This window comes from Burkholderia sp. Bp9090 (assembly GCF_003857985.1).
In the GTDB taxonomy this organism is placed as follows: domain Bacteria; phylum Pseudomonadota; class Gammaproteobacteria; order Burkholderiales; family Burkholderiaceae; genus Burkholderia.
Map to the genome: position 1 here is coordinate 1 of NZ_QTPV01000049.1, position 55,977 is coordinate 55,977.

53 protein-coding genes and 1 tRNA gene (1 of these 54 only partly in view) are annotated in these 55,977 nt (G+C 68.1%); 32 read left to right on the plus strand and 22 right to left on the minus strand.

Annotated elements, in window-relative coordinates; all coding sequences use genetic code 11:
* Positions 1-227 precede the first annotated feature (227 nt).
* Complete coding sequence (locus tag DIE16_RS30785; protein WP_124894032.1) at positions 228-1,493, minus strand: SGNH/GDSL hydrolase family protein; 1,266 nt, start codon at positions 1,491-1,493, stop codon at positions 228-230.
* A gap of 201 nt (positions 1,494-1,694) precedes the next feature.
* On the opposite strand from DIE16_RS30785, the gene paaA reads away from it, so the two are divergent.
* From paaA to DIE16_RS30825, 8 genes are all read left to right on the plus strand, one after another.
* Positions 1,695-2,693: a 1,2-phenylacetyl-CoA epoxidase subunit PaaA gene (gene paaA, locus DIE16_RS30790; protein WP_044846317.1), complete on the plus strand. Its 999-nt coding sequence runs from the start codon at positions 1,695-1,697 to the stop codon at positions 2,691-2,693.
* A 36-nt stretch (positions 2,694-2,729) separates the two neighbouring features.
* Positions 2,730-3,014: a 1,2-phenylacetyl-CoA epoxidase subunit PaaB gene (paaB, locus tag DIE16_RS30795; protein WP_006752453.1), complete on the plus strand. Its 285-nt coding sequence runs from the start codon at positions 2,730-2,732 to the stop codon at positions 3,012-3,014.
* A 10-nt stretch (positions 3,015-3,024) separates the two neighbouring features.
* Positions 3,025-3,828: a 1,2-phenylacetyl-CoA epoxidase subunit PaaC gene (paaC, locus tag DIE16_RS30800; RefSeq protein ID WP_124489240.1), complete on the plus strand. Its 804-nt coding sequence runs from the start codon at positions 3,025-3,027 to the stop codon at positions 3,826-3,828.
* A gap of 25 nt (positions 3,829-3,853) precedes the next feature.
* Complete coding sequence (gene paaD, locus DIE16_RS30805; RefSeq protein ID WP_124894033.1) at positions 3,854-4,426, plus strand: 1,2-phenylacetyl-CoA epoxidase subunit PaaD; 573 nt, start codon at positions 3,854-3,856, stop codon at positions 4,424-4,426.
* Between the two features lie 31 nt (positions 4,427-4,457).
* Complete coding sequence (gene paaE / locus DIE16_RS30810; RefSeq protein WP_044846378.1) at positions 4,458-5,594, plus strand: 1,2-phenylacetyl-CoA epoxidase subunit PaaE; 1,137 nt, start codon at positions 4,458-4,460, stop codon at positions 5,592-5,594.
* A gap of 129 nt (positions 5,595-5,723) precedes the next feature.
* Positions 5,724-6,539, plus strand: a complete 816-nt coding sequence (locus tag DIE16_RS30815) for a DUF1835 domain-containing protein (RefSeq protein WP_124489238.1) — start codon at positions 5,724-5,726, stop codon at positions 6,537-6,539.
* A 22-nt stretch (positions 6,540-6,561) separates the two neighbouring features.
* Positions 6,562-7,167: a TetR/AcrR family transcriptional regulator gene (locus DIE16_RS30820; RefSeq protein WP_059682891.1), complete on the plus strand. Its 606-nt coding sequence runs from the start codon at positions 6,562-6,564 to the stop codon at positions 7,165-7,167.
* Between the two features lie 234 nt (positions 7,168-7,401).
* Positions 7,402-8,049 (plus strand): GNAT family N-acetyltransferase, encoded by a 648-nt coding sequence (locus tag DIE16_RS30825; protein WP_044846322.1) that lies wholly within the window; start codon positions 7,402-7,404, stop codon positions 8,047-8,049.
* 69 nt (positions 8,050-8,118) lie between these two features.
* Here the strand turns inward: DIE16_RS30825 and DIE16_RS30830 are convergent, their stop codons facing one another.
* Positions 8,119-8,643, minus strand: coding sequence for an Lrp/AsnC family transcriptional regulator (locus DIE16_RS30830; protein ID WP_011655746.1), 525 nt, complete (start codon positions 8,641-8,643; stop codon positions 8,119-8,121).
* A 213-nt stretch (positions 8,644-8,856) separates the two neighbouring features.
* Here DIE16_RS30830 and hppD point away from each other — a divergent pair, with 213 nt between their 5' ends.
* Positions 8,857-9,954, plus strand: a complete 1,098-nt coding sequence (hppD, locus tag DIE16_RS30835) for a 4-hydroxyphenylpyruvate dioxygenase (protein WP_124571406.1) — start codon at positions 8,857-8,859, stop codon at positions 9,952-9,954.
* A gap of 133 nt (positions 9,955-10,087) precedes the next feature.
* Here hppD and DIE16_RS30840 read toward each other — a convergent pair whose 3' ends face one another.
* A complete protein-coding gene (locus DIE16_RS30840) occupies positions 10,088-10,282 on the minus strand; it encodes a hypothetical protein (protein WP_044846325.1) in 195 nt (64 codons plus the stop codon).
* A 317-nt stretch (positions 10,283-10,599) separates the two neighbouring features.
* Between DIE16_RS30840 and DIE16_RS30845 the strand changes: the two genes are divergently transcribed.
* Positions 10,600-14,190: an indolepyruvate ferredoxin oxidoreductase family protein gene (locus DIE16_RS30845; RefSeq protein WP_124894034.1), complete on the plus strand. Its 3,591-nt coding sequence runs from the start codon at positions 10,600-10,602 to the stop codon at positions 14,188-14,190.
* A 145-nt stretch (positions 14,191-14,335) separates the two neighbouring features.
* Here the strand turns inward: DIE16_RS30845 and DIE16_RS30850 are convergent, their stop codons facing one another.
* The gene (locus tag DIE16_RS30850) at positions 14,336-16,606 is read right to left on the minus strand and encodes an NADP-dependent malic enzyme (protein ID WP_124489234.1); all 2,271 of its coding nucleotides are present in this window, start codon (positions 16,604-16,606) and stop codon (positions 14,336-14,338) included.
* Between the two features lie 473 nt (positions 16,607-17,079).
* Between DIE16_RS30850 and DIE16_RS30855 the strand changes: the two genes are divergently transcribed.
* From DIE16_RS30855 to DIE16_RS30890, 7 genes are all read left to right on the plus strand, one after another.
* Positions 17,080-17,766 carry an orotate phosphoribosyltransferase gene (locus DIE16_RS30855; RefSeq protein WP_006752465.1) on the plus strand — a complete coding sequence of 229 codons (687 nt, stop codon included), beginning with the start codon at positions 17,080-17,082 and terminating at the stop codon, positions 17,764-17,766.
* A gap of 239 nt (positions 17,767-18,005) precedes the next feature.
* Positions 18,006-18,611, plus strand: a complete 606-nt coding sequence (locus tag DIE16_RS30860) for a YbhB/YbcL family Raf kinase inhibitor-like protein (protein WP_044846328.1) — start codon at positions 18,006-18,008, stop codon at positions 18,609-18,611.
* A 279-nt stretch (positions 18,612-18,890) separates the two neighbouring features.
* Positions 18,891-19,463 carry a flavodoxin family protein gene (locus DIE16_RS30870; RefSeq protein WP_044846329.1) on the plus strand — a complete coding sequence of 191 codons (573 nt, stop codon included), beginning with the start codon at positions 18,891-18,893 and terminating at the stop codon, positions 19,461-19,463.
* 187 nt (positions 19,464-19,650) lie between these two features.
* Entirely contained in the window at positions 19,651-20,601 is a 951-nt protein-coding gene (gene argC / locus DIE16_RS30875; protein ID WP_124489232.1) for an N-acetyl-gamma-glutamyl-phosphate reductase, read from the plus strand.
* 426 nt (positions 20,602-21,027) lie between these two features.
* Positions 21,028-22,461 carry a DUF2957 domain-containing protein gene (locus DIE16_RS30880; RefSeq protein WP_124489231.1) on the plus strand — a complete coding sequence of 478 codons (1,434 nt, stop codon included), beginning with the start codon at positions 21,028-21,030 and terminating at the stop codon, positions 22,459-22,461.
* Between the two features lie 151 nt (positions 22,462-22,612).
* Positions 22,613-23,857: a DUF2957 domain-containing protein gene (locus tag DIE16_RS30885; RefSeq protein WP_124489230.1), complete on the plus strand. Its 1,245-nt coding sequence runs from the start codon at positions 22,613-22,615 to the stop codon at positions 23,855-23,857.
* Positions 23,858-23,872: 15 nt separating this feature from the next.
* Positions 23,873-24,706: an OmpW family protein gene (locus tag DIE16_RS30890; RefSeq protein ID WP_044846333.1), complete on the plus strand. Its 834-nt coding sequence runs from the start codon at positions 23,873-23,875 to the stop codon at positions 24,704-24,706.
* 200 nt (positions 24,707-24,906) lie between these two features.
* Here DIE16_RS30890 and DIE16_RS30895 read toward each other — a convergent pair whose 3' ends face one another.
* On the minus strand, positions 24,907-25,827 hold the full coding sequence (locus DIE16_RS30895) for a LysR family transcriptional regulator (protein ID WP_044846334.1): 921 nt from the start codon (positions 25,825-25,827) through the stop codon (positions 24,907-24,909).
* 98 nt (positions 25,828-25,925) lie between these two features.
* Here DIE16_RS30895 and DIE16_RS30900 point away from each other — a divergent pair, with 98 nt between their 5' ends.
* Positions 25,926-27,203, plus strand: a complete 1,278-nt coding sequence (locus tag DIE16_RS30900; protein WP_124894045.1) for an MFS transporter — start codon at positions 25,926-25,928, stop codon at positions 27,201-27,203.
* Between the two features lie 82 nt (positions 27,204-27,285).
* Here the strand turns inward: DIE16_RS30900 and DIE16_RS30905 are convergent, their stop codons facing one another.
* Both DIE16_RS30905 and DIE16_RS30910 read right to left on the minus strand, forming a co-directional pair.
* The gene (locus DIE16_RS30905) at positions 27,286-27,921 is read right to left on the minus strand and encodes a LysE family translocator (RefSeq protein WP_124571404.1); all 636 of its coding nucleotides are present in this window, start codon (positions 27,919-27,921) and stop codon (positions 27,286-27,288) included.
* A gap of 71 nt (positions 27,922-27,992) precedes the next feature.
* Positions 27,993-28,904 (minus strand): NAD(P)-dependent oxidoreductase, encoded by a 912-nt coding sequence (locus tag DIE16_RS30910; protein ID WP_260434486.1) that lies wholly within the window; start codon positions 28,902-28,904, stop codon positions 27,993-27,995.
* 56 nt (positions 28,905-28,960) lie between these two features.
* Here DIE16_RS30910 and DIE16_RS30915 point away from each other — a divergent pair, with 56 nt between their 5' ends.
* Complete coding sequence (locus tag DIE16_RS30915; RefSeq protein ID WP_124894035.1) at positions 28,961-29,728, plus strand: Mut7-C RNAse domain-containing protein; 768 nt, start codon at positions 28,961-28,963, stop codon at positions 29,726-29,728.
* 200 nt (positions 29,729-29,928) lie between these two features.
* Here the strand turns inward: DIE16_RS30915 and DIE16_RS30920 are convergent, their stop codons facing one another.
* Positions 29,929-30,162 (minus strand): hypothetical protein, encoded by a 234-nt coding sequence (locus tag DIE16_RS30920; RefSeq protein WP_044846339.1) that lies wholly within the window; start codon positions 30,160-30,162, stop codon positions 29,929-29,931.
* 370 nt (positions 30,163-30,532) lie between these two features.
* Between DIE16_RS30920 and DIE16_RS30925 the strand changes: the two genes are divergently transcribed.
* Genes DIE16_RS30925 through DIE16_RS30940 form a run of 4 tightly spaced genes read left to right on the plus strand, consistent with a single transcriptional unit; the run spans position 30,533 to position 34,799 of the window.
* The gene (locus DIE16_RS30925) at positions 30,533-31,738 is read left to right on the plus strand and encodes an efflux RND transporter periplasmic adaptor subunit (RefSeq protein ID WP_124894036.1); all 1,206 of its coding nucleotides are present in this window, start codon (positions 30,533-30,535) and stop codon (positions 31,736-31,738) included.
* 10 nt (positions 31,739-31,748) lie between these two features.
* The gene (locus DIE16_RS30930; protein WP_124520499.1) at positions 31,749-32,447 is read left to right on the plus strand and encodes an ABC transporter ATP-binding protein; all 699 of its coding nucleotides are present in this window, start codon (positions 31,749-31,751) and stop codon (positions 32,445-32,447) included.
* A gap of 18 nt (positions 32,448-32,465) precedes the next feature.
* Entirely contained in the window at positions 32,466-33,620 is a 1,155-nt protein-coding gene (locus DIE16_RS30935; protein ID WP_124489227.1) for an ABC transporter permease, read from the plus strand.
* A gap of 12 nt (positions 33,621-33,632) precedes the next feature.
* Positions 33,633-34,799 carry an ABC transporter permease gene (locus tag DIE16_RS30940; RefSeq protein ID WP_124668270.1) on the plus strand — a complete coding sequence of 389 codons (1,167 nt, stop codon included), beginning with the start codon at positions 33,633-33,635 and terminating at the stop codon, positions 34,797-34,799.
* Positions 34,800-34,812: 13 nt separating this feature from the next.
* On the opposite strand, the gene DIE16_RS30945 is transcribed toward DIE16_RS30940, so the two are convergent.
* From DIE16_RS30945 to DIE16_RS30955, 3 genes are all read right to left on the minus strand, one after another.
* Positions 34,813-36,150 carry a carotenoid oxygenase family protein gene (locus DIE16_RS30945; protein ID WP_124894037.1) on the minus strand — a complete coding sequence of 446 codons (1,338 nt, stop codon included), beginning with the start codon at positions 36,148-36,150 and terminating at the stop codon, positions 34,813-34,815.
* 16 nt (positions 36,151-36,166) lie between these two features.
* Positions 36,167-36,793 (minus strand): DUF2239 family protein, encoded by a 627-nt coding sequence (locus DIE16_RS30950; protein ID WP_124668268.1) that lies wholly within the window; start codon positions 36,791-36,793, stop codon positions 36,167-36,169.
* A gap of 125 nt (positions 36,794-36,918) precedes the next feature.
* Entirely contained in the window at positions 36,919-37,650 is a 732-nt protein-coding gene (locus DIE16_RS30955; protein WP_124571398.1) for a glutathione S-transferase family protein, read from the minus strand.
* A gap of 38 nt (positions 37,651-37,688) precedes the next feature.
* Here DIE16_RS30955 and DIE16_RS30960 point away from each other — a divergent pair, with 38 nt between their 5' ends.
* The 3 genes from DIE16_RS30960 to DIE16_RS30970 all read left to right on the plus strand — a co-directional run bounded on the left by DIE16_RS30960 (position 37,689) and on the right by DIE16_RS30970 (position 41,710).
* Positions 37,689-38,663 (plus strand): LysR family transcriptional regulator, encoded by a 975-nt coding sequence (locus tag DIE16_RS30960; protein ID WP_124894038.1) that lies wholly within the window; start codon positions 37,689-37,691, stop codon positions 38,661-38,663.
* Positions 38,664-38,909: 246 nt separating this feature from the next.
* Positions 38,910-40,250 (plus strand): MFS transporter, encoded by a 1,341-nt coding sequence (locus DIE16_RS30965; protein ID WP_124489222.1) that lies wholly within the window; start codon positions 38,910-38,912, stop codon positions 40,248-40,250.
* Between the two features lie 62 nt (positions 40,251-40,312).
* On the plus strand, positions 40,313-41,710 hold the full coding sequence (locus tag DIE16_RS30970; RefSeq protein ID WP_124894039.1) for an enolase C-terminal domain-like protein: 1,398 nt from the start codon (positions 40,313-40,315) through the stop codon (positions 41,708-41,710).
* Positions 41,711-41,780: 70 nt separating this feature from the next.
* On the opposite strand, the gene DIE16_RS30975 is transcribed toward DIE16_RS30970, so the two are convergent.
* The 5 genes from DIE16_RS30975 to DIE16_RS30995 all read right to left on the minus strand — a co-directional run bounded on the left by DIE16_RS30975 (position 41,781) and on the right by DIE16_RS30995 (position 44,233).
* Positions 41,781-41,856, minus strand: a tRNA-Ala gene (locus DIE16_RS30975).
* Between the two features lie 65 nt (positions 41,857-41,921).
* Entirely contained in the window at positions 41,922-42,281 is a 360-nt protein-coding gene (locus DIE16_RS30980) for a c-type cytochrome (protein ID WP_124894040.1), read from the minus strand.
* The gene (locus DIE16_RS30985) at positions 42,278-43,075 is read right to left on the minus strand and encodes a BON domain-containing protein (RefSeq protein WP_124894041.1); all 798 of its coding nucleotides are present in this window, start codon (positions 43,073-43,075) and stop codon (positions 42,278-42,280) included. Before DIE16_RS30985 ends, DIE16_RS30980 begins: the two co-directional genes overlap by 4 nt.
* Before the next feature lie 17 nt (positions 43,076-43,092).
* Entirely contained in the window at positions 43,093-43,677 is a 585-nt protein-coding gene (locus DIE16_RS30990) for an SIS domain-containing protein (protein WP_124520491.1), read from the minus strand.
* A 127-nt stretch (positions 43,678-43,804) separates the two neighbouring features.
* A complete protein-coding gene (locus tag DIE16_RS30995; protein WP_124486891.1) occupies positions 43,805-44,233 on the minus strand; it encodes a YraN family protein in 429 nt (142 codons plus the stop codon).
* A 46-nt stretch (positions 44,234-44,279) separates the two neighbouring features.
* Here DIE16_RS30995 and rsmI point away from each other — a divergent pair, with 46 nt between their 5' ends.
* Positions 44,280-45,158: a 16S rRNA (cytidine(1402)-2'-O)-methyltransferase gene (gene rsmI, locus DIE16_RS31000; RefSeq protein WP_124520490.1), complete on the plus strand. Its 879-nt coding sequence runs from the start codon at positions 44,280-44,282 to the stop codon at positions 45,156-45,158.
* A gap of 95 nt (positions 45,159-45,253) precedes the next feature.
* Here the strand turns inward: rsmI and DIE16_RS31005 are convergent, their stop codons facing one another.
* The gene (locus tag DIE16_RS31005) at positions 45,254-45,865 is read right to left on the minus strand and encodes a septal ring lytic transglycosylase RlpA family protein (protein ID WP_124486878.1); all 612 of its coding nucleotides are present in this window, start codon (positions 45,863-45,865) and stop codon (positions 45,254-45,256) included.
* 662 nt (positions 45,866-46,527) lie between these two features.
* Here DIE16_RS31005 and DIE16_RS31010 point away from each other — a divergent pair.
* The 3 genes from DIE16_RS31010 (at position 46,528) to DIE16_RS31020 (ending at position 48,378) form a co-directional block, all read left to right on the plus strand.
* Positions 46,528-47,172, plus strand: a complete 645-nt coding sequence (locus DIE16_RS31010; RefSeq protein WP_044846354.1) for an MBL fold metallo-hydrolase — start codon at positions 46,528-46,530, stop codon at positions 47,170-47,172.
* The gene (locus tag DIE16_RS31015; RefSeq protein WP_044846355.1) at positions 47,169-47,828 is read left to right on the plus strand and encodes an exonuclease; all 660 of its coding nucleotides are present in this window, start codon (positions 47,169-47,171) and stop codon (positions 47,826-47,828) included. Before DIE16_RS31010 ends, DIE16_RS31015 begins: the two co-directional genes overlap by 4 nt.
* 79 nt (positions 47,829-47,907) lie before the next feature.
* Positions 47,908-48,378 carry an Lrp/AsnC family transcriptional regulator gene (locus tag DIE16_RS31020; protein WP_006477376.1) on the plus strand — a complete coding sequence of 157 codons (471 nt, stop codon included), beginning with the start codon at positions 47,908-47,910 and terminating at the stop codon, positions 48,376-48,378.
* A 27-nt stretch (positions 48,379-48,405) separates the two neighbouring features.
* Here DIE16_RS31020 and DIE16_RS31025 read toward each other — a convergent pair whose 3' ends face one another.
* The 3 genes from DIE16_RS31025 to DIE16_RS31035 form a co-directional block, all read right to left on the minus strand.
* Positions 48,406-49,563: a cation diffusion facilitator family transporter gene (locus DIE16_RS31025; protein ID WP_044846356.1), complete on the minus strand. Its 1,158-nt coding sequence runs from the start codon at positions 49,561-49,563 to the stop codon at positions 48,406-48,408.
* 238 nt (positions 49,564-49,801) lie between these two features.
* Positions 49,802-50,095, minus strand: a complete 294-nt coding sequence (locus DIE16_RS31030; RefSeq protein ID WP_096508184.1) for an H-NS family nucleoid-associated regulatory protein — start codon at positions 50,093-50,095, stop codon at positions 49,802-49,804.
* A 353-nt stretch (positions 50,096-50,448) separates the two neighbouring features.
* A complete protein-coding gene (locus tag DIE16_RS31035; protein ID WP_124894042.1) occupies positions 50,449-51,108 on the minus strand; it encodes a HugZ family protein in 660 nt (219 codons plus the stop codon).
* 274 nt (positions 51,109-51,382) lie between these two features.
* On the opposite strand from DIE16_RS31035, the gene DIE16_RS31040 reads away from it, so the two are divergent.
* A complete protein-coding gene (locus DIE16_RS31040; RefSeq protein ID WP_124894043.1) occupies positions 51,383-52,597 on the plus strand; it encodes an MFS transporter in 1,215 nt (404 codons plus the stop codon).
* A gap of 83 nt (positions 52,598-52,680) precedes the next feature.
* Here DIE16_RS31040 and DIE16_RS31045 read toward each other — a convergent pair whose 3' ends face one another.
* Both DIE16_RS31045 and DIE16_RS31050 read right to left on the minus strand, forming a co-directional pair.
* Positions 52,681-53,823: a branched-chain amino acid ABC transporter substrate-binding protein gene (locus DIE16_RS31045; RefSeq protein WP_044846361.1), complete on the minus strand. Its 1,143-nt coding sequence runs from the start codon at positions 53,821-53,823 to the stop codon at positions 52,681-52,683.
* 438 nt (positions 53,824-54,261) lie between these two features.
* Positions 54,262-55,341 (minus strand): nitronate monooxygenase family protein, encoded by a 1,080-nt coding sequence (locus DIE16_RS31050; RefSeq protein WP_124894044.1) that lies wholly within the window; start codon positions 55,339-55,341, stop codon positions 54,262-54,264.
* Between the two features lie 270 nt (positions 55,342-55,611).
* Here DIE16_RS31050 and DIE16_RS31055 point away from each other — a divergent pair, with 270 nt between their 5' ends.
* A protein-coding gene (locus DIE16_RS31055) for a dienelactone hydrolase family protein (RefSeq protein ID WP_124520484.1) crosses the window boundary here: on the plus strand, positions 55,612-55,977 show its 5' portion. 327 nt of this gene lie beyond the right edge of the window; 366 of the gene's 693 nt are visible here — the first part of the coding sequence; it begins with the start codon at positions 55,612-55,614; the stop codon falls past the right edge of the window.

Consider the following 55,977-nt stretch of genomic DNA (forward strand, 5'->3'; position numbering starts at 1 on the left):
CGACCCGCCCGACAGCACCGCTTCCCTTCTTCCCCCGCGCCGCGTTTCCGTTAGCGCGAAAGAGGCGTGATTCTAAGTACCTGCCCTCGTCTGCGCAACCCCTTTGTGAAAATATTTTGAAAAGCCCACGTGCGCTGCCGCGCACGGGGGCTTGGGGTTCGATGAACTACGTGCCTCCGGCGACCTTGAAGCGGCCGGCAATCCGTCGTTCTATATATATGGCGAGTTTACTTGCCGCCAGCCACGGCCTGCAGCCGCTCCACCGGCACCGCGTCGGCCATCGCCGTGTAACCGGCGTCGCTCGGGTGAATGCCGTCGCCGCTGTCGTAGCGGCGCTGCAGCACACTCGGGCGCGCCGGATCGCGCAGTACCGCGTCGAAGTCGACCACACCATCGAACCCGCCGCCGCTTCGGATCCACCGGTTCACCTCGAGCCGGATCGCCTCGCGCCCGGCCGGCAACGCCGCGGGCGTGAGCGTCGCACCGAAGATCTTCACCCCCCGGCGGTGTGCAGCCTCGATCAACCGGCGATAGCCGTCGATCAACGATGCCGCCGTGACCTGCGTATGCGGGTTGTCGCAATCGAGCCCCGCGCGCGGCGGCATCGCAGCAAAGTTGATGTCGTTGATACCGATCAGCACGATCGCCGCCTTCACCCCCGCGCGCGACAGCGCATCGCGCTCGAACCGCGACGCCAGCGACGTGCCGTAGCACGCCGAATCGCTCAGCAGACGATTGCCGCTGATCCCGAGATTCACGACGCCAAGCGAATCCGAACCTGCCGCGAACAGCCGGCGCGCCAGCGCGTCGGGCCAGCGACGGTTGCGGTTCAGGCTTGAGCGCAGCCCGTCGGTGATCGAGTCGCCGATCGCGGCGACGCTCGCCCGCGCGACCCCGGCCTCGACGGCCAGTTCGGTCACCCACGCATACTGGGTAAAGCGCACACGGAAGGCACCGCCGCCCGGATCGTTCACGTGATCACCCGGCGCCGATACGAAATTGAGCTGGTTCGACACGCGGTGCCACACGGTCATCCGCTGGTTCGCGCCCATCCGCAGACTGATCGCATACGGCTGCCCGGCCATCACGTCGATCGCCACCGCGTCGCTTTCGAGTTCCTGGCCCGGCGCGAGCGTCACCGACGCCTTGCCGCTGAAGCGCACGGCAGCACTCGCCCCGTCGGCAAGCGCCGCGCCGTCACCCGCGCGCGCAAGACCGGCGCCCTCGATCACCAGCGGCGCGCGACCGTACGCATTGCTCACGCGAATCCGCGCGGCATGCCCCGATACCGTCGGGTAGACGATCTGCCGGACGGTCCGTCCGCCCACGTCGGGCGCGCGATAGAGCGGCGGCGGCGCAGCCAGGTCGGGAATCGGCTGCAATGCGGTCGCCCACGCGGCGACCCACCCGGCCGGTGCGGCCGAGGCGGCAAGCGGCGACAGGAACACGGACGTGCCCAGCACGGTCGCGACGAAACTGCTTCGAAATGACATCGGCGAAATCCTTATCGGAAAGCGGGCATTGTGCCGCAGAAGCCGCCCGTCTCACGTGCCGGCCCGCCTTCCTGCCCTGACGATCCCGCCCCGACGCCCCACGTTTACCCGAATCTCCCCGCAAATCCGCGAGAAATTTATTAACCGACCGGTCGGTTGGTTTATACTTCGCACACATTCAACCGGACGAGATCCTCCGCCATGTACACGCAATCCCTCGACATCCCCGGCAACGTCGCATCGCTCGACGCCGCAGCCGAGTCGCCCGAGCAGGCGCGGTTCGACGCGGTCATGGCCGCGGACGGCAAGATCGAACCGCAGGACTGGATGCCCGACGCCTATCGCAAGACGCTGGTGCGCCAGATTTCGCAGCACGCGCACTCGGAAGTCGTCGGCATGCTGCCGGAAGGCAACTGGATCTCGCGCGCGCCGAGCCTGAAGCGCAAGGCGATCCTGCTCGCGAAGGTCCAGGACGAAGCCGGTCACGGCCTCTATCTATATAGCGCGGCGGAAACGCTCGGCGTCTCGCGCGATTCGCTGATCGACGCGCTGCACGCCGGCAAGGCGAAATACTCGAGCATCTTCAACTACCCGACGCCGACCTGGGCCGACGTCGGCGTGATCGGCTGGCTCGTCGACGGCGCCGCGATCATGAACCAGATCCCGCTGTGCCGCTGCACGTATGGCCCGTACGCGCGCGCGATGATCCGCGTCTGCAAGGAAGAGTCGTTCCACCAGCGCCAGGGCTTCGATGCGCTGCTGTCGATGATGAAGGGCACCGACGCGCAGCGTGCGATGGTCCAGCAGGCGGTGAACCGCTGGTGGTGGCCGGTGCTGATGATGTTCGGCCCGAGCGACGCCGATTCGGTCCACAGCAACCAGTCCGCGAAATGGGGCATCAAGCGGATCACGAACGACGACCTGCGGCAGAAGTTCGTCGACGCCACGGTCGACCAGGCGAAGGTGCTCGGCGTGACGCTGCCCGACCCCGACCTGAAATGGAACGAGGCACGCGGCCACCACGACTACGGCGCGATCGACTGGGACGAATTCTGGCGCGTCGTCAACGGCGACGGCCCGTGCAACAAGGAACGCCTCGCGACCCGCGTGAAAGCGCACGACGACGGCGCATGGGTGCGCGAAGCCGCGCTCGCGCACGAGGCGAAGCGCCGCGCCCGCGCCGAACAGCACGCCGCCTGAGCGGCAACCATCGAATACAGGATTCAGGAGAGAGTGATGAACAAGGAATGGCCGATCTGGGAAGTGTTCGTGCGCAGCAAGCAGGGCCTCGACCACAAGCATTGCGGCAGCCTGCACGCGGCCGACGCGTCGATGGCGCTGCGCATGGCGCGCGACGTCTACACGCGCCGCCAGGAAGGCGTGAGCATCTGGGTGGTGCCGTCGTCGGCGATCACCGCGTCGGATCCGGCCGAGAAGGCCGAGCTGTTCGAACCGGCGGGCGACAAGATCTACCGTCACCCGACGTTCTACACGCTGCCCGACGAAGTCAACCACATGTAACGCCCGCGCCATGACGATCACGCCCGAACACCTCTCCTACGTGCTGCGCCTCGCGGACAACGCGCTGATCCTCGGTCAGCGCAACGCCGAGTGGTGCGGCCACGGCCCGATCCTCGAGGAAGACATCGCGCTCACCAACATGAGCCTCGACCTCATCGGCCAGGCCCGCATGCTGTATACGCACGCAGCCGAACTCGAGCGCCAGCTGAACGGCGCGACGAAGACGGAAGACGATTACGCGTACTTCCGCACGGAGCGCGAGTTCGCGAACTTCACGCTCGCCGAGCTGCCGCACTACGGCCCGATCGCCGGCACCGCGCACGCCGACAAGGATTACGCGGTGACGATCGTGCGCAACTTCCTCTACGCGACGCTGATGCTGCACGTGTGGACCGCGCTCGAAACGTCGACGGACGCGCAACTGGCCGCGATCGCCGCAAAATCGGTGAAGGAGACCCGCTATCACGTGCAGCACGCGCGCGAATGGCTGGTGCGCCTCGGCGACGGCACCGACGAATCGCATCGCCGCGCTCAGGCCGCGCTGGACTACCTGATTCCGTACACGCGCGAATGCTTCGCGGCCGACGCGATCGACGACGCGGTCTGCGCATCGGGCATCGGGCCGGCACCGGCCGCGCTCGAAGCCGCATGGCGCGCGGACGTGGACGAAGCGCTCGCGGAAGCGACGCTCACCCTGCCGGCGCCCGTGCAGCACGTGAGCACCGGCAAGCAGGGCGAGCACTCGGAGCACATGGGCTACCTGCTCGCGGAAATGCAGAGCCTCGCGCGCCAGCACCCTGGCGCGACCTGGTAACCCGCCGCCCCAACGGAGCCCGACGATGTCCGTCCAGACCGCCGCCCCCGCCGCCCCCGCCGACCCGACGCCCGCCGCGCACCGCAACGATCCGTTGCTCGCGCGCGCGTGGGACGTGCTCGAAGCCGTGCCCGATCCCGAGATTCCGGTCGTGTCGATCCGCGAGCTCGGCATCCTGCGCGACGTCCGTCGCGCGGACGACGGCCAGCTCGAAGTCGTGATCACGCCGACCTACTCCGGCTGCCCGGCGATGTCGCAGATCGCCGAGGACATCGCCGCGGCAATGCAGGCCGCCGACCTGCCGCCGCACCGAATCGAGACGGTGCTCGCCCCCGCGTGGACGACCGACTGGATCACGCAGGAAGCGCGCGACAAGCTGCGCGCGTACGGGATCGCGCCGCCCGTCGGCCAGTGCGGCAGCGCCGCGCCGCGGGAAAACGTCGTGCGTTTCGTGCCGCGCCCCGTCGCGGCGCCCGTGTGCCCGCGCTGCGGCTCAGCCAACACGGAGCGCCTCGCGCAATTCGCGTCCACGGCCTGCAAGGCGCTGTATCGCTGCGTCGACTGCCGCGAACCCTTCGACTACTTCAAACCTTACTGAAATGAAACAGCCCCCACGCTCTCTTCATTCGCTGCCCCCCGAGGGGGCCGACGCCCCCGTTGGGGCGGCCCGGCGGGGGTCGTCAACCCCGCAATTTCACCCGCTGCGTATCCGCGACGTGCGGCCCGAGACCGCCGACGCCGTTACCGTCTCCTTCGACGTGCCGCCCGAGCTGCGCGACGCGTACCGCTTCACGCAGGGCCAGTTCGTCACGCTGAAGACCCACATCGACGGCGAGGAAACGCGCCGGTCGTACTCGATCTGCGTCGGCACGACCGACTACGACCGCGACGGCGAACTGCGCATCGGCATCAAGCGCGTGCGCGGCGGCCGTTTCTCGAATTTCGCGTTCGACACGCTGCAGCCGGGTCACACGATCGACGTGATGACACCGGACGGCCGCTTCTTCACGCATCTGAACGCGGACCACGGCAAGCAGTACGTCGCGTTCTCCGGCGGGTCGGGCATCACGCCGGTGCTCGCGATCGTGAAGACGACGCTCGAACTCGAACCGCGCAGCACGTTCACGCTGATCTACGGCAACCGCAGCGTCGACGCGATCATGTTCGCGGAGGAACTCGAGGACCTGAAGAACCGCTACATGAGCCGCTTCGTCCTGTACCACGTGCTGTCGGACGACCAGCAGGACGTCGAGCTGTTCAACGGTGTGCTCGACCAGGCGAAATGCGCGGAATTCCTCGCGACGCTGACGCCAGCCGACGCAATCGACGAAGCGTTCATCTGCGGCCCGGCGCCGATGATGGACGCGGCCGAAGCCGCGCTGAAGGCAGCCGGCGTGCCGCAGGCGAAAGTGCACGTCGAACGCTTCGGCACGCCGCTGCCGCAGGCGGGCGCGCCCGTCGTCGAGATCACCGACCAGACGCCGGCTGCCGACCTCGAAATCGTGCTCGACGGCAAGAAACGCAAGCTGCGCCTGCCGTACGAAGGCGTGAGCCTGCTCGACGTCGGCCTGCGCGCGGGCCTCGCGCTGCCGTACGCGTGCAAGGGCGGCGTGTGCTGCACGTGCCGGGCGAAGGTGGTCGAAGGCGAGGTCCGGATGGAGAAGAACTACACGCTCGAGGAACACGAAGTGAAGGACGGCTTCGTGCTCACGTGCCAATGCCACCCGATCAGCGACAAGGTCGTCGTGAGCTTCGACGAGCGTTGAGCGGCGTCGCGCCGGCGCGCCGCGCCGGTTTCTCGTCGTCACACATCTCGCTTACACTAGGGGCCGCCGGCCGGCTGGACGTCTTCACGTCCGCCCGGCCGGCGGTTTTCTTTTGTTGACGACAGACCGATGAGTACCATTCACGTGATTCAGGGCGGCACCGCCGCCGCGTCGCTGCGCGAGGCCCTCGCGCAAGCCGGACGCGACGAGCGCGTCGTCGGATTGCTCGACGATCTCGCGGTCGGTCCGCTGAAGGGCGCCGACGAGACGCCCGACACGCGCGCCGCCTTCTGGCAGCGCGTGCTCGGCGACGCGATTCCCGACTGGAACGCGGAAATCGAAGGCGAATTCGCCCGCCTCGACCAGCTCGCGACCGAGACGGGCCAGGTGGTCGTCTGGCACGCGCCGAGCGTCGGCGACAAGCTGCTGCTGCGCCGCGTCGCCTATCACCTGCGCAACGTGCCGCAGCGCCTGAACGAGGTGCGGCTGTCGGCCGCGGACCTCGACGCGCCGCAGCGCGCGGCGCTGACCCGTACCGACCAGGCCTGTTCGACCGGGATGTTCTCGCCGGCGGCGCTCGCGCGCAAACGGCCGCTGGCCGCACCGATCTCGGTGCTGCGCATCGGCCGCCTCGCACTCGAATGGCAGGAGGCGAAGCACCTGAATGCCGAGTTGCGCTACTGGGTCAGCAACACCATCAAGAGCGGCCAATACGCGGACCTCGACGCGCTGATCGTCGCGCACGCGGAAACCGGCTGGCTGCCCGCTCGACGCGTCGTCGGCGGCATCATGGCCGGCGCCGACCGCGGCGGGCTGTTCGTCAGCGACTCGATCGCCTGGTGGCGCTGCCGCGAACTCGCGGCAGCCGGCCGGCTCGAGCTGCAGGACGACGCGCCGGCCGCCCTTTCTTCCACGCAGGTGCGCGCGCCCGCCGCGCCTCGCTAACGCTACTCTTTCGCATTCGACCATGGCCCGTACCCGAGCGCCCGACCACGAATCCCAGCGCGAGCAGATCCTCGATCTCGCCGCCGAGAAATTCGCGCAGACGAGCTACCCGAGCACGTCGATGTCCGATCTCGCGACCGCGAGCGGCACGTCGAAGGCACGTCTCTATCACTATTACGAGAGCAAGGAAGCGATCCTGTTCGACCTGCTCGACCGTTACACGAAGCGGTTGATGCTGATCATCGCCGAGGTTGAAGGTGCGAGCCAGCGGCGCGGCCTCAGCGAACGCGACGCGTTCGCCGAGCTGGTGCGCGCGTTCCTCGCCGAGTACGAGACGTCGCACAGCCGCCATGTCGCGCTGCTCAACGACGTGAAGTATCTCGAGGACGCCCAGCGCGAAATCGTGCTCGACCGCCAGCGCGACATCGTCGCGGCATTCGCGCGCCAGCTCGCGCGCGCCTATCCGGACCGGATCTCGAAGGAAAACCAGACGTCGGTCACGATGATGGTGTTCGGGATGATCAACTGGACGTTCACATGGCTCAAGCCGGGCGGCCGCCTCGGCTACCGCGACTTCGCCGAGCAGGTGATCGACCTGATGGAGCACGGGCTGTCGTCCGGCGCGTGATTGCCGCGCAGCAGCATGCGTTGCGCAGCGGGTACACTGCGACAGGCCGCCGCGCATTTCATGTGATTAATTTTAAATCGCTTATAAATCAAATAGATAGCAAATGAACTAAGCGGATTTAGAATTCGTCCTCGGCACAAATAACGTCAAATACGGGTTTTCCCCAACCCGCTCGGGTAAAATGCTGTTGCATTGCACAAGCTGCTTGTGCGGCTACAGACTGAGGAACCCACGATGAACACGCAACTCGACCGCCGTGCCGATGCTGTCGGCCACGCCGGTACTGCGCCGGTTCTCGTCAGGGAACTGGCTTCCAAAGACCGTGAGCGAATGCTCACCCACTTTCTCTCGCTCAACGAAGAGGACCGCCTGCTGCGCTTCGGCCAGATGGTGCCCGACCACGTGATCGAGAACTATGTCCGTACGATCGACTTCGGTCGCGACACGGTGTTCGGCGTGTTCGACCATGGGCTCGAACTGATCGGCGTCGGCCACCTGGCGTATCTGCCCGCGGAAGGCGACAAGCGCACGGCCGAATTCGGCGTGTCGGTGCTCGAAAGCGCCCGCGGACGTGGCGTCGGCTCGAAGCTGTTCGAGCGCGCGGCGATCCGCAGCCGCAATACCCGCGTGACGATGCTGTACATGCATTGCCTGTCGCGCAACGCGACGATGATGCACATCGCGAAGAAATCCGGGATGCGGATCGAATACGCGTACGGCGAAGCCGATGCGTACCTGTCGCTGCCGCCGGCCGACCACGCGACGATCCTCGCCGAGATGCTGCAGGAACAGGCCGCGGTGTTCGACTACGCGCTCAAGCGCCAGGCACACCGCACGTCGAAGTTCATCGAATCGCTGATGCCTGCCGCGCTGACGGCATAACATCGGCCGACCGGGCTGCCCTGCGGGGCGCCCGGCCTTCCCTTCCTTCTCGCCTTCCCCCGCCGCGCACTAGCGCACCGAGCGGATCGGCAACGCCGTCGTCTCCTTGAAGCACTCGAGCGAGAAGCTCGTCTTCACGTCGATCACCGACGGATGGTGCAGCAAGTGCTCCTGCACGAAGCGGGAGAAGTGCGCCATGTCCTCGACCTGCACGCGAAGCAAGTAATCCATGTCGCCCGTCATCGCATGACACGCGACCACCTCCGGCCAGGTCTGCACGGCCGCGCGGAACAGTTCCGCGTGGGTCGCGCCCGCGCGCGCCGACGTCTCGTCGGCACGGACCGGCGCCAGGCCACCACGCTTCTCGAGCCGCACGCTCACGTACGCCAGCAGGTCGAGCCCGAGCTTCTGCGGATCGAGCAGCGCGACGTAGCCGGTGATCACGCCGATCTCCTCGAGCCGCCGGATCCGCCGCAGGCACGGGCTCGGCGACAGGTTCACGCGCTCGGCGATCTCCTGGTTCGACAGGCGGCCGTTCTCCTGAAGAATCGCCAGAATCCGCCGGTCGATGGCATCCAATTCGGCTTGCGCCATTTTCTGCCCTCCGTTGATTATTTCCAGACTGGAAATTGCGCCATCGTAGGCACGGACGATTAAGTTCGCAAGTTTTCGCTCGCGCCCGCCCGCTACACTTTGTCGCACGTACCGATTCGTTGCGCACGCCGACACGTGCGCCGCGTTCGACATCGAACCGGGCCGCACACGCGCACGTCGCGCCGGCCGATCGCCCCGCACAGGAGACACGACATGCAGATCCCCAACTGGGACAACCCCGTCGGCACCGACGGCTTCGAATTCATCGAATACACCGCGCCGGATCCGAAAGCGCTCGGACAACTGTTCGAGCGGATGGGTTTCACCGCGATCGCCCGCCATCGTCACAAGGACGTGACGGTCTACCGCCAGGGCGACATCAACTTCATCATCAACGCCGAGCCCGATTCGTTCGCGCAGCGCTTCGCGCGCCTGCACGGCCCGTCGATCTGCGCGATCGCATTTCGCGTGCAGGACGCCGCGAAGGCTTACCAGCACGCGCTCGAACTCGGCGCGTGGGGCTTCGACAACAAGACGGGCCCGATGGAGCTGAACATCCCGGCGATCAAGGGCATCGGCGATTCGCTGATCTATTTCGTCGACCGCTGGCGCGGCAAGAACGGCGCGCAACCGGGCGCGATCGGCGACATCAGCATCTATGACGTCGACTTCGAACCGATCGCCGGCGCGAACCCGAACCCGGTCGGCCACGGCCTCACCTACATCGACCACCTGACGCACAACGTGCATCGCGGCCGCATGCAGGAATGGGCCGAGTTCTACGAGCGGCTGTTCAACTTCCGCGAAGTGCGCTATTTCGACATCGAAGGCAAGGTGACGGGCGTGAAGTCGAAGGCGATGACGTCGCCGTGCGGCAAGATCCGGATTCCGATCAACGAGGAAGGCTCGGACACGGCCGGCCAGATCCAGGAATACCTCGACGCCTATCACGGCGAAGGCATCCAGCACATCGCGCTCGGCACGAACGACATCTACGGCGCGGTGGACGGCCTGCGCGGCAAGGAAGTGAAGCTGCTCGACACGATCGACACGTATTACGAACTGGTCGACCGCCGCGTGCCGAACCACGGCGAATCGCTGGACGAGCTGAAGAAGCGCAAGATCCTGATCGACGGCGCCCGCGACGACCTGCTGCTGCAGATCTTCACCGAGAACCAGATCGGCCCGATCTTCTTCGAGATCATCCAGCGCAAGGGCAACCAGGGCTTCGGCGAAGGCAACTTCAAGGCGCTGTTCGAATCGATCGAGCTCGACCAGATCCGCCGCGGCGTGGTCCAGGACAAGGCCTGACGCAGAAGGCCGCGCGGCGCCCGGCTGGCCCGGGCGTCCGCGCGAACATCGGCGGCACAAGGAAAAAGGGCGGGAATCCTGCGATTCCCGCCCTTTCGTCATTCCGGCGCGGCCCGGCGGCCGCGCGAACGGATCAACGCACGTTCGCCTTCGACACGACCGCACGCGCGGCCGCCGGCTGTGCGTCGGCATCCTGCGCCGGCGCGATCTGACGCATCTGCGCGCCGGCTGCCGCCAGTGCGCTCGCGCCGCGCGCGTGCACCGGGCCGGTCATCGCGAAGAACGCGGCGGACACGATCAGGAAACTCTGGATATGACGTGTGTTCATTGCACCTCCTGTAAAACTGCCGGCGCCTCCCCGGTTGCGTCGAAACGAGCCGACGCGACCGGGCACCTCCGGCAGGCCGACAAGATTAACGGCATTTGTCCGATGATGGGCGCGGCTTTACATGCCTTTACATGATGTAACGCATAGTCGCGCCATTTAGTCGGCGTGCCGCGGCACGCCGGCCGGTGGTCGGCGGGTTTATCCCAGTGCTACCATCACTTAAAACCGGCCAATATGCCGGCCACTGCCGATACGTTCACAAGACGTCGACGCAATCGAAGCTTTGGTGATCCCAAACTGGGTGGAGGAGACTGTTAATGAATGCCCCGCTAGACGCAGGCCAACGCGCATCGCTCGAAGCCGCGCTGAAGTCCGTCACGCTTGACGACAAATACACGCTCGAACGCGGCCGCGCGTACATGAGCGGCATCCAGGCGCTCGTGCGCCTGCCGATGCTGCAGCAGGAACGCGACCGCGCCGCCGGCCTCAATACGGCCGGCTTCATTTCCGGCTACCGCGGCTCGCCGCTCGGCGGCCTCGATCTGTCGCTCTGGAAAGCCAAGCAGCACCTGGCGGCCCACCAGATCGTCTTTCAGCCCGGCCTCAACGAAGATCTCGCCGCCACCGCCGTGTGGGGCTCGCAGCAGGTCAACCTGTACCCCGGCGCGAAGCACGACGGCGTGTTCGGCATGTGGTACGGCAAGGGCCCGGGCGTCGACCGCACCGGCGACGTCTTCAAGCACGCGAACTCGGCCGGCTCGTCGAAGCACGGCGGCGTGCTCGTGCTCGCCGGCGACGACCACGCGGCGAAATCGTCGACGCTCGCGCACCAGTCCGAACACATCTTCAAGGCCTGCGGGCTGCCGGTGCTGTTCCCGTCCAACGTGCAGGAATATCTCGACTTCGGCCTGCACGGCTGGGCGATGAGCCGCTACTCGGGCCTGTGGGTCGCGCTGAAGTGCGTGACGGACGTGGTCGAATCGTCGGCGTCGGTCGACATCGACCCGCATCGCACCGAGATCGTGCTGCCGACCGACTTCATCCTGCCGGAAGGCGGCCTGAACATCCGCTGGCCGGACCCGCCGCTCGTGCAGGAAGCACGGCTGCTCGACTACAAGTGGTACGCGGCGCTCGCCTATGTGCGCGCGAACAAGCTCGACCGGATCGAGATCGACTCGCCGAATGCGCGCTTCGGGATCATGACGGGCGGCAAGGCGTACCTCGACGTGCGCCAGGCGCTGACCGACCTCGGCCTCGACGACGAAACCTGTGCGCGGATCGGCATCCGCCTGTACAAGATCGGCTGCGTGTGGCCGCTCGAAGCGCAGGGCGCGCAGGCGTTCGCGCGCGGCCTCGACGAAATCCTCGTCGTCGAGGAAAAGCGCCAGATCCTCGAATACGCGATCAAGGAAGAGCTGTACAACTGGCCCGATGCGCAGCGCCCGCGCGTGTTCGGCAAGTTCGACGAGAAGGACGGCGCCGGCGGCGAATGGTCGGTGCCGATGGGCAACTGGCTGCTGCCCGCGCACTACGAACTGTCGCCCGCGATCATCGCGAAGGCGATCGCGACGCGCCTCGAGAAGTTCGAGCTGCCGTCCGACGTGCGCGCGCGCATCGCCGCGCGGCTCGCGGTGATCAACGCGAAGGAAATGGCGCTCGCGAAGCCGCATGTGCAGACCGAGCGCAAGCCGTGGTTCTGCTCGGGCTGCCCGCACAACACGTCGACCAACGTGCCGGAGGGCTCGCGCGCGATCGCCGGGATCGGCTGCCATTACATGACGGTGTGGATGGACCGCAGCACGAGCACCTTCAGCCAGATGGGCGGCGAAGGCGTGCCGTGGATCGGCCAGGCACCGTTCACCGACGAGAAGCACGTGTTCGCGAACCTCGGCGACGGCACCTATTTCCACTCGGGCCTGCTGGCGGTGCGCGCGGCGATCTCGTCGAAGGCGAACATCACCTACAAGATCCTCTACAACGATGCCGTGGCGATGACGGGCGGCCAGCCGGTCGACGGCGTGCTGACGGTGCCGCAGATCACGCACCAGCTCGCGTCCGAGGGCGCGAAGAAGATCGTGATCGTCACCGACGAGCCGGAGAAGTACGACAGCCAGAAAGCCCTGCTCGCACCGGGCGTGACGATTCATCACCGCGACCAGCTCGACGACGTGCAGCGCGAGCTGCGCGAGATCGAAGGCACGACGATCCTGATCTACGACCAGACCTGCGCGACCGAGAAGCGCCGCCGCCGCAAGCGCGGCACGTATCCGGACCCGGCGAAGCGCGTCGTGATCAACGACGCGGTGTGCGAAGGCTGCGGCGACTGCTCGGTGCAGTCGAACTGCCTGTCGGTCGAACCGCTCGAAACGGAATTCGGCACGAAGCGCCAGATCAACCAGTCGAGCTGCAACAAGGACTTCTCGTGCGTGAAGGGCTTCTGCCCGAGCTTCGTCACGGTCGAAGGCGGCCAGCTGAAGAAGCCGAAGGCCGTGTCGGTCGACGGCGGCGCGCTGCCGCCGATTCCGGAGCCGACGCTGCCGGGGATCGACCGTGCGTACGGCGTGCTCGTCACGGGCGTCGGCGGCACGGGCGTGGTCACGATCGGCGCGCTGCTCGGGATGGCCGCGCACCTGGAGAACAAGGGCGTGACCGTGCTCGACGTGACCGGCCTCGCGCAGAAGGGCGGCGCCGTGATGAGCCACGTGCAGATCTCGCACGCGCCGACCGACATCCACGCGACGCGGATCGCGATGGGCGAAGCCGACCTCGTGATCGGCTGCGACGCGATCGTCACGGCCGGCGACGAATGCACGTCGCGGATGCGGCACGACGCGACGCGCGTGGTCGTCAACAGCGCGCAGACGCCGACCGCCGAGTTCATCAAGAACCCGAACTGGGCGTTCCCTGGCCTGTCCGCGGAGAACGACATCCGCGCGGCAGCCGGTGAAGCCGTCGACTTCATCGACGCGAACCGCTTCGCGGTTGCACTGCTCGGCGACGCGATCTACACGAACCCGTTCGTGCTCGGCTACGCGTGGCAGAAGGGCTGGCTGCCGCTCACGCTCGCGTCGCTCGAACGCGCGATCGAGCTGAACGCGGTGTCGGTCGAGAAGAACCGCGCGGCGTTCGACTGGGGCCGCCGCGCCGCGCACGACCTCGCGAGCGTGAAGCAGGCTGCGGCCGGCGATGCACGCCACGCGCAGGGCGCCACGGTGATCGCGCTGCACACGAAGAAGGCGGTCGACGCACTGATCGCGAAGCGCGTGGAGTTCCTCACCGCGTACCAGAACGCCGCGTACGCATCGCGCTATGCGGCCTTCGTCGACACGGTGCGGGCGGCCGAACGCGCGCTGGCGGACGGCGACGCCGTGCAGGAGCCGTTGACCGAAGCGGTCGCGCGCAACCTGTTCAAGCTGATGGCGTACAAGGACGAGTACGAGGTCGCGCGGCTGCAGTCCGATCCCGCGTTCCTCGCGCGCCTGTCGTCGCAGTTCGAAGGCGACTGGAAACTGAAGTTCCACCTCGCACCGCCGCTGTTCGCGAAAACGGACGCACACGGCCATCTCGTGAAGAAGGCGTACGGCCCGTGGATGCTGTCGGCGTTCCGGCTGCTCGCGAAGGCGAAGTTCCTGCGCGGCACGGGGCTCGACCCGTTCGGCCGCACCGCGGAGCGCCGCACCGAGCGCGCGCTGATCAGCGAGTACGAAGCGCTGATCGGCGAAGTGCTGGGCAAGCTGAACGCGGCCAACCGTCCGCTCGCGCTCGAGCTCGCGGCGCTGCCGGACGGCATTCGCGGCTACGGCCACGTGAAGGAGAACAACCTGCGCGCGATACGCCAGAAGTGGGACACGCTGCTCGCGAAGTGGCGTTCGCCGACGGGCGGCCAGTCGCATCAGCAGGTCGCGTGACGGCGCGCGGCGGGTGTTCGCGGTCGGGACGCCCGCCGCCGCGTAGCCCCGCCCACGGCAGTGCATAAAAAAACGCCACGGAACGCAGGTTCCGTGGCGTTTTTCATTGCGCCGCGCATGACGCGCGGCGCACGCGGGCGCGAACTTACTTCGTGTTCGCGTTCGCGGCGGCCACTGCCGTCATGTTGATGATCCGGCGCACGGTCGCGGCCGGCGTCAGGATGTGGACCGGCTTCGCGGCGCCGAGCAGGAACGGGCCGACCGTCACGCCTTCGCCGCCGACCATCTTCAGCAGGTTGTACGCGATGTTCGCCGCCTCGACATTCGGCATGATCAGCAGGTTCGCTTCGCCCGACAGCGTCGTGCCCGGGAACGCGGCCTTGCGGACCGCTTCCGACAGCGCCGCGTCACCGTGCATTTCGCCGTCGACTTCGAGGGTCGGCGCACGCTCGCTGATCAGCTTGCGGGCCTCGGCCATGCGGCGCGACGATGCCGACGGCGCGCTGCCGAAGTTCGAGTTCGACAGCAGCGCGGCCTTCGGCGCGATGCCGAAACGCTCGATCTCGGCGGCTGCCTGGATCGTCATGTCGGCGAGCTGTTCCGCGCTCGGCACTTCGTTCACGTACGTGTCGCACAGGAACAGGTTGCGGCCCGGCAGCATCAGCAGGTTCATCGCCGCGTAGTGCTCGGCGCCCTGCGCACGGCCCAGCACCTGCTCGATGAACTTCAGGTGCGTGTGGTACGTGTCGATCATCCCGCAGATCATGCCGTCCGCGTCGCCCAGGTGCACGAGCATCGCGCCGATCAGCGTGTTGAACTTGCGCAGCGCGGCCTTCGCGACTTCCGGCGTGACGCCGTCACGCGCGCCGATCTCGTGGTACGCCTGCCAGTAGCGGTGGTAGCGCGTATCGTCTTCCGGATTCACGATCTCGAAATCGACGCCCGCCTTCAGCTTCGAGCCGATCTTCGCGAGGCGCATCTCGACGACCGACGGACGGCCGACGATGATCGGCTTCGCGATCTTTTCCTGCAGCACGAACTGCGCGGCGCGCAGCACGCGCTCGTCCTCGCCCTCGGCGAACACGATGCGCGCCTGCTTCGTCTTCGCGGTCGCGAACACCGGGCGCATCACCATGCCGGTGCGGTAGACGGTCGCGCCGAGTTGCTCGCGGTATGCGTCCATGTCCTGGATCGGACGCGTGGCGACGCCCGAATCCATCGCGGCTTGCGCGACGGCCGGCGCGATCTTGATGATCAGGCGCGGATCGAACGGCTTCGGAATCAGGTAGTCCGGCCCAAACTCGAGCGAGTGGCCTTCATACGCCTTCGCGACTTCCTCGCTCTGGTCGGTTTCCTGGGCCAGCTCGGCGATCGCGCGCACGCACGCGAGCTTCATTTCTTCCGTGATCGTCGTCGCGCCGACGTCGAGCGCGCCGCGGAAGATGAATGGGAAGCACAGCACGTTGTTGACCTGGTTCGGGTAGTCCGAACGGCCGGTCGCGACGATCGCGTCCGGGCGCACGGCCTTCGCGTCTTCCGGGCGGATTTCCGGCTCCGGGTTCGCGAGCGCCAGGATCAGCGGGCGCTCGCCCATCGTCTTGACCATGTCCTGCTTCAGCACGCCCGCGCTCGAGCAGCCGAGGAACACGTCCGCGCCGACGATCGCGTCGGCGAGCGTGCGCGCGTCGGTGGTCGCCGCATAGCGCTGCTTCGACGGGTCGAGGTTGCCGCGCCCTTCGTAGATCACGCCCTTCGAATCGGCGACGAGGATGTTCGACTTCGTGAGACCCAGGTTCACCAGCAGGTCCAGACAAGCGATCGCTGCCGCGCCCGCGCCGGAACACACGAGCTTCACTTCGGACAGCTTCTTGCCGACGACCTTCAGGCCGTTCAGGATCGCGGCCGACGCGATGATCGCGGTGCCGTGCTGGTCGTCGTGGAAGACGGGGATCTTCATGCGCTCGCGCAGCTTCTGCTCGATGTAGAAGCACTCCGGCGCCTTGATGTCCTCGAGGTTGATGCCGCCGAGCGTCGGCTCGAGCATCGCGATCGCCTCGACGAGCTTGTCGGGGTCGGACTCGGACAGTTCGATGTCGAACACGTCGATGCCCGCGAACTTCTTGAACAGGCAGCCCTTGCCTTCCATCACCGGCTTCGCGGCCAGCGGGCCGATGTTGCCGAGGCCCAGCACGGCCGTGCCGTTCGTGATGACGCCGACGAGGTTGCCGCGCGACGTGTACTTCTGCGCGTCGAGCGGATCGGCGTGGATCGCCTCGCACGCCGCGGCGACGCCCGGCGAATACGCGAGCGACAGATCGAGCTGGTTCGACAGCGGCTTGGTCGGGGTGACCGAAATCTTGCCGGGTTTCGGGTTCAGGTGATAAGCGAGAGCGGCCTGCTTCAGTTGTTCGTCCATGATTGACCTGCGAGAGACATGCGAAATTTTTGACGGTTCAGTACACAGCACCTTGGGCCGCGTCTGCTTGAATCGAGGGGGTGGTCGACTGCGAGACGGCACGCGACGCGCCGGGTCGGCACGCCATCGAACCTTGGCGGGTGGCAAGAGGAAAGTACAAAGTACTGAACGATTTCTAAGGGTCGCCTAGTGTACACCCCCTAAATGCCGCCTGTTGGTGCAGCGCGGCATCCTTGCCATCAGCATCGGGCTGGTCGTGCCCCGTTTGTTTCACCGGTGGCGAGCCGCGCGCCGAACCTGCGCGAATTCCGCCGAAAACCGGCCTGAATCGGGTAAAATAGCGGGCTACGCGCGCAGCGATGCGATTGTTGGCCCGATGGGTCCGTCGATCGCACCCCGGCCCCTCGGGCAGGTTCCCCTTGCTGCGCCACCGGGCCCGCGCCCGCTCTTCGCTCATCACCCAAGGAATGCCCATGACAGGCTACGATCGTCAGTCGATCTCGGATACGACCGCCAAAATCCTGCTCGAAGTGCAGGCGGTGCACTTCAACGCCGAAAAACCGTTCATCTTCACGTCCGGCTGGGCAAGCCCCGTCTACATCGACTGCCGCAAGCTGATCTCGTATCCGCGCGTGCGTCGTGCGCTGATGGAAATGGCGGAAACGACGATCATGCGCGACGTCGGCTTCGAGCAGATCGACTCGGTGGCGGGCGGCGAGACGGCCGGCATCCCGTTCGCGGCATGGCTCGCGGACCGCATGATGGTGCCGATGCAGTACGTGCGCAAGAAACCGAAGGGCTTCGGCCGCAACGCGCAGATCGAGGGTCATCTGGAAGAAGGCTCGCGCGTGCTGCTGGTGGAAGACCTGACGACCGACAGCCGCAGCAAGATCAACTTCGTCAACGCGCTGCGCACCGCGGGCGCGACGGTGAACCACTGCTTCGTGCTGTTCCACTACAACATCTTCAAGGAAAGCGTGTCGGTCCTGAAGGACATCGATGTCGACCTGCACGCGCTGGCGACCTGGTGGGACGTGCTGCGCGTCGCGAAGGCGTCGGGCTACTTCGAGACCAAGACGCTCGACGAAGTCGAGAAGTTCCTGCATGCGCCGGCCGAGTGGTCGGCCGCGCACGGCGGCGCGACGGCCCCGAAGGAGTAACGCCGAGCCGGCACGCAGCCGGCACCCTGGCTGAAAAAACCGCTCGCCTGGCCGCGAGCGGTTTTTTTTCGTCCGTCGATCGGCATCGCGGCCGGCCCGAATCGCGGGCCACGGCATGCATCGCTCATCGAACCCTAATGCTAGACTTGATCCATCGTCGCCATCAGCTGCGCGGGCAACGCACAACGCCAACAATGCCGGGAGCATCGGCCCGGCCCACGTGACGGGAGAAGCGCCATATGCGTGTGGATCGCCGGATCACTTCGCCTGCGTCCCCGGGTCGTTCGTCTCCGTTCATCGCCGTCCTGCTCTGCGCCGCCGCCGCGTGCGCTGCGTTCACCACCCTGCCCGCGCGCGCGGAAGGCCCGTTCACCGTGTCGAGCGACGAGCTGACGCCCGGCGGGCGCGTCGGCGCCGCGAACGTGTTCGACCGCGGCGACTGCAAGGGCGACAACCGTTCGCCGCAGCTCAGGTGGCGCAACCCGCCGCCCGGCACGCGCGGCTACGCGATCACGATCTTCGATCCCGATGCACCGGGGCACGGCTGGTGGCACTGGGCCGTCGCCGGCATCCCGGCGAGCGTCACGAGCCTGCCGGCCGACGCGAGCGCGTCGGGCTTCCTGCGTCGCATCGGTGCGAGCGAGGCGCGCAACGACTTCGGGATCGACGGCTACGGCGGCCCGTGCCCGCCGCCCGGCAAGCCGCACCGCTACGTGATCACCGTCTACGCGCTGAAGGGCACGGACCTGCGCATCGGGCAAGGACGCCCCGCCCCGATGTTCGAGCACGAAATCGGCACGCTGACGATCGGCACCGCACAGCTCACGGTCACGTACGGGCAGTAAGCGCTCGCGTGTCCGCCGTGTGCCGTGTGTCGCCGGTCGCCGGTCGCCGGTCGCCGGTCGCCGGTCGCCGGTCGCCGGTCGCCGGTCGCCGGTCGCGATTGTCCGCGCCTGCGAATTTCTGTGCGCCGCCCGCGCGCTTTTCTCCCGTCATTTCGGCTTGCTAGACTCGGCGGCACCGGTCGCGGCATCCCGCCGCGCATCCGTCGCGCCGCCCGACCGCGGCGCGTGACGCGGCTGGCCGCGGTGCCCGCCGTTTCGTCCCCTTCCGGAGAACGCTTCATGTCGAACATCGTCATCGTCTATCACAGCGGCTACGGTCACACGCAGAAACTGGCCGACGCCGTCCATGCAGGCGCGCAGGACGCCGGCGCCACCGCACGCCTGATCGCCGTCGGCGAGCTCGACGACGCGGGCTGGGCCGCGCTCGACGCGGCGGACGCGATCGTCTTCGGCGCGCCGACCTACATGGGCGGCCCGTCCGCGCAGTTCAAGCAGTTCGCCGATGCCACGTCGAAACCGTGGTTCACGCAGAAATGGAAGGACAAGATCGCCGCGGGCTTCACGAACTCCGCGACGATGAACGGCGACAAGTTCTCGACGATTCAGTATTTCGTCACGCTGGCGATGCAACATGGGATGGTGTGGGTCGGCACGGGCATGATGCCGGCCAACTCGAAGGCGGCCACCCGCAACGACATCAACTACGTCGGCGGCTTCACGGGCCTGCTCGCGCAGTCGCCGGCGGACGCGACGCCCGACGAGGGCCCGCTGCCCGGCGACCTCGAGACCGCGAAGGCGTTCGGGCGGCGCGTCGCCGAAGCGACCGCCCGCTGGCTGGCCGGCGGCCGCTGAACGCGGCGGCACGCGCGAGCGCTCGCGCCGCCGGTGACACGGCAACGCGGCGCAGGCGCGTGACAGGGACACAAGACGGCCCGCGGGCCGTCTTTTTTTCGCCCCGTGCGGTGCAGGCCCGCCGGATGACGTCTTAAAATGGCGGTTTCAGGGCGCCGCGGCTCCCGTTTCATTCAGTGAGAGCGAAATGAGCACCAAAGTTTTTGTCGACGGCCAGGAAGGTACGACCGGCCTCAAGATCTTCGAATACCTGTCGGCGCGCAGCGACATCGAGATCCTGCGCATCGATGAAGCGAAGCGCAAGGACGTCGACGAGCGCCGCCGCCTGATCAATGCGTCGGACGTCACGTTCCTGTGCCTGCCGGACGTCGCATCGCGCGAATCGGCATCGCTGGTCGAGAACCCGGACACGACGCTGATCGACGCGAGCACCGCGTTCCGCACGAGCGCCGACTGGGCATACGGCCTGCCGGAACTGACCCGCGCGCAGCGCGAGAAGATTCGCACGTCGAAACGCATCGCCGTGCCGGGCTGCCACGCGTCGGCCTTCGTGCTCGCGATGCGTCCGCTCGTGGATGCCGGCATCGTCGCGCCGACCTTCGCCGCGCACAGCTACTCGATCACCGGCTACAGCGGCGGTGGCAAGTCGATGATCGCCGAATACGAAAACGCGGCGCCGGGCGGCAAGCTCGCGAGCCCGCGTCCGTACGCGCTCGCGCTGGCGCACAAGCACCTGCCGGAAATGGCCGCGCACACGGGCCTCGCGCACGCGCCGATCTTCACGCCGATCGTCGGGCCGTTCCTGAAGGGCCTGGCCGTGACGACCTACTTCTCGCCCGAACAGCTCGCGAAGCGCGCAACGCCGCAGGACGTGCAGCGCGTGTTCGCCGAGTACTACGCGGACGAGCCGTTCGTGCGCGTCGCGCCGTTCAACGCGGAGGCGAACCTCGACAGCGGCTTCTTCGACGTGCAGGCGAACAACGACACGAACCGCGTCGACCTGTTCGTGTTCGGCAACGAGGAGCGCTTCGTCACGGTCGCGCGCCTCGACAACCTGGGCAAGGGCGCATCGGGCGCCGCGATCCAGTGCATGAACCTCAACATCGGCGCCGCCGAGGATCAAGGCCTCAAGCGCTGATTCAACTTGCATGCGATGCAAAGCCGGCCGCTGGCCGGCTTTTTATTTGCCCGCATCAAGCAATAAATAAAAATCCGGATCACGCATTTACAAATATTTACAAGCTTTCCATTGCGTAATTGCCGGCAAATTAATTTACCCCTTTCTCCAGTCAATCCCGAATAGGGATAAACCGGATATCGCCGCTTTAAACGCTGCCGTTATACGCGTGAAGGCCTCGAGCGCCGTCCGTGCGTGGCAGCCGCCCCACTCCGGCAGCACTCCAGCGCCCTCCGCGCGTTTTAATTCTTACTGAAAGCGCTATCCCGCAAGGATTCATCGCGCGCGCGTTGTTTCAATCGTCTTTTTTAGACGAGTTCATCAATTGACAGCAAAAATCCTGGCAGCGACATTAGCTCGCACAATTAAACGATTGGAGACAGCGGCATGTCGCACGCCTTATCAAAGGGGGTGGCAACGGCCTTTGCCATCGCCCCTTTCCTGATTGCCTGTGGGGGAGGAGACGGCGGCTCGCCCGCGCCGATCGAGGCCCCTCAATGTTCCGGATCGAGCTGCGGCACGCAAGGGCCGCCGCCGTCGCAGCCCGTCAACGGCGCGCTGTGCCCGGCCGATGCCGACATCGTGAAGAGCACCTACCTCGGCGGCGCCGGCAGCGGCGAGATCGTCAGCGTCAACATCGACGCGGTCGCGATGACGTACACGCTCAAGTGGCTCGAATCGCCGATTCCGCTCGCGACCGGCACGGTCACGCCGAGCCGCGCCGGCACCACGATCACCGGCAAAGTCATCCACCCGCCGACCGGCGCGCTGCCGACCGCGGAGCAGACGCGCTGCGCGTTCGTCTTCACGCCGGGTTCGGGCAAGGCACCGAACGGCTCGACCTATTCGACGGCCGCCGACTTCAACCAGGCGAACCCGCCGATGCTGCTGGTCGGCATGGGCGTCGCGGGCGGCGGCATCCCCGGCGCGACGGTGCAGTACGACGGGCTGACGATCACCGTCGCCGGCGTCCCGATCTACAAGAACGTCGGCCAGGTGCCGAACCGCCACTTCGACTTCTACCCGTTCCTCGGCTTCGCGAACACGACGACCGACCTCACGAAGCTGCCGGGCACCTACAACGCGCTGCTCTACCACCTCGTGCCGTCGGGCAACTACGCGACGAAGGGTACGAATTCGAGCGAGACGTTCGATGCGAACGGCGCGTGCACGTCGACGAGTGCGGGGGGCTGCCAGACGACCGGCGATCCGTGGACCGTCAATACCGCGAACGGCGGCTACCTCGACAGCACGAAGGCACCGCAGATCCTGCCGCAGACGGCGCTGCCGATCGTCGGCACGACCGGCAAGTCGGCGACCGCGCACATGGTCATCGGCCAGCTCAACGGCGCGACCGTGCCGGTGGTGGTCCGCACGGGCTACGTGTATCTGGGCACCGACCTCGCGCTGCACACCGACGCCAAGGTCGACGACGAATCGGGCATCGCGGTGCTCGGCAAGGCAACGGCGATCCAGTCGGGCGCGATCGACGGCGGCTACGCGGGCGCGGATTCGAACTTCAAGTACACGGCGGCACTGATCCGCGGCAGCAACGCGTCGTTCATCAACCCGACCACGCAGGCCGAGGAAGACGCCTTCACGCTCGACTACGGCCAGGGAACGCCGGGCCTGCTGAACACGACGACGACGCCGGCGAACGGCGCGACCTATCCGTCCGCATCGGGCGTGGTGATCGCGACGGGCGGCCTGTACGCGGCGCTGATCCAGGGCACGGTGAACGGCGGCGTCACGTCGACGTCGGCGAACTCGAGCACGTCGTCGACACCGTACTTCGGCGTGGGCGCGCAGATCAGCAAGTAACGATCGAGGACGCGGTGGCCGGCGCGCCGCCGCGGGATGCAGGGAAGGCACGCAACGACGGCGCCCGGCACGGCGCAGCAGCACGAGCACAAGCAACAGAAGCGGCCGACAGGGAGCCGGCCGCCCGACAAGACAAATCTGGAGGAGCAACATGAAGCGCAACCTCGTTCTCGCGGCGGCCCTTGCCGCCCCCCTTCTTTCCGCATGCGGCGGTGGCGGCGGCGACAACCCGCCCCCGCTCGTCGAAGACCGGCTCTGCCCCGCCACGCTCGACTACAACACCGTGTACACCGGCGGCGCGGGCAGCGGCGAACTGGCCAAGGTCCAGCTCGACACGACCAAGATGACCTGGCAGGTCACCTATGTCGAATCGCCGGTGCCGCAAAAGACCGGCACCGTCACGCCGACCCGCGCGGGCACCGTCGACAGCGGCACGCTCACGCAGGAAACGATGCTGCCGACCAACAAGCTGAACCAGTGCGCATTCCGGCTGAACGGCGCGAGCCTCGATGCGTCGCGTCCGGCGCGCATCTTCGTCGGCTTCGGTGTCGCGGGCGGCACGATTCCCGGCAAGGAGATCCAGTTCGACGGCGTGCTCGGCCAGGCCGCGGTGCCCGACACGAAATTCCCGTACTACCCGTTCATCGGCTTCTCGTCGATCGAAACCGACATCACGAAGGTCGCGGGCACGTACAGCCACATCGGCTTCGGCGAAGTGCCGTCGCAGAAATTCGCGCCGGCGTCGATCGATGCGAAGGTGACGATCAACGCGGACGGCACGTGGACCAAGTGCGACACGACCGGCCAGTTCGCCGGCGGCGCGTGCATGCAGCAGGGCACGAACTTCGTGCAGTCGGCCGACGGCAGCGGCGCGTTCCAGAGCAACAACTACCGGAGCCAGCTGAGCCCGACGCTGTCGGCGACGCCGCAAGGCAAGGGCTTCATGATCGTCGGCAAACTGCGCAACCAGCTGGTGCCGATCCTCGTGCGCACGGGTGTCGCGAACCCGAACCCGACGCCCGACAGCAACGGTGTGCCGGGCCTGACCGCCGACGACGAATCGAGCATCTCGATCCTCGCGCCGCAGACCGCGATCGCGGCGGGGTCGCAAAACGGCGAATACATCGGCGTAGACAGCCAGTTCGACTACCGGACCACCGCGCTGATCAACAACCAGGCCACGCTGCTCGATCCGTTCCAGCCGTCGCAGGCCTCGCTCGCGACCGCGCTCGACCTGGATTACACGCAGAAGGTGCCGGGCACGGTCACGACGATCCACACGGGTTCGGGCAGCACGTCGCCGACCGGCAAGTTCATCTTCACGGGTGGCGTGTTCGGTTTCCTCGACAACGCGGGTTCGACGCCGTATTTCACGATCGGCGCGTTCGTCCAGTAAGCGGGGGAAGCCGTGATGAAGAAGACCCTTCTCTGCGCGGCGGCCGGCGCCGCCGCCCTGGCGCCGCTCGCGGCGCACGCGCAGAGCGCCGGCAGCAACGTCGTCACGCTGGGCTGGTTCCACGTGATGCCTCAGCAGAGCAGCACGCCGATGACGACCAACGTCGCGCCGACGCCGATCAACACGCCGCTGCGGCTGCCGCCGTCGTTCACGTCGCCGGGCACCGGGCTGCGTACGAGCGGCGCCGACACGGTCGGCCTGACGGTCAGCCACTTCCTGACCGATCACATCGCGGTCACGTCGGTGGCGGGCGTGCCGCCGGTGTTCAAGGTGTCGGGTCAAGGCACGATCAAGCCGCCCGGCCCGGCCGGCGCGCTCGGCACGCAGAACATCGGCCTCGCCTCGGTGAACCCGATCGTGAAGAGCGTGCGGCAGTGGAGCCCGGCGGCGATCCTGCAGTACTACTTCGGGGCGGCGACCGCGAAGTTCCGGCCGTTCCTCGGCCTCGGCGTGTCGTACAACTGGTTCAGCGACCTGCAACTCAACACGAACTTCATCAAGCAGACGCAGGACAACCTCGGCGCGATTCTCGCCGCGGGCGCGGGCAAGCCGGGTACGACATCGGTAGAGGCGAAGGCGTCGTCGTCATGGCAGCCGGTGTTCAACGCGGGCCTGCAGTACAACATGACCGAGCATTTCGGGCTGGTCGCGTCGGTGACCTACATCCCGCTGAAGACGACGTCGACGGTGACGATCAAGGCGGCCGACGGCACGGTGCTCTCCGAGTCGAAATCGGACCTGAAGGCCGACCCGATCATCAGCTACGTCGGGATGACGTACAAGTTCTGACGCCGGCGATGGAGGACGGAGGATGAGTGGACGGCCCGCGCAAAAAACGCGGGCAAAAAAAAGCCCGCCTAAGAGGCGGGCTGAATCCATATCAGAGGAGACATGGAGGAGACAGGTGTAACTATAGCGAATCAATTTCTGCATTGCAACATTTCCGTAGAGAAAATAAGGATTTTCCCTCGACTGCGCACTCTAGATCGCTAGTTCGAATCCGACCCCTTCCCGTTCTCCCGGTCGAGCACCTCGCCCAGCGTGTCGCGCAGCAGCGCGACCGGCCGCGTCAGGCGGCCCGGCAGCGCGCCGTGCACGATCCACACGTTGATCCGCGTTTCCAGCCCCGCCGTTTCCACCACCCTCAGCGCATCGCGATGCTTGCTGCGCGCCAGTGCGTTCGGCGACGCGATCCCGATGCCGGCACCGCGCGCGACGAGCGACAGCTGCAGCTCCGAGCCGAACGCCTCGACCGCGACGTCGAACGGCAGCCCCGCGGCGCCGAGCGCGCGGCTCAGGGCCGAACGCATCCCGCAGCCGTCCTGGCTCAGCACCCACGGAAAACCCGACAGCACGTCGAGCGACAGCGGGCCGGCCGGCAGCGGGAAATCGCGCGCGGCGACCAGCACCGTCGGCTGCGTGCCGAGCGGCGTGGCCGTCAGCGTGTCGGGCAGCGCCGCGCTGGCCGGCACCATGACCGCCGCGACATCGAGCGTGCCGCGCTCGATGCCCTGCACGAGCGCCGGCGACCAGCCGGCCGTCACGCGCAGCGTCAGCCGCGGAAACGCGTCGCGCAGCCGGTCGATCGGCCGCTCGAGCGCCAGCTCGGACAGGAACGGCGGCACGCCGATGCGCAGTTCGCCCGACGGCTCGCTGTCGGGCGCACCGGCCGCCATCAATGCGTCGACCGCACCCAGCACGTTGCGCGCGAGCGCATAGACGTCGCGCCCGGCGGCGGTCGGCTTCAGCGGCTTGCTCTGCCGCTCGAGCAGCGGCATGCCCAGGAGCGTCTCGAGGTTCTGCACGCGTCGCGTGAGGCCCGGCTGCGTGAGATGGAGCTTCGCCGCGGCCGCGACCATCGACCCGCTGTCGACCACCGCGACGAACGCCTGGAGATCACGCGTATTCAAAGCAAACTCGCATAATCATGTTAGACATATTTCAATTGTCGCATAAACATCCGGCACCTACGATGGGGATTCCTTCGCTCGACGCCCCCAGGTTTCCGATGAACTGCCCTGCCGACTCCCGCCCCGCCCCCGGCCGCGCCGCGCACGTTGCACCGCCCGTGCTGAGCACGGGCATGACGCTCTTCTTCGCCGCGACGGTCGGCGTGATCGTGATGGACCTGTTCGCCGCGCAACCGCTGACGGGCCCGATCAGCGCCGACCTGCACCTGCCGCCCGGTCTCGCGGGCCTCGTCGCGATGCTGCCGCAACTCGGCTACGCAGCCGGCCTCGTGCTGCTCGTGCCGCTCGTCGACCTGCTCGAGAACCGCCGGCTGATCGTCGCGACACTCGTCGCGTGCGCGGCCGCGCTCGCGCTGCCGGCGTTCACGCGGTCCGGCACCCTCTTCCTGCTCGCGACGCTGGCCGCCGGCGCCGCGTCGAGCGTGATCCAGATGCTGGTGCCGATGGCCGCGTCGATGGCGCCCGAAGCGCAGCGCGGGCGCGCGGTCGGCAACGTGATGAGCGGGCTGATGCTCGGCATCCTGCTGTCACGGCCGCTCGCCAGCCTGATCGCGGGCACGGCCGGCTGGCGCGCGTTCTACGCGCTGGCCGCGCTCGCGAACGCGGCGATCGCGGCAGTGCTCGCGCTGCGCTTGCCGCCGCGCGTGCCGCCGGCTGCGGCCGGCTATCGCGCGCTGCTCGCGTCGATGGGCCGGCTGCTGGCCGACGAAGCGGTGCTGCGCCGGCATGCGCTGTCGGCCGCGCTCGCGATGGCCGCGTTCAGCGCGTTCTGGACCGCCGTCGGGCTGCGGCTCGCGCAGCCGCCGTTCGGCCTCGACCTGCACGGCATCGCGCTGTTCGCGTTCGCCGGCGCGAGCGGCGCGATCGTCACGCCGCTGGCCGGCCATGCCGGCGATCGCGGCCACGGCCCGGCCGCGCAGCGCATCGCGCACGTGACGATGCTCGCGGCGCTCACCGTGCTCGGCATCGCCGGCGCCGGCTGGTTCGGCTTCGATGCGCACGCGCATCGCGGCGTCGCGCTGGCGCTGCTGGCCGGCGGCGCGGCGCTGCTCGACGCGGGCGTGATCGTCGACCAGACGATCGGCCGCCGGGAAACCAACCTGCTGAATCCGGCCGCGCGCGGGCGGCTGAACGGGCTGTTCGTCGGGTTGTTCTTCGTCGGCGGCGCGCTCGGCGCGGCGCTGGCGGGCAGCGCATGGGCGTGGGGCGGGTGGAGCGCCGTGTGCGGCGTCGGCTTCGCATTCGCGGGCGCGGCCGCGGCGTTCGGCTTGTCGGGCGGGCGCCGGACCGGCACCGCGGCGTGGCCGCGCGCGTAACGCGGGCCCGGATATGAAAACGCCCCGCCCTCTGACGAGGCGCGGGGCGCCCGACGGGCCGCGTGGGCCGCGCAGGCCGAAATTAGTGACGGACCAGCGCCATCATCGCGCCGAAGCCGACGAAGATGCCGCCCGTCAGCCGGTTGAACACCTTCGCGACGCTCTGGCTCTTCAGCGTCGCGCCGATGCGCGTGCCGAACGACGCGTAGACGAGATACCAGCTGACCTCGATCACCGCGAACGTGACGACGAGGATGCAGAACTGCGGCAGCGTCGGCTCGGCTGCATTGATGAACTGCGGCAGCAGCGCGGCCGCGAACAGGATCGCCTTCGGGTTGCTGCCCGCGACCAGGAAACCGTTGCGGAACAGCGCCCAGCGTGATGCCGACGCGCCTTGCGAAACCGCATCGACGTCCGCGGCCGGCGTGTCGTCGACGCGCGCGCGCCACGCCTTCACGCCGAGATAGATCAGGTAGGCGGCGCCCGCGAAGCGCAACGCATCGAACGTCGTCGGCCACGCCTCGAGCACCGCCCCGAGCCCCGCCGCGGACACCGCGAGCATCAGCACCAGCGCGCTCAGGCAGCCGGCCATCGTCGACGCCGAACGGCGCAGCCCATGCTGCGCGCCGTGCGTCATCACGAGCAGCATGTTCGGACCCGGAATCGCCGACACGACGAACACCGTCGCCACGAAAAGCCACCACGTATGCAGGTTCATGACCGCCCCGATCGAAAGAGAAATGAAATGTCGATTATGCCGTGCGCGCGGCGTTTTTGTCCCGCGTCGGCTCAGCGGCCCGCGCGGCGCAGCGCGACTTCGCCGAGCACCGCGAAGTCCTGTTCGCCGCCGCCGTGCGCGAGCGCATCGAGCAGGCTGTCGCGCACGACGCTCGCCACCGGCAGCGGCACCGACGCTGCGTCGCCGGCCTCCAGCGCGAGCCGCACGTCCTTCAGCCCGAGGCGCGCCTTGAAGCGCGCGGGTTCGTAGCTGCGCTCGGCGATCATCCCGCCGTAGCCTGCGTAGACCGGCCCCGGGAACACGCTGTTCGTGATCACGTCGAGGAAATCGCGCATCGCGACGCCGTGCGCGCCGAGCAGCGCGGACGCCTCGCCGAGCGTCTCGATCGCCGACGCGAGCGTGAAATTCGCCGCGATCTTCGCGACGTTCGCATGCTGCGGCAGCGAGCCGAACCGCCAGGTCTTCTGGCCGATCGCGTCGAACAGCGGCTGCACGCGGTCGATCGCCTCGGCCGGGCCGCCGGCCATGATCGTCAGGCGCGCGGCCGCCGCGACGTCCGGGCGTCCCATCACGGGCGCGGCGACGTACTCGAGGCCGCGTGACGCATGCGCGTGCGCGAGCGACTCGGCGAGCGCGACCGACACCGTCGCCATGTTCACGTGGATCAGGCCGCGCGGCGCCTGCGCGAGCAGCGCGTCGTCGAATACTTCGCGCGCGGCCGCGTCGTCGGCGAGCATCGAGAACACGGCGTCGCCGCGAAACGCGTCGGCCGGCGTCGTGACGATCTGCGCGCCCAGCGCGGCGAGCGGCTCGGCGCGCTCGCGCGACCGGTTCCAGACCCGCAGGGCGTGCCCCGCCTTCAGCAGGTTCGTCGCAATCGCCTGCCCCATTTCGCCCAGCCCGATAAATCCGAGATCCATTTCCCCGCTCCTTCGACCCGTGAAGCGGGGAGTTAAACACAGATGGCGGCGGCCTGCAGCCCCCGGCGACCGGCCGTGCGCGGTGCGATACTGCGCCAATGGCGACCGCGACCTTCCGCTTCCACGGCGAACTGAACGCGTTTCTCGCGCGCGAGCAGCGCGAGTGCGCGTTCGCGCATGCGTTTGCGCGCGACGCGACGGTCAAGCACGCGATCGAGGCACTCGGCGTCCCGCATACGGAAATCGGCCTGCTCTGCGTGAACGGCGCACCGGCCGCCCTCGACCGGCCGCTCGGCGACGGCGACCGCGTCGACATCCATCCGGAACGCGCGCAGCCGGCGGCCGCCTCGCCGCTGCCGCAACCGGACCGCTGGCGCTTCGTCGCCGACGCGCATCTCGGCGGCCTCGCGCAGCTGCTGCGCCTCGCCGGCTTCGACACCTGCTACGACAACCACTACCGCGACGACGAACTCGCGGCGCTCGCCGCGCGCGAAGGCCGGATCGTGCTGACCCGCGACCGCGAGCTGCTGAAGCGCCGCGCGGTCGTGCGCGGCTGCTACCTGCATGCGCAGCAGCCGGACGCGCAGCTGCGCGAGCTGTTCGCGCGGCTCGATCTCGCGCCGCACATGCGGCCGTTCCGGCTGTGCCTGCGCTGCAACGCGCCGCTGCACGCGCTCGATGCGGCGGACGCCGCGCCGCGCGTGCCGCCGGGCGTGCGCCAGCGGCACCGGCGCTTTGCCGCGTGCGACGTGTGCCGGCGCGTGTTCTGGGAAGGGTCGCACTGGCGGCGCATGCGCGCGGTGGTCGATGCGATGCGCGCGCCGCCGCCCGATGCCCTCGAGTTTCCGGACGTGGCGGACGCCTGAAAGAACAAAACCCCGCAGGCCGGAGCGTGCGGGGTTTCGCGACGGCCGGCCGGCAGCGGCGGCCCCGGCGGAGCGTGCTTAGTTCTGCGCGCCTGCGTCGTTCCGGACGTGGCGGACGCCTGAAAAAACAAAACCCCGCAGGCCGGAGCGTGCGGGGTTTCGCGACAGGGAGCCGGCAGCGCCGGCCCGGTGAAGCGTGCTTAGTTCTGCGTGCCTGCGTCGTTCGTGCCGGCGGCCGAAGCGGCTGCAGCCTTCGCCTTGCCCTTGGCCGAACCGTGTTGCTTCAGCTGGTGCTTCGGCTTGCTGTGATCCTTCTTGGCCGGTGCCGGTGCAGCGGCCGACGTGTCGGCTGCCGGCGCCGACGCCTGTGCGAATGCCGAAACCGATGCGAGAGCGAATGCTGCGGTCATGATCGAAGCGAGCGTCTTCTTCATTGTTCTTCCTTTAGCGGAGAAAAAGTCAAACGTACCGGTAAGAGATGCGAGGCATCCGCATCGGAACATCAGTCGCGCCGGGCTCCCGGTCGCCACCGGACGGGTCGGCTCTCGCCTTTCCGCCTCGGCAAATACTGACGCACAGGCTCCATAACGCATCGCCCGCGCGGCGAGTTGACATGCAGCTTGCATCGTTCGGGTTTCCCCGGGGGGGCACGGGTTTCGCGCCCGCGCGACGCGCCGCCGGGACCTGCGTCAATCGTCCGACAAACCGGCTCTCGCGCCCGTCGCGCCGACGCTATACTGGCCACCTTCCGTCCCAACCGGACGCGGCCGGTCACGAGACCGCCGCCGTCGCAAGGCGCCCAAATTGCCCGATCACAATCTGGACAAACTGAAAATCGACCGGCGTCCGATCGCACCCGCGCCACGCCGGCGCCGGTGGGTCCGCTACGCGGTCGCCGCCGCGCTCGTCATCGTCGCGATCGTCGCCGCGCTGGCGCTCACCGGCCGGCCGACGGTCGACACGACCTCCGTCACGTCCGCCTACCCGTACCAGAACGACACCCAGCTCAACGCGACCGGCTACGTCGTGCCGCAGCGCAAGGCGGCGGTCGCGTCGAAGGGCCAGGGTCGCGTCGAGTGGCTCGGCGTGCTCGAGGGCACGCGCGTGAAGAAGGACGAGATCATCGCGCGGCTCGAAAGCCGCGACGTGCAGGCGTCGCTGGCACAGGCACGCGCGCAGGCGCAGGTCTCCCGTGCGAACCTCGGCGTCGCGCAGGCAGAGCTGAAGGATGCGGAGATCGCGCTGCGCCGCACCGCCGCGCTCGCGCCGAAGGGCGCGGTGCCGGCCGCGCAGCTCGACATCGACACGGCCCGCGTGAACAAGGCACGCGCGTCGATCAACAGCGACGAAGCCGCGATCGCGTCCGCCGAAGCCAATGCGCAGGCCGCGCAGGTTGCGGTCGACCAGACGGTGATCCGCGCGCCGTTCGACGGGATCGTGCTCGCGAAGCACGCGAACGTCGGCGACAACATCACGCCGTTCTCGTCCGCGTCGGACAGCAAGGGCGCGGTCGTGACGATCGCCGACATGGACACGCTCGAGGTCGAGGCCGACGTCGCCGAATCGAACATCGCGAAGATCCGCGCGGAGCAGCCGTGCGAGATCCAGCTCGACGCGCTGCCCGACATGCGCTTCGCGGGTCGCGTGTCGCGCATCGTGCCGACCGTCGACCGCTCGAAGGCGACCGTGCTGGTGAAGGTGCGTTTCGTCGACCGCGACGAGCGCGTGCTGCCCGACATGAGCGCGAAGATCGCGTTCCTGTCGAAGCCGGCGTCGCCGCAGGACCGGCAGCCGGTGACGGCCGTGCAGGCGAGCGCGGTGGTCGAGCGCGACGGCCGCCCGGTCGTGTTCGTCGTGAAGGACGACACGGTGCGTGCGACGGCGGTGACCCGAGGCGCGCGGATCGGCGAACTCGTCGCGATCCGCGGCGTGAAGCCCGGCGATACGGTCGTGCTCGCGCCGGGCGCGAAGCTGAAGGACGGCGCTAAAGTCGCCGTCGCGAAGAAGTAGCGTGGCGCGCGTGAACGACGCCTCGCCGCCCCTCGTCGAGATCAGCCACGTCGCGAAGTCGTACCGGCGCGGCAACCAGGTCGTGCCGGTGCTGACCGACATCACGCTCGACATCGGCGCAGGCGACTTCGTCGCGCTGATGGGGCCGTCGGGTTCCGGCAAGAGCACGCTGCTCAATCTCGTCGCCGGCATCGACCGGCCCGACAGCGGCGAGCTGCGCGTGGGCGGCCTCGACATCTCGCGGCTCGAGGAAGCGCAACTGGCCGAATGGCGCGCGGCGAACGTCGGCTTCATCTTCCAGTTCTACAACCTGATGCCGGTGCTCACCGCGTTCGAGAACGTCGAGCTGCCGCTGATGCTCACGCACCTGTCGCGCCGCGAACGGCGCGAGCGCGTCGAGCTGGTGCTCGACATGGTGAATCTCGGCGACCGGACCAGCCATTACCCGTCCGAGCTGTCGGGCGGCCAGCAGCAGCGCGTCGCGATCGCGCGCGCGCTGATCACCGACCCGGTGCTGATCGTCGCCGACGAGCCGACCGGCGACCTCGACCGCGCGTCGGCCACCGACGTGCTCGCGATGCTGCAGCGGATGAACGCCGAGCTCGGCAAGACGATCATCATGGTGACCCACGATGCGCACGCGGCTGCCGCCGCGCAGTCGCTCGTGCATCTGGAGAAAGGAGAGTTGATCGATGGGCACGCCGTCTGACGGACGGGAGCGCGCACGATGATGGTGTTCAAGCTGATCGCGCGCAACGCGCTGCGGCACCGGCTGCGCACGCTGCTGACCGTGCTCGGGCTGACCATCGCGGTGCTGGCGTTCGGGCTGCTGCACACCGTCGTCGACGCGTGGTACGCGGGCGCGGCCGCCGCGTCGAGCGGCCGGCTCGTCACGCGCAACGCGATCTCGCTCGTGTTCCCGCTGCCGGTCAGCTACGAGAACCGGATCCGCGGCGTCGACGGCGTGACGGCCGTGGTCCGCTCGAACTGGTTCGGCGGCATCTACCGCGACCCGAAGAACTTCTTCGCAAGCTTCGCGGTGTCGGAAAACTACCTCGACCTGTATCCGGAATTCATCCTCCCGGCGCAGCAGCGCGCCGACTACGTCCGCGACCGCCGCGGCTGCCTCGTCGGGCGCCAGCTCGCAACGCAGTTCGGCTTCAAGGTCGGCGACGTGATTCCGCTGAAGGGCACGATCTATCCGGGCACGTGGGATTTCGTCGTGCGCGGCATTCTCGACGGCCGCGACGACTCGACGATCACGCGCCAGCTGGTGTTCCACTGGGACTACCTGAACGAGACGGTGCGCAAGCGCACGCCGAAGCAGGCCGACCAGGTCGGCGTGTTCGTGCTCGGCGTCGCGCACCCGGACGACGGCGCCGCGATCGCGCGCAACGTCGACGCGGTGTTCAGGAACTCGCTCGCCGAAACGCTGACCGAGACCGAACAGGCGTTCCAGCTCGGCTTCGTCGCGATGTCGAACCAGATCATCGCGGCGATCCGCGTCGTGTCGTACGTGGTGATCCTGATCATCATGGCCGTGATGGCGAACGCGATGGCGATGAGCGCGCGCGAACGCACCGCCGAATATGCGACGCTGAAGGCGCTCGGCTTCGGCCCCGGTTTTCTCGCGCTGCTCGTGTTCGGCGAATCGGTCGTGATCGCGGTGGTCGGCGGCGGGCTCGGGATGCTCGCGACGCCGCCGGCCGCGAGCCTCTTCAAGCAGGCCGCGGGCGGCATCTTTCCGGTGTTCAGGGTGTCGGACGGGACGATGGCGCTGCAGGCCGCGTGCTCGATCGCGGTCGGCTTCGCGGCCGCGCTGGTGCCGGCGTGGCAGGCGGCACGCGTGCGCGTGGTCGAAGGCCTGCGGGCGATCGGCTAGAGGCACGCATCGATGGCCATTCCGCTCACCTACATCGCGCGCAACCTGTGGACCCGGCGGCTCACCACCGCGCTCACCGCGGGCGGGATGGCGCTGGTGATCTTCGTGTTCGCGACCGTGCAGATGCTCGACGCGGGGCTCACGCAGACGCTCGTGTCGACCGGCGAACCCGACAACGTCGTGGTGATCCGCAAGGGCGCGGAAACCGAGATCCAGAGCGCGATCGACCACCAGCAGGCCAACGCGCTCGAGATGCATCCGGCCGTCGCGCTCGGCCCCGACGGCCGGCCGCAGGTGTCGAAGGAAGCCGTCGTGCTGATCTCGCTCGTGAAGACGTCGACCGGCAAGCCGTCCAACGTCGTGATCCGCGGCGTGTCGCCGGCCGGCCTCGCGCTGCGCCCGCGCGTGAAGCTGGTCGCCGGCCGCACGTTCGCGCCGGGCTCGTCGGAGATCGTCGTCGGCAGCGCGATCGCGAAAGGCTTCAGCGGCACGCAGCTCGGCGACCGCCTGCATTTCGCGCAGCGCGACTGGACCGTCGTCGGCATCTTCGACGCGGGCGGCAGCGGCTTCGATTCGGAGATCTGGGGCGACGTCGACCAGCTGATGCAGTCGTTCCGGCGCACCAGCTATTCGTCGATGGTGCTGCGCATCCCGAGCGCCGACGGCTTCGCGCGCTTCAAGGCCGACATCGACGTCGACCCGCGCCTCACCGACGAAGCGAAGCGCGAGCAGACGTTTTACGGCGACCAGTCGAAGGCGCTGTCGACCTTCATCAACATCCTCGGCATCACGCTGTCGACGATCTTCTCGATCGCCGCGATGATCGGCGCGATGATCACGATGTATGCATCGGTCGCGAACCGCACCGCCGAGATCGGCACGCTGCGCGCGCTCGGCTTCAAGCGCATGAACGTGCTCGCCGCGTTCCTGCTGGAGGCGCTGCTGCTCGGCTTCGTCGGCGGCGTCGCGGGGCTCGCGTGCGCGTCGCTGATGGAGTTCGCGTCGTTCTCGACGACCAACTTCCAGACTTTCTCCGACCTGTCGTTCCGTTTCGTGTTGACGCCCGCGATCGTCGTGAAGACGCTGCTGTTCTCGCTCGTGATGGGGCTCGTCGGCGGGTTCCTGCCGGCGATGCGCGCCGCGCGGCTGAGCATCGTCGACGCGCTGCGCGCGCAGTGACGCGTGCGGCCGCTCACGCTGGGCGCTCGCGCGGCACCCACGCGCCGTGGAACCCGGCCGGCACGCGGCGCGGCAGGTGCACGGTCGCGACCGGCGCCGCGTCGATCGCGCGCGCATCGAGGATCACGACGTCGCTCGTATCCGTCGCCGCGCGGTAGACCACCACCAGCAGCCAGCCGTCGTCCTCGTCGGTGCCGCCCGGGCGCGGCACGAACACCGGCTCGCCGTTCTGGTCGCCGGCCGGCACCGCGTAACGCGTCGTCGTGCCGCGCATGTGATCGAAGCGCATCACGCCGCGCATCTCGGTGTGGTTCGGCTGCTCGGCCGCATACAGGTAACGGTAGCGGCGCCCGGTCCGGCTTTCGTTGATGCGCGGCAGCTCGATGCCCCCATCGGCGAGCGGCCCCTCGTCGACCAGCCCGTTCGCGGTATCGATCACGTAGCGCCACAGTTCGCCGACCGGGTTGTCGGCGAACCGGCCGGTGCGCGCGTCGAGCCGCAGGAACCACGGATAGCGCACCGCATCGAGCACGATGCACGACGCATCGCAGTCGTACGCGTTCACCACGTGCTGGATGAAGCACGGCTCGATCCCGAACCAGCGCACGTCGCCGCCGTGGCGCGGCATCACGCCGATCCGCGCGTCGCGGTCGTCGTGCCAGCGCAGCGGCATCCGGTGCCCGTGCTTCAGCATCGCGAAGTCGTAACCCACGTTCAGGTCGAGCAGCAGGCTGCGGGTCTCGGTGATCGCGAGGTCGTGCATCATCGACGGCGCGCGCACGTCGACCGCGAGGTCGACGCGCTGCACGCCCTGCGCGTCCGCGACACCGTAGCGCAGCCACGGCGCGCGCCAGTCCGCGCGAAACAGGATCAGTTCGCCGGTCACCGGATCGACCTTCGGATGCGCGGTCATCGCGCCGCCGAACGCCGCGTGCCGCGCGGGCGCACCGAGCGTGTCGAGCGCGGCCGTGATCGCGAGCGGCGCGCCGCCTTCGGCCAGCGCGAGCAATTCGCCCGCGTGCTGCAGCACGTTCACGTTCGGATTCGTGTCGGGCAGATGCGGCGCCTGCTCCGGTGCGTGAACATCGGCCCAGCGGCGCGTGCGGGCCCAGCGGTTCCGGTAACCCGCGGCGCGGCCGCGTTCGAACGCGATCGCGTGCAGCATCGCCGCTTCCGGCCACCACGACAGCACGTCGTTGCCTTCGAAACGGCCGCCCGGCGGATTCGGGCCGTTGCGCAGCAGCGTGCCGTCGAGTTCGGGCGGGATCGTGCCGGTCACGCGCAGGTCGACGAGGTCGGCTTCGTCGGCGACCGGCGCGATCGCGCCGCGGTTCAGATCGAACGTCGTCATCGCGTCGTGTGCTCCTTCAGCAGTCTTCGGTCGACGGCGGCAGATCGCCGCGCGCCAGTGCGAGCGCATGGTCGCGCACGTCGTCCGGCCAGCCGGCGACCCACTCGGCCAGCCGCGCGAGGTCGTTCGCGTACAGCGCGCGCGCGGCCTCCTCGAAACCGGGCAGGTCGCCCGCGATCGCGGACATGAAGTGATAGGCGCGTGCCTGCGCGTCGCGGCGCCGGTCGGCCGCCGCATGCGTGCGCCGCGCGTCCTCGACGAGCTTGCGCAGCGCGACGGACGCGCCGCCCGGCTGCGCGGCGAGCCACTCCCAGTGACGCGGCAGCAACGTGACCTCGCGCGACACGACGCCGAGCTTCGGACGGCCGCGGCCGCGTTGTTCGCCCGCCCCGCCTCCCTCCGCGGCGGGCGCGGATGCATCGCCCGGCGCTGCCGCGTAACGCGCGCGGATATCGTCCGCCGTGCCGCGCAGGTCGAGGTCGATCGAGCGGCCGGTCGCGTCGTCGAAGATCACGATCGTGCCGGACATGGCGTCGCCGGCCGCCTGCCGGACCGCGACCGCCACCGTCGCGAGCGGGCCCGACGCGACGCGCCGGTGGCCGTCGAACGCCGTGTAGGAAGGGAGAAGTGTGGAGAGCGTCATCGTGGTCGCCCGTGGGCAGAAATCGGAATGACGCTATTTTTATCCGGGTATAAATTGAATGTCAATATCACCCGGGTAAAAATTTGCCGACGCCGTGCGCGTCGGGTGAGCGCGCTGCCCCGTCTTCAGGGCGTCGCGGCCGGCATCGCGGTCACGCGCGCGCTGGCGAGCGCATCGTCGAGCGACACATGCCCTTCGAAGGCCGACGACGCCGGTAGCGGCCGGTTTTCCTCGATCGCGTGAGCGAACTGCACGCCGGCGTCGTCGGCGAGCCGTGCGCGCAGCGCGGCGACGTGCGGAAACGCATCCTGCTCGAACACCGCGTGATAGTCGGCCCAGCGGGCGATTCCCGCGAAATACGCGTCGGCCAGCGTGCGTTGCGCGCCGAGCAGCCACGGACCGTCGCCGCGCTCGAGCAGCGCTTCGAGGTGACGGTGCGCCTTCAGCACCTTGCCGCGACCGTATGCCTGCAGCACGGTTTTCTCGGCGCCTTCGGCGCCGTGTTCGTACACGTACCAGAGCGCGCCAAACGCGCTGAAGAACGTCGTGTTCAACCACGCGAGCATGCGGTTCAGACGGTCGAAATCCGCGCTGCCCTGGCGGAACGCGAGGCCGCTGTCGAGCGCCTGTGCGCCGACATGGCCGAGGATCGCGACGCTTTCGGTAAGCACGTCGCCGTTCGCGGTCACGAACGCCGGTGTCTCGGCGGCGGGGTTCAGCGCGAGGAACGCGTCGCTCGTCACGAGGCCCGGCATCGTGATGCGCGACAGCCGGTAAGGCCGGCCTGCCCATTCGAGCGCGACGATCGAGCCGAACGAGCAACCGGCGGGAATGCCGTAGAGAAGGATCGGAGACATGGGGATTTCGCAGAAGTTGATCGAGCAATCATGCTCCCATGACGAACGATCGCGCAGTAGCCGCTAGAATCGAAACCCGTCGTTTCTCCTGGTGGACGCTGACAGTGAATCTGAACGATCTCTACCTCTTCGTACAGGCGGTCGACGCGGGCAGCATGTCGGCGGCCGCACGTCGGCTCGACCTGCCGAAATCGACGGTCAGCAAGCGCGTGGCCGAGCTCGAGCGCACGCTCGGCGCACGACTCGTGCATCGCACGTCGCGCAGCTTCCGGCTGACGCCGGTCGGCGCCGAATTCTTCGAGCATGCGCGCGCGGCGGTGATCGAGGCCGAAAGCGCGCGCGACGCCGTGCTGCGGCAGGCGGCCGAACCGGCCGGCGTCGTGCGGATCACGAGTTCGGTGCCGGTGGCGCAGCACATCCTCGCGCCATGCCTGCCGGCGCTGGCGATCGCGCACCCGAAGCTGCTGCTGCAGATTCACGCGAGCGACCGGCTCGTCGACATCGCGCAGGAAGGCTTCGACATCGCGGTCCGCAGTCATTTCGCGCCGCTCCCCGATTCCGCACTCGTGCAACGGCCGCTGGCCACGTCGCCGATCGTCGCCGTCGCGTCGCCGGCGTATCTCGCGCGTGCCGGCACACCGGACGCGCCGACCGACCTCGCGCGGCACGACGGGCTTCATCCGGGTCCTCAGCCATGGCGGCTGCAGCGCGCCGGCGACACCGTCGACGTCGCCCCGCGCATCCGAATGCAGGCGGACGAGTCGACGCTGCTGCTGCAGGCCGCGACGGCCGGCCTCGGGATCGCATGCCTGCCCGACTGGATCGCCGGCGCCGCGCTCGCGTCGGGCGCGCTCGTGCACGTGCTGCCCGGCTGGCGGGCCGGCACCGTCACGACCACACTGCTGATGCCGCACCGGCGCGGCCAGTTGCCTGGCGTGCGCGCCGCGGTCGAGTTTCTCGCGGAACACGTCGCGGCCCACCACGGCGCCGCCCCGGACGACGCGCACGCGTGAACGGGCCTTCCGCCGAATCGCGCCCACAATTCGCGCCCGCCTCCAATCGATTCAATTCCTGAATCGATCAAGTCAGTAATTGGCATGAAAGCGCATATTTCGCCGTGACAGAATGATCCGGACGCCGTGCCCCCGGGCATCGGCGTTCGGCGTCCGGCCTCCGGCCGGCAACACCACCACGAAAAAACGCGCGCACCCGACGCGCAGCCGCACGACGGCACCTTCCGCCCTTCGGAGGAGACACTGATGAATCCGCTTCACGCATTGCCGGCGTCCGCGTCGGCAACGGCCCGGCGCACCCGCGTGCGCTGGCTCGTGCTGACCGTGCTGTTCGCGGTCACGACGATCAACTACGCGGATCGCGCGGCGATCGCGATCGCGGGTCCGGCGCTGGCCCGCGCGCTGCACCTGAGCCACGTGCAGATGGGCTTCATCTTCTCGGCGTTCGGCTGGTCGTACGTGATCGCGCAACTGCCGGGCGGCTGGCTGCTCGACCGCTTCGGGTCGCGCATCGTCTATGCGTTCAGCATCTTCTTCTGGTCGCTGTTCACGCTGCTGCAGGGCGGCATCGGCTTCTTCGGCGGCGCAGCCGCGTTCGCGCTGCTGTTCGGATTGCGCTTCCTGGTCGGCGCGGCCGAGGCACCGTCGTTCCCGGCCAACAGCCGGATCGTGTCCACCTGGTTCCCGGCCGCGGAGCGCGGCACCGCGTCGGCGATCTTCAATGCCGCGCAATACGCGGCGACCGTCGTGTTCGCGCCGCTGATGGGCTGGCTCGTGCACGCGTACGGCTGGCAGTCGGTGTTCGCGGTGATGGGCGTGCTCGGCTTCGCGTTCGTGCTGGTGTGGAACCGCACGATGTACGACCCGAAGGCGCACCCGCGTATCAACGATGCGGAGCTCGACTACCTCGCCGAAGGCGGCGCGCTCGTCAACATCGACCAGGCGACCGGCGCGCGCGACGGCGGACCGTCGATGCGTCACGTGAAGGCGCTGCTGAGGAACCGGATGCTCGTCGGCGTGTACGTCGCGCAGTACTGCATCAACGCGCTCACCTACTTCTTCATCACGTGGTTCCCCGTCTATCTCGTGCAGGCGCGTGGGATGTCGATCCTCAACGCGGGGCTCGTCGCGTCGATCCCGGCCGTGTGCGGCTTCCTCGGCGGGATTCTCGGCGGCATCGTGTCCGACGCGTTGCTCAAGCAGGGCCAGTCGCTGTCGGTCGCGCGCAAGGTGCCGATCGTGATCGGCATGCTGCTGTCGATGTCGATGATCGTCTGCAACTACACCGACTCGCACGTGCTGGTCGTGCTGTTCATGGCGCTGTCGTTCTTCGGCAAGGGGCTCGGCGCGCTCGGCTGGGCCGTCAACGCCGACACCGCGCCGCGCCAGATCGCCGGCCTGAGCGGCGCGCTGCTCAACACGTGCGGCAATCTTTCCAGCATCACCACGCCGATCGCGATCGGCTATATCGTCGACCGCAGCGGCTCGTTCAACGGCGCGCTGGTGTACGTCGTCGCGCACGCGCTGGTCGCCGTGATCTGCTACCTGTTCGTCGTCGGCGAGATCCGCCGCGTCGAGCTGAACTGAACGGCGCGGGCCGCGCCGGCGGGTCCGGCGGCCCGTGCATCACCGGAACCAGGAGCGAACCGATGTCCGAATCCCGCCGTGCCGGCACGCCGCGCGTCACGCGCATGCAGGTGATCCCCGTCGCCGGCCGCGACAGCATGCTGCTGAACCTGTGCGGCGCGCACGCACCGTATTTCACGCGCAACCTCGTGATCCTCGACGACAACAGCGGCCACACGGGCGTCGGCGAAGTGCCCGGCGGCGAAGGCATCCGCCAGGCGCTCGAGCGGATGACCGATCTTGTGGTCGGCCAGTCGATCGGGCGTTACCAGGCGACGCTCAACGCGGTGCGCGCGGCGTTGTCCGGCGCCGGTGCGACGGCCGGCCGGACGATCCGGCACGAGGTGACGTCGGCCGGCGAGGCGGCCGTGCTGCGCCAGCCGCACGAGATCAACCTGCGACTCGACAACGTGATCACCGCGATCGAGGCCGCGCTGCTGGACCTGCTCGGCCAGCATCTCGACGTGCCGGTCGCGGCGCTGCTCGGCGAAGGCCAGCAGCGCGACGCGGTGCCGATGCTCGCGTACCTGTTCTACATCGGCGAGCGGCGCCGCACCGACCTGCCGTATCGCGACGAGACGCACGCCGCCGATCCGTGGTTCCGGTTGCGCAACGAAGCCGCGCTCACGCCGGCCGCGATCGCGCGGCAGGCCGAGGCCGCGGTCGAGCGCTACGGCTTCGCCGATTTCAAGCTGAAGGGCGGCGTGATGGCCGGCGCGGACGAAATGGAAGCGATCGCGGCGATCAAGGCGCGCTTTCCCGACGCGCGCGCGACGCTCGACCCGAACGGCGCGTGGTCGCTCGACGAAGCGGTCGCGCTGTGTCGCGGGCAAGGTCATCTGCTCGCGTACGCGGAGGATCCGTGCGGGCCGGAAGCCGGTTATTCGGGCCGCGAGGTGATGGCCGAGTTCCGGCGCGCGACCGGCATTCCGACCGCGACCAACATGATCGCGACCGACTGGCGGCAGATGGATCATGCGGTGCGGCTGCAGGCGGTCGACATCCCGCTCGCCGATCCGCACTTCTGGACGATGCAGGGCTCGGTGCGGCTCGCGCAGCTGTGCCGCGACTGGGGGCTCACGTGGGGTTCGCACTCGAACAACCACTTCGACGTGTCGCTGGCGATGTTCACGCACGCGGCCGCGGCGGCGCCCGGCACGATCACCGCGATCGACACGCACTGGATCTGGCAGGAAGGCGACGCGCGGCTCACGCGCGAGCCGCTCGAGATCGTCGGCGGCCAGGTGGCCGTGCCGGAGCGGCCGGGGCTCGGGATCGAGCTCGACATGGCGCAGGTCGAGGCCGCGCATGCGCTGTATCGCGAGGTCGGCGGCACGGCGCGCGACGATGCGATGGCGATGCGGTATCTGGTGCCGGGCTGGACGTACGATCCGAAGCGGCCGAGTTTCGGGCGGGGGTGACGGCGGCGGAGCGGGACACGCGGAAAAAACAAAAGGGCCCGGTCTTGCGACCGGGCCCTTCGGAATCCGTTGGTGGAGCGGAGGAGGATCGAACTCCCGACCTTCGCATTGCGAACGCGACGCTCTCCCAGCTGAGCTACCGCCCCAACAGACGACCATCATACACATGCATTTCCGCGCTTGGCAATAGGGGTTCCGTCACCCCGGCGCGTCACTTCGACGGCGCGCCGGCCAGCACCCATTCGACCACGGAGCGCAGATCCGCGTCGCTCATGCGCGGGTGTGCCGGCATCGGAATCGCGCCCCACACGCCGGAGCCGCCGTCCTTCACCTTCTTCGACAGCTTCGCGACGGCCTGCGGATCGGACTTGTAGCGCGCGGCGATGTCCTTGAACGACGGACCGACGAGCTTGCGGTCCACTGCGTGGCAGCCCATGCAGGCATTGCCGCGCGCGACCTTCAGGCCGTCGCCGACGTCCGCATGCGCCGTGCCGAGCGCGCCGGCCGCGAACGCGGCCGCCGCGGCGCCCTGCACCATCCATTGCTTCAACTTCATCTGCGTCGACTTCATTGCGGCGTGGCCTTCGGGTTACCCGGATGCACGCTCGACGAATTCGAGATCGGCGCCGGCTGTTGCAGCGGCGTGGACTGGACCGACGCATCGGGCACGGCACCGACCGTCGCGGCATCCGCGGGCGCGGCGGCGGGCTGCGCGCCGGATGCCCCGCTCGGCGACGCGGCCTGCAATGCCTGCGCGTCCTGCGGCTGGATGTACTGGAACACCTTCACGACCTTCTCGACGCCCGGCACCTGGCTCGCCGCATCCGCGCCGCGATTGCCTTCGTCGACCGTCACGAGGCCCATCAGATAGATGTTGCCGCGCTCGCTGACGACCTTGTAGTAGTTCGCCGACAGCCCCTTTGTCGCGATGAACTCGGACTTCACGCGTCCTTCGAGATACGAGTCGTTCGCGCGCGACGACAGCGACGATGCCGGCTCGACCGACAGCTCGTTGACGATGCCGTTCACGTTGTTGATGCCGCGCACGATTTCCTCGGCGCGCTGCTTCGATGCGTCGTTCGGCACTTCGCCCGTCAGCAGCACGCGGCGGTTGAACACCGTCACGTTCACGTGCGACTGGTCCGGCAGCCCGTTGTTGATCTGCGTGAGCGACTTGACCTGGATCTCGCGATCCTCGGTCTGCGCGCCGAGCGTGCGGCGATCGGTCGCGATCAGCGCGCCGCCGCCGGCCGCCGCACCCAGCACGCCGAGCACGCAACCCTGCAGCGACATCGCGAGGCCCGCCGTCAGCGCGGCGAGCAACGTGGTTCTGACGAGCGTCTGTTTGACGCGGCTTTGGTTCATCGACGGCTCTCCTTCGTTCAATCCTCACCCAGCAGCATCGCGTCGATGCCGTCGCACAGGCAGTGGATGGTCAGCAGATGGACTTCATGGACGCGCGCCGCGCGCGAGGCGGGCACGCTGATCGGAATATCGGTATCGGACAGCGCGGCCGCGACGGCTTGGCCGTCGCCACCCGTCAGCGCGACGACGGTCATCTCGCGCTCGTGCGCCTCGTCGATCGCGGCCAGCACGCGCGGCGACGCACCGCTCGCGTCGAGCACCAGCAGGATGTCGCCGGTCTGCCCGAGCACGCGCACCTGCTGCGCGAACAGCTGGTCGACGGCGGATGCCCCCATGAGGCCGCCCTGCGACGCGTCGGTGGCCAGCGCGATCGCGGGCAGGCCCGGACGCTCGCGCTCGAAGCCGCCGACGAGCGACACGGCGAGGTAGTGCGCGGCGGCAGCCGACGGGCCGTCGCCGCACGCGACGATCTTGTTGCCGTTCGCCAGCGCGGCGAACATCGCATCGACCGCGGCTGCGATCGGCAGCGACAGCGCGTCGGCCGCTTCGGCGTGTAGCGCGGCGCTGTCACGGAAATGTTGCTGAATACGTTCGACTGACATCGATTCCTGGTGAACTGGGCGCGTGGGCACACCGCGCGCAACGTCATGGGTGCGGCGAGTTTACCGCACTCCGGCACCCTCTCCGGGGGTATGACGAGAACTCTTTACATCTCGTCACAGCTCGCGGCTACGCATCGTCGGCACGAAATGCATCGCGCAGCCACTCGAGCCGGCCGGCCTCGAACGCGACGACGTCGAAACGGCACGCGGCACCCGCGCCATGCCGCACCCAGAAATGAAGCGCGGCCGCGACCAGACGCCGCCGCTTGCGCCAGCCGATGCTCGCGGCCGCGCCGCCGTGCCGCGTGCTGCGCCGCGCGCGCACCTCGACGAACACGAGCGTGCCGTCGGGCGTGCGCATCACGAGGTCGAGTTCGCCGCCGCGCATCGTCACGTTCGCCGCGACGAACGCGAGACCGCGGCGCTCCAGGAACTGCCGCGCGCGCTGCTCGAACGTCGCGCCAACCGACCTGGATCGCGTCGTGCCGGAAAAATTGCCGCCGCCGCGCGGCAAACCGCGCTCGCCGCCCGGCGCGGCAGGCGCCGCGTGGCACAATGCCGTCCTTGTTCCGCTTGCGCCGCGATTGCGCGCATTGCCTGCCATGACTGCCCTCCTCGAACTCGCGCAAACACAGCACTACCCGGACGCCGCGCTCTACGTGGTCGCGACGCCGATCGGCAACACCGCCGACATCACGCTGCGCGCGCTGCACGTGCTCGGCCTCGCCGACCGCATCGCGGCCGAAGACACCCGCAACACGGGCCAGCTGCTGGCCCGCTACGGGATCTCGAAGCCGCTCGTCGCCGTGCACGAGCACAACGAACGCGAAGCCGCGCTGCGCGTGATCGAGCTGCTGCGCGCCGGCGAACGCGTCGCGTACGTGTCGGACGCCGGCACGCCCGGCATTTCGGACCCGGGCGCGCGGCTCGTCGACGCCGTGCGCGCGGCCGGCTTCGCGGTGATTCCGCTGCCGGGCGCGAGCGCGGCCGTGACCGCGCTGAGCGTGGCGGGCGACTGGGCCGGCACGTTCACGTTCGCGGGCTTCCTGCCGCCGAAGGCGAAGCAGCGTGCGAGCGCGCTGCAGGCGCTCGTGCGGCACCCGTACGCGCTGGTCTTCTACGAAGCGCCGCACCGGATCGCGGACACCGTCGCCGCCCTCGCCGACGTGTTCGGCCCCGCGCGCCGGCTGCTGATTGCGCGCGAGCTCACCAAGCTACACGAGCAGCTGTTCCAGGGCACCCTGGCCGAAGGACAGAGCTGGCTCGACGGCGATGCGAACCGGCAGCGCGGCGAGTTCGTGCTGGTCGTGGAAGGCGCGCCGGCCGACGGCGGCGAAGCCGACGACACCGCGCACGACGCGCTGCTCAAGCTGCTGCTGGAAGAAGTGCCGGTGAAGAGCGCGGCGAAGCTCGCGGCCGCGTTGACGGGCGCGTCGCGCAACGCGCTGTATGCGCGCGCGCTGGTGCTGAAGGAAGGCTGACGCGCGAGCACGGACGGCCTCCGCCGCCCGGCACGCGGAAATGCAAAAGGGCTGCCCGAAGGCAGCCCTTTTGCGTAGGCGGACGAACCGCCGCGTTACCTCGCCGAGACCGACGCCAACATTTCGTCGCGTGCCTCGCGCGCTTCCTGCGGCGACAGCCCTTCGATCTTCACGCGGCCCGTGCCGGCGTGCACGAGGCCGATCATCCGGGCAGCGGCATACGACAGGTCGAGCACGCGGCCGCGCTTGTACGGCCCGCGATCGTTGACCTTCACGACGACCCACTTGCCGGTCGACGCGTTCGTCACCCTGATGTACGACGACAGCGGCAGCGTACGATGCGCGGCGGTCAGCGCGTTCATGTTGAAGCGCTCGCCGTTCGCGGTGCGGCGGCCGTGGAAATCCCGGCCATACCACGATGCCCGGCCCGTCTGGCGGAACTCGGACACATCCTTGCCGTCGATCGGCTCGGCATCCGCCAGCGACGACTTCTTCGCGTCCTTGCTGTCGGCAGCCGGCATCGATGCCAGCGCGGAATCGAAATTCAGTTGCTGCTTGTCGTCATCCGCTTTCGCGGCCGCGGCCGTCTTGTTGACCGCGTTCTTCTGGTTGGCGCTGCCGGTGGTCTGGCTGGATGGCACCGCACAGCCCGTCAGCGCAAAAAATAAAGCAATGGTCCCGAATCGAGTCGGAAATCGAAAATTCATCGACGTGTCGCCTTCTGGTTCGGGCCGCACCAGTACAACGCTGCTGAACAACGCAGATACGCGGCCCGGACGGCAAATGCGTGCACGCCCCGCTCGGCTACGCGAGCAGGCGGCTAGCATGGGCGCGGCTTTCGTCTCTGCCGCAACCGTCCTGATTAGTTTTCACGTCTGGCGCAACCTGTCCCCGGCAGCCTGACCAGACCCCACATGCCGCCATCGAACATGGCTTTCAGGTTCGCGCGCGTCGCGTACAGCCAACGCACAGGAACGGCGGCACAGGCCTCATCCGGCGGCGCGGCAGCAGGGCCGCAGACGGGCGCGCAGCACCCGGCCGGACAAGACGTGAGCACCGAATGCTCGGTGCTGGATACACCGCCGGACTCCCCGGCGGTCGATGCTTGACGGTGAATCCGACACCCCGTTTAACGGGGTCGAAACACCAGCGAATTGCGTGAAATTCACGCGCAATGGGGCGCATTATACATAAACCAAAAGCCTGTCTCGAAAAGGCCCCCGTCCGGACCATTGATTCTCGCTATGGCTGTAACAATCGGGATGCTCCGGGATTGCCCGCACGAGCGGCGTCCGACACCGCACCGCAGGGCCGGCATGCCGCGCGCGCGACCGGTACAATCGCTCCTTTTAGCCGCCGCGGTGCCTCCATGAAAGTCACGCTCATTCCGGTCACGCCGTTCCAGCAGAACTGCTCGCTGCTCGTCTGCGAAAAGACCGGCCGCGCCGCCGTCGTCGATCCGGGCGGCGATCTCGAACGGATCGAACAGGAGATCGCGCGGCAGAACGTGCAGGTCGAGAAGGTGCTGCTCACGCACGGCCACGTCGATCACTGCGCGGGCGCGAAGGCACTCGCGACGCACTACGGCGTGCCGATCGTGGGACCGCAGGAAGACGAGCGCTTCTGGATCGAGCAACTGCCGATGCAGAGCCAGCGCTTCGGCTTCCCGGCCGCCGAAACGTTCGAGCCGGACCACTGGCTGAACGACGGCGACACCGTGCAGTTCGGCGACGAGACGCTCGAGGTCTATCACTGCCCCGGCCACACGCCCGGCCACGTCGTGTTCTTCAGCCGCGCGCATCGCGTCGCGATCGTCGGCGACGTGCTGTTCGCCGGCTCGATCGGCCGCACCGATTTCCCACGCGGCAACCACGCGGACCTCGTGCGCTCGATCAAGGAGAAGCTGTGGCCGCTGGGCGACGACGTCACGTTCGTGCCGGGCCACGGCCCGGTGTCGACCTTCGGCGACGAGCGCCGCACGAATCCGTTCGTGTCCGACAAGGTGTTCGGATGAACCAGACCGCCATCCCCGAAATCTACGTCAGCACCGACGTCGAGGCCGACGGGCCGATTCCCGGCCCGCACTCGATGCTGAGCTTCGCGTCGGCCGCCTATACGGAGGACAAGCAGCTGATCGCGACGTTCTCCGCGAACCTCGAGACGCTGCCCGGCGCGCAGGCCCATCCGGTGCAGGAAGCGTGGTGGAAGACGGAGCCGCAAGCGTGGGCCGCGTGTCGGCGCGACCTGCAGGCGCCGGCGGCCGCGCTCGTCGCGTACGTCGAATGGGTCGAGGCGCTGCCCGGCAAGCCGGTGTTCGTCGCGATGCCGGCCGGCTTCGATTTCACGTTCATGTTCTGGTACATGATGCACTTCGCCGGACGCTGCCCGTTCTCGTGGTCGGCGCTCGACATCAAGACGCTCGCGTTCGCGATGACGGGCCTGCCGTACCGCAAGGCGATCAAGCCGCGCTTTCCGAAACACTGGTTCGACGATCATCCGCACACGCACGTCGCGCTCGACGACGCGATCGAGCAAGGCGCGCTGTTCTGCAACATGCTCGCCGACCTGCGCCGCCAGCAAGCCGCGCTCGCGGGCCTCGCGGTGGCCGACACCGACCGGTCGGAACAGGCGGGAGCGGGACAAAACCCAACGGATCCGCGGGCAAATTAGCGAATCTCGCTCAACGGCGCGCCGCCAGATTGCCTTTCCTTTCCCGGGCCTCTAACATTCAGCGTGTTGTAGCTGCCGCATGGAGGCGCAGGTGACGCTCGATTCCTTTTCGCAAAAAATCCTTCGCCTGTTGCAGCTCGACGCGCGCCGTTCCGTGCAGGAAATCTCCGACCAGGTCGGCCTGTCGAGTACGCCGTGCTGGCGCCGCATCAAGGACATGGAACAGTCCGGCGTGATCCAGCGCTACACCGCGCTGCTCGATCGCGAGAAGCTCGGCCTGCACGTCTGTGCGCTCGCGCACGTGCACCTGACCCGCCACAACGAAGGCGGCGTCGAACAGTTCGAGCGCGAGATCGCGACCTGCCCGGAAGTCACCGAGTGCTACAGCACGACGGGCGAAGCCGATTACATCCTCAAGATCGTCGCCCCCGACATCAAGGCCTACGACGTCTTCCTGCACGAAAGGATCTTCAAGATCCCGGCCGTGTCGCAGGTGCGCACGAGCGTCGTGCTGCGCGAAATCAAGTTCGACACGCAACTGCCGCTGTAACGCGCGGCCCGCGGTCGCGGGCGCCGCTCACGCCTGCGCCGGCAGCCCGCGCGTGAAGCCGATCCGGCGCGCGCCGAACTGGCGCTTCAGCGCGTCGACATCGAGCCGGCCGGCCAGCGCCGCGTCGGTATCGCCCGCGCCTGCGTCGAGCGTCACGTCGATCTCGAGCCCCGTACTCAGGTAGTGCAGGTTGATCGCGGCCGGATGCAGCCCGCGCTGCGCGAGCGCGGCCTCGAGCCGCGCCGCAATCTCGGCGCGCGGCGGCAGCGCGAGCGCCGGACGGCGCGCCACATCGTTCTCGGGGTCGACGTGGATCAGCGCGTCGAGCACGCGCGGGTCGCGCAGCACGCGCGCTCGTGCGGTTTCCGCGATGTAATGCCCTTCGGAGACGGAGATCATCGGATCGACGAGGATGTGCGCGTCGACGAGCGCCGCATCGCCCATCTTGCGCGTGCGCAGGTCGTGCACGTCGCGCACGCCCGGCGTCGCGGCGAGCAGCGCGCGGATCTCGGCCGTGTCGGTAGTGTCGAGTGCGCGATCCGACAGGTCCTGCAGCGCGTCATAGCCGAACGTCCAGCCCATGCGCGCGACCATGAAGCCGACGATCGCGGCGGCGATCGGGTCGAGCAGCCGCACGCCGGCGAGACTGCCGACGATGCCGATCGCGACGACGAGCGACGATGCGGCGTCCGAGCGCGCATGCCATGCGTTCGCGACGAGCATCGCCGAACGCACGCGCCGCGCCTCGCGCAGCATGTAGCGGAACAGCGCCTCTTTCGACACGAGCACCGTGAGCGCGACGATCAGCGCGGAAAAATGGACGGCCGGGATGTTTTCGAGATTCACGAGACGGTTGCCGGCGCGCCAGAGCATGCCGATGCCGACCGCGATCAGGATCGCGCCGAGAAACAGCGACGCGACGGTCTCGTAGCGGCTGTGTCCGTAATTGTGATCGGCATCCGGCGATGCGCCACTATGGCGATTCGCAACCAGTACGACAAAATCCGAGATCAAATCGGAAATCGAATGGATACCATCGGCAATCAATGCCTGCGAATGCGCAACCACGCCGACGACGATCTGAAACGTCGCAAGCACCACATTCAGCACGATACTGACGAGGGTGCTCTTGCGCGCGACCGCGTGCTTATCTGCGCTTTGTGCGTCGTCGGAAAACGTGGACATGAAATACGAGATATCGGTTGGGACACGTAATTCTACCAAACGACCCTCGCGGGGCATTCCGATAACCCCAAATTTTCCATTTAAATCAACCGCTTATGCGAACGGGTCGCATTTTCATTCACGCGCTGTTTCTGACATTTTCATGACAGAACGCATACATTCCGATCCCACGATACAAAAAAGCCGCGCTCCTGCACGGATACGCGGCTCTTTTCGAGGCAATGATTTAAACAGTCGTTTAAATCGAGAACTGTTCGCGGTCCTTGCCGGCGATCCAGCGCGGCGGCTTGCCACGGCCCGACCACGTCGCGCCCGTTTCCGGATCGCGGTACTTCGCTGCCACGCCTGCGCGCGGACGACCGACCTTGCCTGCCTTCGCGCGGCTGAGGCCGAGTTCGGCGAGCGAAAAGCCGTAGTCGGCAATTTTCTGCTTCACGTCATTCAGCACTTCGGCGTATTCGCGCGACTTCGCTTCTTCGATTTGCTTCTCCAGCTTCTCCCGCTGGGCCAGCAGGTCCTTGTAAGAAGACATAGTTTCCCTTTCGATATGACCAATGGCGCCGATCTGCTGCCGGCTCACCATTCATGAAATATTTGTGCCTCGGATTTTGAAGGCAGAGATTAGCACAAAAAAGATTTGATAGAAGCAGGATTCACGAAAATCCCGAGACCAATTGTAATTCACGCATGTCATTTTGACCGGCCACGGCCTTTTCTCAAATTTTTACGCGCTTGCATAGAGATTAGGACATTACCGATCCGGAAATAGGTCTATCAACATACGCAATTACCCGCATTCGGAAAAATCAAAGCTTTCATCCGGCGACATGTTTGCGAAAATCGTACGGCGCGTGACGCTAAACAGACAAAGCTGAATCCGCGGCCTCACGTCACATCCCGCGCGCAGGCCATCAACCGCTCGCGCAGCGCGCCGGCATCGCCGGGCACCGGGTCGAACGGCGTGCGCACACGGCGGCCGTCGCAGCGCCAGTCGGCGCCGTGACGGTCGACGCCGAGCAGGTCGAGCCCGGCGCGGCGCGCAGCGCTCGAGTCGTATGCGTCCCACAGCGCCCGTTCGTCGTCGAACCCGAGCGGCGGCAGCGCATCGAGGCCGGTGCCGTCCAGCCAGCCCATCCGGCCGAATCCGCCGATATAGCGCAGCCGCTCGATCTCGAGCGCCCAGAACGTGAAATCGCCGAGCGCGAGATAGCGCGCGGCGTCGGGTTCGTAGCGCAGGTAGCGTGCGGCGACATGCGGCGCGTCGCCGAGCGGCACGAAGCGGCCGAGCAGCGTCGCGCGCTCGGCGTTCAGCACGTCGCCGTCCGGCGCGTCGACGACCAGGAAGCCCGCGCGCGGATCGGCGGCGAGGTTGCGTGTGTGCTCGGCGAGGCCGCTCACGAGAATCACGGGCCGATGATCCGCATCGGGTGCGAACGGCACGACCGTCGGATAGGGAAAGCCTTGCGGGTCGCGCGCGTGGGTCGCGAGCGTGCCGAGCGCGCAGCGATGCAGCAGGTGCAGGGCAAGGACGGGATCGATGTTCACGGTGACTCCTGCGATCGGAAGGCCTGGTGGCAAGGGTGGCGAAGGCGGGCCGCGCCGGAACGCGTCGGGCACGCCGCCTGCGCATCGATGTTACCCGCGGCGGCGGCTTGCCGGGCATCGGCCGAATGGCCGACGCGCCGCGTGAAGGCGAAGTGCGCGCCGATCACGACCGGCGGCACGGCCAGCGCGCCGGCAAGACCGTAAACGGTTCGATAGAATCGGACGAATCCGACGGGCGCGACGCGCCCGCGCATTGTCCATTCAAGAGCGTTCCGTGTCCGAATCCTCCTCCCGATCCTCGTCCGACTTTTCCGCGCCGCCCGACGCGCATCGCGTGCTGGCGTTGCCGGTCCGCCAGCGCGCACGCACGGCCACGATGGCGCTGTTCTTCGTCGCCGGCATGATGTACGCGTCGTGGGGCGTGCACGTGCCGACCGTGCGCGACAAGTTCGCGTTGAGCCCCGGGCTGCTGTCGATCGCGCTGTTCGCGGTCGCGGGTGGCTCGATCGCCGCGATGCTGACGATCGCGCGCTGGATCGCGCGCGTCGGCTCGCGCACCGCGTGCCTCGCGGGCGGGCTCGTGATGTCCGCCTGCGCGGCGCTGATCCTCGTGGTCCCCGATTACTGGATGCTGCTCGTCGTGCTCGCGCTGTTCGGCTTCTCGATGGCGACGCTCGACGTCGCGATGAATGCCGAGGCGAGCGCGGTCGAGATCGCGCTCGGCAAGCCGATCATGTCGTCGCTGCACGGGATGTTCAGCATCGGCGGGATGTCGGGGGCGGCGGCCGGCGGCGCGCTGCTGTCGGCCGGCATGGCGCCGGCCGTGCATCTCGCGCTCGCGGCGGCCGTCAGCGCCGCGGTGCTGCTCGCCGCGAGCCCGGCCGTGCTGCCGCACGTGCCGCATCACGAACACGCGCACGGCGGCGGCAACCGCTGGCGCTCGCCCGCGCTGTGGATGCTCGGCGGCATCGCGCTGATCGCACTGATCGCCGAAGGCGCGATGTACGACTGGGCGACCGTCTACATGCGCGACATCGTCGCGGCGAGCCCCGCGCTCGCGAGCGCCGCGTATGCGGCGTTCTCCGGCGGGATGGCGGTCGCGCGTTTCGCCGGCGACGCGGTGCGCGCGCGCTTCGGCGCGCCGCAGCTCGTGTTCGCGAGCGCGTCGCTCGCGTGCGCCGGGATGATCGGCGCACTGCTGCTGCCGAACCCGATCGCCGTGCTGACGGGCTTCACGCTGATGGGCCTCGGCCTCGCGAACATGATGCCCGTGCTGTTCGCCGCCGCCGCGCGCGTGAAAGGCATCCACGCGGCCGAAGGCCTCGCGCACGTGGCCGGGCTCGCGTATTTCGGACTGCTGTTCGGTCCGGTCGTGATCGGCGCGGTCGCGCAGACGGCGAACCTGACCATCGGGCTGGCGGTCGTCGCGCTGTGCGCGGCGCTCGTCGCCGCGGTCGCGCCGAAGGTCCTCGCACACCTGAAGATCTGACCGCGCGGCGGGCGCGCCAAAAAGAAAGCGCGCCTGCGTTGCCGCAGGCGCGCTTTCACCCCTTCTGTCGACCGCTGTTCAGCTTACATCTTCACTTCGTCGAGCAGCGTCTTCTTGCCGCTCTTGTAGTTGTACAGCGAGATCACGCCGTGCTGCAGGTCGCCCTTCGAGTCGAAGGTCGTCGTGCCGATCACGCCCGAGTAGTTCGTCGCCGGCATCGCAGCGAGAATCTTCGCCGGATCCGTCGAGTTCGAGCGCTTCATCGCATCGACGATGATGTACACGGCGTCGTACGTGAACGGTGCGTAGATCTGGATCGGCTGGCCGAAGCGCTTCTCGTACTTCGCCTTGAACGCCGCGCCGCCCGCCATCTTCTCGAGCGAAGCACCGGCTTCCGAGCACACGACGTTGTCGGTCGCGTCGCCGGCCAGGTCGGCCAGCTTCTCCGTGCACACGCCGTCGCCCGCGAGGATCTTCGCGCGCAGGCCGAGCTGCTTCGCCTGTTTCGCGAACGGGCCGCCGGTGGCGTCCATGCCGCCGTACATGATCGCGTCCGGATTCTCGCCCTTGATCTTGGTCAGAATCGCGCGGAAGTCGACCGCCTTGTCGTTGGTCGCGTCGTGCGACATCACCTTCAGGCCGAGCGCCTTCGCCTTCTTCTCGAACTCGTTCGCGAGACCCTGGCCGTAGGCGGTCGAATCGTCGACCACCGCGACGCTCTTGATGCCCTTCGAGTGCGCGTAGTTCGCGAGTGCCGGGCCTTGCTGCGCATCGGTCGCCACCACGCGATACGTGGTCTTGAAGCCTTGCTGCGTGTACGCCGGGTTGGTCGCCGACGGCGAGATCTGCACGATGCCCGAATCGCTGTAGATCTTCGAGGCCGGGATCGACGTGCCCGAGTTCAGGTGGCCGACCACCGCGACGACCTTGTCGTCGACGAGCTTCTGCGCAACCTGCGTGGCCTGGCGCGGGTCGGCCGCGTCATCCTGCGCGTCGAGTTGCAGCGTGATTTTCTGGCCGCCGATCGTGAGACCCTTGGCGTTGATCTCCTCGACTGCGAGACGTGCACCGTTTTCGTTGTCCTTGCCCAGGTGTGCAATACCGCCCGTCAAGGGCGCGACGTGGCCGATCTTGACGACTTGATCGGCGGCCGCGTTGCTTGCCGCTGCAACGCACAGCATCGCCGCTGCGGTGATAGGCAACAGCTTTTGCATCTTGATATTCATGTAAGTCTCCAGTTTCGGTCCCAATAAACGCCATCGCCCGGTGCCCCGCTGCCATCCCTGTGTTTGCATTCACTGGACGATTCGCCGGTTGCATCGTTCATGCACTTGGCCTCAAGCACGTGGGAAGCAACCGCTTTTAGCAGCCGCCCGCCCGTACTTGCGCGCAAGTGTAGGTGATCAAATTAATTTGTGGGACTTTTTTGGGGTAGTGGTAACACTACCGATACGGGCGCTTTGGAATGACTGCTCGAATGTCGCCGCAAGCCCCGCCGGATAAGGGTTTCCGCTAGTTCCACGCGGCCTGGCGAAAGGTTGATTTAAAGCATTCCCGTGTCATTTCGATTCGGTATTTTGTGCGCGGGATCATTGAATGAAACGCGCGTGACAACGCGCGCGTTTCGTGTGCCGACGCGAGCCGCTCCGGCGGCCGCGAATCGTTTACGCAGGCACCGCGCGCCATTCGGCGTCGAGCGCGTCGACGAGCTGCGACGTCGTCAGCGCGGCGTCGCGCCGCCTGGCGAGCGGCGCGCCCTGCCCGGCCCACAGCGACAGGTAGTCGCCGTCATTCGCGCGCGCGGCGGCCTGGCGCAGCGGCTGGGTCAGCGCGTTCTGCACCGGATACGGCGCGGCATCGGCCACGCGTTCGCCGAGCCGCATCATCAGCGCATTGCGCAAGCCACGCGCATGGCGGCCGGTGATCGCGCGCGTGACCTGCGTCGACGTATCGGCGCTCGCGAGCAGCCGCGCCTTCCAGTCCGCCGCGATCGCGCTTTCCGCACACGTCAGGAACGCGGTGCCGAGCTGCGCGCCCTGCGCGCCGAGCGCGAGCGCGGCGGCGATCCCGCGGCCGTCCATGATGCCGCCCGCGGCGAGCACGGGCAGCCCGGTCGCATCGACGAGCTGCGGCACCAGCGCGAGCGTGCCGATCAGCGCATCGTCGGCCGGGCCGATGAAGGTACCGCGATGGCCGCCGGCTTCGGCGCCCTGCGCGGACAGCGCGTCGGCGCCGGCCGCCCGCCACGCGAGCCCTTCGGCGACGTGCGTCGCGGTGCCGATCACGTAAGTGCCGGCGGCCTTCAGGCGCGCGACGTCGGCCGCGTCGAGCACGCCGAACGTGAAACTCGCGACCGGCACGCGCAGCGCGACGAGCGCGTCGAGCTGCGCGCGGAAGTCGGGCGCGTAACGCGCGGGCGCGCTGCCCGGCGGCAGCCCGAGCGTCGCGTTCAACGGATCGATCGCGGCGAGCGCGCGAGCGAGGGTCGCCGCGTCGGGCGCGGCGTCGGGCAACACGAACAGGTTCACGGCGAACGGACGCGAAGTCGCCGCGCGAATCGCGGCGACTTCGGTCGCGAGACGGTCCGGCTCGAACGCGCCGGCGCCGAGACTGCCGAGCGCGCCGGCGTTGGACGCGCCCGCGACCATCGCGGCCGTGGTCGCGCCGACCATCGGCGCCTGCACGAGCGGCAGGCGCAGGCCGAAGCGTTCGGAAAACGGGGTGGAAAATGCACGGGCTGGCATGGCGAATCCTTCGGGGGCGATGCGCGAAAGCGCTTTGTAAAGGCCGACACGTCGACTCTATCGAAGCCGCACGCCGCCGAAAAATGAATAATCGAGATCGAAACGATCGCTGCGCGAGAAGCGGGTTCGGCACGCGGGTTCGAGCCGCGCATACCCGGCCGGCGCGCCGCTTGCGCGCGCTGCAGCGTCCGGGGATTGGTGGCACACTGAGCCGCCTCCATTTCCATCCGCGGCGCGCATGTCGCGCGCCCGTTCGCCAGGAGTTCAAACGTGACAGCCCAATGGATCGACATCCCGACCGGTAACGACAGCTTCGGCGGCTATCTCGCGCTGCCCAAGCGCGGCAAGGGCCCCGCCGTCATCATCATCCAGGAAATCTTCGGCGTGAACGCGCACATTCGCGCGGTCGCCGACCAGTACGCGGCCGACGGCTTCGTCGCGCTCGCGCCGGACGTGTTCTGGCGCACGCAGCCGCGCGTCGAACTGACCTACGAAGGCGCCGATCGCGACAAGGGCATCGAGCTGATGAAGAAGACCGACGTGGGCCTCGCGGTCGCGGACATCGGCGCGGCCGCCGACGCGTTGCGCGCGCGCCCCGAAGTCGCCGGCAAGGTCGCCGCGATCGGCTACTGCTTC

Excerpts from the sequence above, each read along its gene's own strand:
- DIE16_RS31015 (WP_044846355.1), top strand. The coding sequence starts at position 47,169 with ATGAACCAGACCGCCATCCCCGAAATCTACGTCAGCACCGACGTCGAG.
- DIE16_RS30905 (WP_124571404.1), bottom strand. The coding sequence starts at position 27,921 with ATGAACCTGCATACGTGGTGGCTTTTCGTGGCGACGGTGTTCGTCGTG.
- DIE16_RS30860 (WP_044846328.1), top strand. The coding sequence starts at position 18,006 with ATGCGTGTGGATCGCCGGATCACTTCGCCTGCGTCCCCGGGTCGTTCG.
- DIE16_RS30820 (WP_059682891.1), top strand. The coding sequence starts at position 6,562 with ATGGCCCGTACCCGAGCGCCCGACCACGAATCCCAGCGCGAGCAGATC.
- DIE16_RS30940 (WP_124668270.1), top strand. The coding sequence starts at position 33,633 with ATGGCCATTCCGCTCACCTACATCGCGCGCAACCTGTGGACCCGGCGG.
- DIE16_RS30840 (WP_044846325.1), bottom strand. The coding sequence starts at position 10,282 with ATGAACACACGTCATATCCAGAGTTTCCTGATCGTGTCCGCCGCGTTC.
- DIE16_RS31025 (WP_044846356.1), bottom strand. The coding sequence starts at position 49,563 with ATGTCCACGTTTTCCGACGACGCACAAAGCGCAGATAAGCACGCGGTC.
- paaC (WP_124489240.1), top strand. The coding sequence starts at position 3,025 with ATGACGATCACGCCCGAACACCTCTCCTACGTGCTGCGCCTCGCGGAC.
- DIE16_RS30845 (WP_124894034.1), top strand. The coding sequence starts at position 10,600 with ATGAATGCCCCGCTAGACGCAGGCCAACGCGCATCGCTCGAAGCCGCG.
- hppD (WP_124571406.1), top strand. The coding sequence starts at position 8,857 with ATGCAGATCCCCAACTGGGACAACCCCGTCGGCACCGACGGCTTCGAA.
- DIE16_RS30880 (WP_124489231.1), top strand. The coding sequence starts at position 21,028 with ATGTCGCACGCCTTATCAAAGGGGGTGGCAACGGCCTTTGCCATCGCC.
- paaD (WP_124894033.1), top strand. The coding sequence starts at position 3,854 with ATGTCCGTCCAGACCGCCGCCCCCGCCGCCCCCGCCGACCCGACGCCC.
- DIE16_RS30900 (WP_124894045.1), top strand. The coding sequence starts at position 25,926 with ATGAACTGCCCTGCCGACTCCCGCCCCGCCCCCGGCCGCGCCGCGCAC.
- DIE16_RS30815 (WP_124489238.1), top strand. The coding sequence starts at position 5,724 with ATGAGTACCATTCACGTGATTCAGGGCGGCACCGCCGCCGCGTCGCTG.
- DIE16_RS30990 (WP_124520491.1), bottom strand. The coding sequence starts at position 43,677 with ATGTCAGTCGAACGTATTCAGCAACATTTCCGTGACAGCGCCGCGCTA.
- DIE16_RS30965 (WP_124489222.1), top strand. The coding sequence starts at position 38,910 with ATGAATCCGCTTCACGCATTGCCGGCGTCCGCGTCGGCAACGGCCCGG.
- DIE16_RS30980 (WP_124894040.1), bottom strand. The coding sequence starts at position 42,281 with ATGAAGTCGACGCAGATGAAGTTGAAGCAATGGATGGTGCAGGGCGCC.
- DIE16_RS31030 (WP_096508184.1), bottom strand. The coding sequence starts at position 50,095 with ATGTCTTCTTACAAGGACCTGCTGGCCCAGCGGGAGAAGCTGGAGAAG.
- DIE16_RS30785 (WP_124894032.1), bottom strand. The coding sequence starts at position 1,493 with ATGTCATTTCGAAGCAGTTTCGTCGCGACCGTGCTGGGCACGTCCGTG.
- DIE16_RS30970 (WP_124894039.1), top strand. The coding sequence starts at position 40,313 with ATGTCCGAATCCCGCCGTGCCGGCACGCCGCGCGTCACGCGCATGCAG.
- DIE16_RS30885 (WP_124489230.1), top strand. The coding sequence starts at position 22,613 with ATGAAGCGCAACCTCGTTCTCGCGGCGGCCCTTGCCGCCCCCCTTCTT.
- paaA (WP_044846317.1), top strand. The coding sequence starts at position 1,695 with ATGTACACGCAATCCCTCGACATCCCCGGCAACGTCGCATCGCTCGAC.
- DIE16_RS31005 (WP_124486878.1), bottom strand. The coding sequence starts at position 45,865 with ATGAATTTTCGATTTCCGACTCGATTCGGGACCATTGCTTTATTTTTT.
- DIE16_RS31045 (WP_044846361.1), bottom strand. The coding sequence starts at position 53,823 with ATGAATATCAAGATGCAAAAGCTGTTGCCTATCACCGCAGCGGCGATG.
- DIE16_RS30830 (WP_011655746.1), bottom strand. The coding sequence starts at position 8,643 with ATGGCGCAAGCCGAATTGGATGCCATCGACCGGCGGATTCTGGCGATT.
- DIE16_RS30985 (WP_124894041.1), bottom strand. The coding sequence starts at position 43,075 with ATGAACCAAAGCCGCGTCAAACAGACGCTCGTCAGAACCACGTTGCTC.
- DIE16_RS30850 (WP_124489234.1), bottom strand. The coding sequence starts at position 16,606 with ATGGACGAACAACTGAAGCAGGCCGCTCTCGCTTATCACCTGAACCCG.
- DIE16_RS30855 (WP_006752465.1), top strand. The coding sequence starts at position 17,080 with ATGACAGGCTACGATCGTCAGTCGATCTCGGATACGACCGCCAAAATC.
- DIE16_RS30950 (WP_124668268.1), bottom strand. The coding sequence starts at position 36,793 with ATGACGCTCTCCACACTTCTCCCTTCCTACACGGCGTTCGACGGCCAC.
- DIE16_RS31020 (WP_006477376.1), top strand. The coding sequence starts at position 47,908 with ATGGAGGCGCAGGTGACGCTCGATTCCTTTTCGCAAAAAATCCTTCGC.
- DIE16_RS30915 (WP_124894035.1), top strand. The coding sequence starts at position 28,961 with ATGGCGACCGCGACCTTCCGCTTCCACGGCGAACTGAACGCGTTTCTC.
- DIE16_RS30960 (WP_124894038.1), top strand. The coding sequence starts at position 37,689 with ATGACGAACGATCGCGCAGTAGCCGCTAGAATCGAAACCCGTCGTTTC.
- rsmI (WP_124520490.1), top strand. The coding sequence starts at position 44,280 with ATGACTGCCCTCCTCGAACTCGCGCAAACACAGCACTACCCGGACGCC.
- DIE16_RS30945 (WP_124894037.1), bottom strand. The coding sequence starts at position 36,150 with ATGACGACGTTCGATCTGAACCGCGGCGCGATCGCGCCGGTCGCCGAC.
- DIE16_RS31010 (WP_044846354.1), top strand. The coding sequence starts at position 46,528 with ATGAAAGTCACGCTCATTCCGGTCACGCCGTTCCAGCAGAACTGCTCG.
- DIE16_RS30890 (WP_044846333.1), top strand. The coding sequence starts at position 23,873 with ATGAAGAAGACCCTTCTCTGCGCGGCGGCCGGCGCCGCCGCCCTGGCG.
- DIE16_RS30935 (WP_124489227.1), top strand. The coding sequence starts at position 32,466 with ATGATGGTGTTCAAGCTGATCGCGCGCAACGCGCTGCGGCACCGGCTG.
- DIE16_RS30920 (WP_044846339.1), bottom strand. The coding sequence starts at position 30,162 with ATGAAGAAGACGCTCGCTTCGATCATGACCGCAGCATTCGCTCTCGCA.
- DIE16_RS31050 (WP_124894044.1), bottom strand. The coding sequence starts at position 55,341 with ATGCCAGCCCGTGCATTTTCCACCCCGTTTTCCGAACGCTTCGGCCTG.
- paaB (WP_006752453.1), top strand. The coding sequence starts at position 2,730 with ATGAACAAGGAATGGCCGATCTGGGAAGTGTTCGTGCGCAGCAAGCAG.
- DIE16_RS30870 (WP_044846329.1), top strand. The coding sequence starts at position 18,891 with ATGTCGAACATCGTCATCGTCTATCACAGCGGCTACGGTCACACGCAG.
- DIE16_RS30955 (WP_124571398.1), bottom strand. The coding sequence starts at position 37,650 with ATGTCTCCGATCCTTCTCTACGGCATTCCCGCCGGTTGCTCGTTCGGC.
- DIE16_RS30825 (WP_044846322.1), top strand. The coding sequence starts at position 7,402 with ATGAACACGCAACTCGACCGCCGTGCCGATGCTGTCGGCCACGCCGGT.
- argC (WP_124489232.1), top strand. The coding sequence starts at position 19,651 with ATGAGCACCAAAGTTTTTGTCGACGGCCAGGAAGGTACGACCGGCCTC.